59 protein-coding genes (2 of these 59 only partly in view) are annotated in these 54,943 nt (G+C 62.5%); 39 read left to right on the top strand and 20 right to left on the bottom strand.

The features are described 5' to 3' along the window. Positions 1-486 carry the 3' portion of a DUF2244 domain-containing protein gene (locus tag PGB28_RS00580; RefSeq protein WP_271419521.1) on the top strand. The gene continues 12 nt to the left of window position 1, outside the view, so only the last 486 of its 498 coding nucleotides appear in the window; its start codon lies beyond the left edge, outside the window; the stop codon is at positions 484-486. 8 nt (positions 487-494) lie between these two features. Further along, the gene (locus PGB28_RS00585; RefSeq protein WP_271419522.1) at positions 495-1,409 is read left to right on the top strand and encodes a glycosyltransferase family protein; all 915 of its coding nucleotides are present in this window, start codon (positions 495-497) and stop codon (positions 1,407-1,409) included. Positions 1,410-1,415: 6 nt separating this feature from the next. Here the strand turns inward: PGB28_RS00585 and PGB28_RS00590 are convergent, their stop codons facing one another. Continuing rightward, a complete protein-coding gene (locus PGB28_RS00590) occupies positions 1,416-1,883 on the bottom strand; it encodes a GatB/YqeY domain-containing protein (RefSeq protein WP_271419523.1) in 468 nt (155 codons plus the stop codon). Positions 1,884-2,088: 205 nt separating this feature from the next. Between PGB28_RS00590 and carA the strand changes: the two genes are divergently transcribed. Next, positions 2,089-3,252 carry a glutamine-hydrolyzing carbamoyl-phosphate synthase small subunit gene (gene carA / locus PGB28_RS00595; protein WP_271419524.1) on the top strand — a complete coding sequence of 388 codons (1,164 nt, stop codon included), beginning with the start codon at positions 2,089-2,091 and terminating at the stop codon, positions 3,250-3,252. A gap of 114 nt (positions 3,253-3,366) precedes the next feature. Beyond that, a complete protein-coding gene (locus PGB28_RS00600; protein WP_271419525.1) occupies positions 3,367-5,256 on the top strand; it encodes a glycosyltransferase family 2 protein in 1,890 nt (629 codons plus the stop codon). Between the two features lie 10 nt (positions 5,257-5,266). On the opposite strand, the gene PGB28_RS00605 is transcribed toward PGB28_RS00600, so the two are convergent. Beyond that, positions 5,267-5,908 carry a GntR family transcriptional regulator gene (locus tag PGB28_RS00605; RefSeq protein ID WP_271419526.1) on the bottom strand — a complete coding sequence of 214 codons (642 nt, stop codon included), beginning with the start codon at positions 5,906-5,908 and terminating at the stop codon, positions 5,267-5,269. 102 nt (positions 5,909-6,010) lie between these two features. Here PGB28_RS00605 and PGB28_RS00610 point away from each other — a divergent pair, with 102 nt between their 5' ends. The 4 genes from PGB28_RS00610 to PGB28_RS00625 all read left to right on the top strand — a co-directional run bounded on the left by PGB28_RS00610 (position 6,011) and on the right by PGB28_RS00625 (position 8,704). Continuing rightward, the gene (locus PGB28_RS00610; RefSeq protein WP_271419527.1) at positions 6,011-6,655 is read left to right on the top strand and encodes a pyrimidine 5'-nucleotidase; all 645 of its coding nucleotides are present in this window, start codon (positions 6,011-6,013) and stop codon (positions 6,653-6,655) included. Positions 6,656-6,751: 96 nt separating this feature from the next. Further along, positions 6,752-6,979, top strand: a complete 228-nt coding sequence (locus PGB28_RS00615) for a hypothetical protein (RefSeq protein WP_271419528.1) — start codon at positions 6,752-6,754, stop codon at positions 6,977-6,979. Positions 6,980-7,071: 92 nt separating this feature from the next. After that, positions 7,072-7,335 carry a hypothetical protein gene (locus PGB28_RS00620; protein ID WP_271419529.1) on the top strand — a complete coding sequence of 88 codons (264 nt, stop codon included), beginning with the start codon at positions 7,072-7,074 and terminating at the stop codon, positions 7,333-7,335. A 163-nt stretch (positions 7,336-7,498) separates the two neighbouring features. After that, positions 7,499-8,704 (top strand): UbiH/UbiF family hydroxylase, encoded by a 1,206-nt coding sequence (locus PGB28_RS00625; protein WP_271419530.1) that lies wholly within the window; start codon positions 7,499-7,501, stop codon positions 8,702-8,704. Between the two features lie 6 nt (positions 8,705-8,710). Here PGB28_RS00625 and PGB28_RS00630 read toward each other — a convergent pair whose 3' ends face one another. The 3 genes from PGB28_RS00630 to ilvC all read right to left on the bottom strand — a co-directional run bounded on the left by PGB28_RS00630 (position 8,711) and on the right by ilvC (position 10,675). After that, positions 8,711-8,959, bottom strand: a complete 249-nt coding sequence (locus tag PGB28_RS00630; protein ID WP_271419531.1) for a hypothetical protein — start codon at positions 8,957-8,959, stop codon at positions 8,711-8,713. Between the two features lie 123 nt (positions 8,960-9,082). Further along, positions 9,083-9,547, bottom strand: a complete 465-nt coding sequence (locus PGB28_RS00635) for an MAPEG family protein (RefSeq protein ID WP_271419532.1) — start codon at positions 9,545-9,547, stop codon at positions 9,083-9,085. A 105-nt stretch (positions 9,548-9,652) separates the two neighbouring features. Next, entirely contained in the window at positions 9,653-10,675 is a 1,023-nt protein-coding gene (gene ilvC, locus PGB28_RS00640; RefSeq protein WP_271419533.1) for a ketol-acid reductoisomerase, read from the bottom strand. Positions 10,676-10,807: 132 nt separating this feature from the next. Between ilvC and PGB28_RS00645 the strand changes: the two genes are divergently transcribed. From PGB28_RS00645 to PGB28_RS00665, 5 genes are all read left to right on the top strand, one after another. Then, on the top strand, positions 10,808-11,263 hold the full coding sequence (locus PGB28_RS00645) for an Lrp/AsnC family transcriptional regulator (protein ID WP_271419534.1): 456 nt from the start codon (positions 10,808-10,810) through the stop codon (positions 11,261-11,263). A gap of 217 nt (positions 11,264-11,480) precedes the next feature. Then, positions 11,481-11,939: an Lrp/AsnC family transcriptional regulator gene (locus PGB28_RS00650; protein ID WP_271419535.1), complete on the top strand. Its 459-nt coding sequence runs from the start codon at positions 11,481-11,483 to the stop codon at positions 11,937-11,939. A 59-nt stretch (positions 11,940-11,998) separates the two neighbouring features. Continuing rightward, complete coding sequence (locus PGB28_RS00655) at positions 11,999-13,123, top strand: aminotransferase class V-fold PLP-dependent enzyme (RefSeq protein WP_271419536.1); 1,125 nt, start codon at positions 11,999-12,001, stop codon at positions 13,121-13,123. 197 nt (positions 13,124-13,320) lie between these two features. Further along, positions 13,321-13,887, top strand: a complete 567-nt coding sequence (locus PGB28_RS00660; RefSeq protein ID WP_271419537.1) for a hemerythrin domain-containing protein — start codon at positions 13,321-13,323, stop codon at positions 13,885-13,887. Positions 13,888-13,933: 46 nt separating this feature from the next. After that, complete coding sequence (locus PGB28_RS00665; protein WP_271419538.1) at positions 13,934-14,860, top strand: DMT family transporter; 927 nt, start codon at positions 13,934-13,936, stop codon at positions 14,858-14,860. 56 nt (positions 14,861-14,916) lie between these two features. On the opposite strand, the gene infC is transcribed toward PGB28_RS00665, so the two are convergent. Further along, positions 14,917-15,519, bottom strand: a complete 603-nt coding sequence (infC, locus tag PGB28_RS00670) for a translation initiation factor IF-3 (RefSeq protein ID WP_271419539.1) — start codon at positions 15,517-15,519, stop codon at positions 14,917-14,919. Positions 15,520-15,669: 150 nt separating this feature from the next. On the opposite strand from infC, the gene PGB28_RS00675 reads away from it, so the two are divergent. From PGB28_RS00675 to PGB28_RS00705, 7 genes are all read left to right on the top strand, one after another. Next, positions 15,670-16,530: a hypothetical protein gene (locus tag PGB28_RS00675; RefSeq protein WP_271419540.1), complete on the top strand. Its 861-nt coding sequence runs from the start codon at positions 15,670-15,672 to the stop codon at positions 16,528-16,530. A gap of 131 nt (positions 16,531-16,661) precedes the next feature. Next, positions 16,662-17,072: a VOC family protein gene (locus PGB28_RS00680; RefSeq protein WP_271419541.1), complete on the top strand. Its 411-nt coding sequence runs from the start codon at positions 16,662-16,664 to the stop codon at positions 17,070-17,072. 118 nt (positions 17,073-17,190) lie between these two features. After that, the gene (locus PGB28_RS00685) at positions 17,191-17,703 is read left to right on the top strand and encodes a hypothetical protein (protein WP_271419542.1); all 513 of its coding nucleotides are present in this window, start codon (positions 17,191-17,193) and stop codon (positions 17,701-17,703) included. A 148-nt stretch (positions 17,704-17,851) separates the two neighbouring features. Next, positions 17,852-18,898: a glycosyltransferase family 2 protein gene (locus PGB28_RS00690; protein ID WP_271419543.1), complete on the top strand. Its 1,047-nt coding sequence runs from the start codon at positions 17,852-17,854 to the stop codon at positions 18,896-18,898. After that, entirely contained in the window at positions 18,895-19,539 is a 645-nt protein-coding gene (locus PGB28_RS00695; protein WP_271419544.1) for a sulfotransferase family protein, read from the top strand. Before PGB28_RS00690 ends, PGB28_RS00695 begins: the two co-directional genes overlap by 4 nt. Continuing rightward, positions 19,536-21,884, top strand: a complete 2,349-nt coding sequence (locus PGB28_RS00700; RefSeq protein ID WP_271419545.1) for a glycosyltransferase family 2 protein — start codon at positions 19,536-19,538, stop codon at positions 21,882-21,884. The genes PGB28_RS00695 and PGB28_RS00700 overlap by 4 nt, the downstream gene beginning before the upstream one ends. Beyond that, on the top strand, positions 21,884-22,933 hold the full coding sequence (locus PGB28_RS00705; protein ID WP_271419546.1) for a glycosyltransferase family 2 protein: 1,050 nt from the start codon (positions 21,884-21,886) through the stop codon (positions 22,931-22,933). Before PGB28_RS00700 ends, PGB28_RS00705 begins: the two co-directional genes overlap by 1 nt. Here PGB28_RS00705 and PGB28_RS00710 read toward each other — a convergent pair. The 6 genes from PGB28_RS00710 to dusB all read right to left on the bottom strand — a co-directional run bounded on the left by PGB28_RS00710 (position 22,930) and on the right by dusB (position 30,868). Beyond that, positions 22,930-23,538, bottom strand: a complete 609-nt coding sequence (locus PGB28_RS00710) for a hypothetical protein (RefSeq protein ID WP_271419547.1) — start codon at positions 23,536-23,538, stop codon at positions 22,930-22,932. The two genes, PGB28_RS00705 and PGB28_RS00710, sit on opposite strands and share 4 nt — an antisense overlap. A 4-nt stretch (positions 23,539-23,542) precedes the next feature. Further along, positions 23,543-24,958 carry a nitrogen assimilation response regulator NtrX gene (gene ntrX / locus PGB28_RS00715; RefSeq protein ID WP_271419548.1) on the bottom strand — a complete coding sequence of 472 codons (1,416 nt, stop codon included), beginning with the start codon at positions 24,956-24,958 and terminating at the stop codon, positions 23,543-23,545. Positions 24,959-24,971: 13 nt separating this feature from the next. Next, positions 24,972-27,182, bottom strand: coding sequence for a sensor histidine kinase NtrY-like (locus PGB28_RS00720; protein ID WP_408636198.1), 2,211 nt, complete (start codon positions 27,180-27,182; stop codon positions 24,972-24,974). Positions 27,183-27,405: 223 nt separating this feature from the next. After that, the gene (locus PGB28_RS00725; protein ID WP_271419549.1) at positions 27,406-28,770 is read right to left on the bottom strand and encodes a response regulator; all 1,365 of its coding nucleotides are present in this window, start codon (positions 28,768-28,770) and stop codon (positions 27,406-27,408) included. Continuing rightward, entirely contained in the window at positions 28,770-29,876 is a 1,107-nt protein-coding gene (locus PGB28_RS00730) for a two-component system sensor histidine kinase NtrB (protein ID WP_271419550.1), read from the bottom strand. Before PGB28_RS00730 ends, PGB28_RS00725 begins: the two co-directional genes overlap by 1 nt. Beyond that, positions 29,873-30,868: a tRNA dihydrouridine synthase DusB gene (gene dusB / locus PGB28_RS00735; protein WP_271419551.1), complete on the bottom strand. Its 996-nt coding sequence runs from the start codon at positions 30,866-30,868 to the stop codon at positions 29,873-29,875. The genes PGB28_RS00730 and dusB overlap by 4 nt, the downstream gene beginning before the upstream one ends. A 160-nt stretch (positions 30,869-31,028) precedes the next feature. On the opposite strand from dusB, the gene PGB28_RS00740 reads away from it, so the two are divergent. The 5 genes from PGB28_RS00740 to PGB28_RS00760 all read left to right on the top strand — a co-directional run bounded on the left by PGB28_RS00740 (position 31,029) and on the right by PGB28_RS00760 (position 35,459). Further along, positions 31,029-32,153: a bifunctional 2-C-methyl-D-erythritol 4-phosphate cytidylyltransferase/2-C-methyl-D-erythritol 2,4-cyclodiphosphate synthase gene (locus PGB28_RS00740; RefSeq protein WP_271419552.1), complete on the top strand. Its 1,125-nt coding sequence runs from the start codon at positions 31,029-31,031 to the stop codon at positions 32,151-32,153. Next, positions 32,150-32,641, top strand: coding sequence for a phosphatidylglycerophosphatase A family protein (locus PGB28_RS00745; RefSeq protein ID WP_271419553.1), 492 nt, complete (start codon positions 32,150-32,152; stop codon positions 32,639-32,641). Before PGB28_RS00740 ends, PGB28_RS00745 begins: the two co-directional genes overlap by 4 nt. Continuing rightward, complete coding sequence (locus PGB28_RS00750) at positions 32,638-33,111, top strand: CinA family protein (RefSeq protein WP_271419554.1); 474 nt, start codon at positions 32,638-32,640, stop codon at positions 33,109-33,111. The genes PGB28_RS00745 and PGB28_RS00750 overlap by 4 nt, the downstream gene beginning before the upstream one ends. Before the next feature lie 144 nt (positions 33,112-33,255). After that, on the top strand, positions 33,256-34,437 hold the full coding sequence (locus PGB28_RS00755) for an ammonium transporter (protein WP_271419555.1): 1,182 nt from the start codon (positions 33,256-33,258) through the stop codon (positions 34,435-34,437). Positions 34,438-34,574: 137 nt separating this feature from the next. Continuing rightward, positions 34,575-35,459, top strand: coding sequence for a sulfotransferase domain-containing protein (locus PGB28_RS00760; protein ID WP_271419556.1), 885 nt, complete (start codon positions 34,575-34,577; stop codon positions 35,457-35,459). Positions 35,460-35,462: 3 nt separating this feature from the next. On the opposite strand, the gene PGB28_RS00765 is transcribed toward PGB28_RS00760, so the two are convergent. Next, a complete protein-coding gene (locus PGB28_RS00765) occupies positions 35,463-35,912 on the bottom strand; it encodes a type II toxin-antitoxin system RatA family toxin (RefSeq protein WP_271419557.1) in 450 nt (149 codons plus the stop codon). A 70-nt stretch (positions 35,913-35,982) separates the two neighbouring features. Between PGB28_RS00765 and hpt the strand changes: the two genes are divergently transcribed. Next, positions 35,983-36,528, top strand: coding sequence for a hypoxanthine phosphoribosyltransferase (gene hpt, locus PGB28_RS00770; protein WP_271419558.1), 546 nt, complete (start codon positions 35,983-35,985; stop codon positions 36,526-36,528). A gap of 17 nt (positions 36,529-36,545) precedes the next feature. Then, the gene (locus tag PGB28_RS00775; RefSeq protein WP_271419559.1) at positions 36,546-36,689 is read left to right on the top strand and encodes a hypothetical protein; all 144 of its coding nucleotides are present in this window, start codon (positions 36,546-36,548) and stop codon (positions 36,687-36,689) included. On the opposite strand, the gene PGB28_RS00780 is transcribed toward PGB28_RS00775, so the two are convergent. After that, a complete protein-coding gene (locus PGB28_RS00780) occupies positions 36,678-37,541 on the bottom strand; it encodes a LysR family transcriptional regulator (protein WP_271419560.1) in 864 nt (287 codons plus the stop codon). The two genes, PGB28_RS00775 and PGB28_RS00780, sit on opposite strands and share 12 nt — an antisense overlap. A gap of 98 nt (positions 37,542-37,639) precedes the next feature. Between PGB28_RS00780 and PGB28_RS00785 the strand changes: the two genes are divergently transcribed. The 4 genes from PGB28_RS00785 (at position 37,640) to PGB28_RS00800 (ending at position 41,417) form a co-directional block, all read left to right on the top strand. Further along, entirely contained in the window at positions 37,640-38,098 is a 459-nt protein-coding gene (locus tag PGB28_RS00785) for a c-type cytochrome (RefSeq protein WP_271419561.1), read from the top strand. Between the two features lie 10 nt (positions 38,099-38,108). Further along, a complete protein-coding gene (locus PGB28_RS00790) occupies positions 38,109-39,023 on the top strand; it encodes a c-type cytochrome (RefSeq protein WP_271419562.1) in 915 nt (304 codons plus the stop codon). A gap of 102 nt (positions 39,024-39,125) precedes the next feature. Then, complete coding sequence (locus PGB28_RS00795; RefSeq protein ID WP_271419563.1) at positions 39,126-40,061, top strand: homocysteine S-methyltransferase family protein; 936 nt, start codon at positions 39,126-39,128, stop codon at positions 40,059-40,061. 252 nt (positions 40,062-40,313) lie between these two features. Further along, positions 40,314-41,417, top strand: coding sequence for a Hint domain-containing protein (locus PGB28_RS00800; protein ID WP_271419564.1), 1,104 nt, complete (start codon positions 40,314-40,316; stop codon positions 41,415-41,417). Positions 41,418-41,486: 69 nt separating this feature from the next. Here the strand turns inward: PGB28_RS00800 and lipA are convergent, their stop codons facing one another. The 3 genes from lipA to PGB28_RS00815 all read right to left on the bottom strand — a co-directional run bounded on the left by lipA (position 41,487) and on the right by PGB28_RS00815 (position 44,709). Then, the gene (lipA, locus tag PGB28_RS00805) at positions 41,487-42,437 is read right to left on the bottom strand and encodes a lipoyl synthase (protein WP_271419738.1); all 951 of its coding nucleotides are present in this window, start codon (positions 42,435-42,437) and stop codon (positions 41,487-41,489) included. A gap of 149 nt (positions 42,438-42,586) precedes the next feature. After that, complete coding sequence (locus PGB28_RS00810; protein WP_271419565.1) at positions 42,587-43,522, bottom strand: LysR substrate-binding domain-containing protein; 936 nt, start codon at positions 43,520-43,522, stop codon at positions 42,587-42,589. A 44-nt stretch (positions 43,523-43,566) separates the two neighbouring features. Next, positions 43,567-44,709 carry a DUF6456 domain-containing protein gene (locus PGB28_RS00815; RefSeq protein ID WP_271419566.1) on the bottom strand — a complete coding sequence of 381 codons (1,143 nt, stop codon included), beginning with the start codon at positions 44,707-44,709 and terminating at the stop codon, positions 43,567-43,569. 209 nt (positions 44,710-44,918) lie between these two features. Here PGB28_RS00815 and PGB28_RS00820 point away from each other — a divergent pair, with 209 nt between their 5' ends. Beyond that, positions 44,919-45,203 (top strand): DUF6477 family protein, encoded by a 285-nt coding sequence (locus tag PGB28_RS00820; protein ID WP_271419567.1) that lies wholly within the window; start codon positions 44,919-44,921, stop codon positions 45,201-45,203. A 55-nt stretch (positions 45,204-45,258) separates the two neighbouring features. On the opposite strand, the gene PGB28_RS00825 is transcribed toward PGB28_RS00820, so the two are convergent. Further along, a complete protein-coding gene (locus PGB28_RS00825; RefSeq protein ID WP_271419568.1) occupies positions 45,259-46,803 on the bottom strand; it encodes a trimethylamine methyltransferase family protein in 1,545 nt (514 codons plus the stop codon). Positions 46,804-47,209: 406 nt separating this feature from the next. Here PGB28_RS00825 and PGB28_RS00830 point away from each other — a divergent pair, with 406 nt between their 5' ends. The 3 genes from PGB28_RS00830 (at position 47,210) to guaA (ending at position 50,358) form a co-directional block, all read left to right on the top strand. Beyond that, a complete protein-coding gene (locus tag PGB28_RS00830) occupies positions 47,210-47,887 on the top strand; it encodes an outer membrane protein (RefSeq protein WP_271419569.1) in 678 nt (225 codons plus the stop codon). 141 nt (positions 47,888-48,028) lie between these two features. Then, on the top strand, positions 48,029-48,727 hold the full coding sequence (locus PGB28_RS00835) for a DUF2270 domain-containing protein (protein WP_271419570.1): 699 nt from the start codon (positions 48,029-48,031) through the stop codon (positions 48,725-48,727). A 59-nt stretch (positions 48,728-48,786) separates the two neighbouring features. Next, positions 48,787-50,358, top strand: a complete 1,572-nt coding sequence (gene guaA, locus PGB28_RS00840; protein ID WP_271419571.1) for a glutamine-hydrolyzing GMP synthase — start codon at positions 48,787-48,789, stop codon at positions 50,356-50,358. Positions 50,359-50,380: 22 nt separating this feature from the next. Here the strand turns inward: guaA and PGB28_RS00845 are convergent, their stop codons facing one another. After that, complete coding sequence (locus PGB28_RS00845) at positions 50,381-50,740, bottom strand: hypothetical protein (RefSeq protein ID WP_271419572.1); 360 nt, start codon at positions 50,738-50,740, stop codon at positions 50,381-50,383. Positions 50,741-50,929: 189 nt separating this feature from the next. Between PGB28_RS00845 and PGB28_RS00850 the strand changes: the two genes are divergently transcribed. Continuing rightward, positions 50,930-51,544, top strand: coding sequence for a COG3650 family protein (locus PGB28_RS00850; protein WP_271419573.1), 615 nt, complete (start codon positions 50,930-50,932; stop codon positions 51,542-51,544). A gap of 39 nt (positions 51,545-51,583) precedes the next feature. On the opposite strand, the gene PGB28_RS00855 is transcribed toward PGB28_RS00850, so the two are convergent. Continuing rightward, on the bottom strand, positions 51,584-52,189 hold the full coding sequence (locus PGB28_RS00855) for a hypothetical protein (RefSeq protein ID WP_271419574.1): 606 nt from the start codon (positions 52,187-52,189) through the stop codon (positions 51,584-51,586). Between the two features lie 184 nt (positions 52,190-52,373). Between PGB28_RS00855 and PGB28_RS00860 the strand changes: the two genes are divergently transcribed. The 3 genes from PGB28_RS00860 to PGB28_RS00870 all read left to right on the top strand — a co-directional run. Continuing rightward, complete coding sequence (locus tag PGB28_RS00860; RefSeq protein ID WP_271419575.1) at positions 52,374-52,724, top strand: DUF3147 family protein; 351 nt, start codon at positions 52,374-52,376, stop codon at positions 52,722-52,724. A gap of 64 nt (positions 52,725-52,788) precedes the next feature. After that, entirely contained in the window at positions 52,789-53,670 is an 882-nt protein-coding gene (locus PGB28_RS00865; protein WP_271419576.1) for a DMT family transporter, read from the top strand. Between the two features lie 100 nt (positions 53,671-53,770). After that, a protein-coding gene (locus PGB28_RS00870; RefSeq protein ID WP_271419577.1) for an OmpP1/FadL family transporter crosses the window boundary here: on the top strand, positions 53,771-54,943 show its 5' portion. 18 nt of this gene lie beyond the right edge of the window; 1,173 of the gene's 1,191 nt are visible here — the first part of the coding sequence; the start codon lies at positions 53,771-53,773; the stop codon falls past the right edge of the window.

Consider the following 54,943-nt stretch of genomic DNA (forward strand, 5'->3'; position numbering starts at 1 on the left):
TGGTCCGATAACCCCGCGCGACATGAGACCGAGCTCACGCTTTGGCCCCATCAGTCGTTGCAGCCGCGCGGCTTTGCGGCCTTTATTCTGGCCACCTTCACGCTGATCTGTATCCCGCTGTTTCCGCTGTTGGGAACGATCCTGCTCTGGGGGCTGTTGCCGTTCCTTTTGCTCGCGGTGGGCGGCATCTGGTACGCGCTCAAACGCAATCAGCGCGATGCCAGCATCCTCGAGGTGCTGCGCCTTGGCCCCGAGGAAATCACCCTGACCCGCCACAACCCGCGCGGCCCGGATCAGAACTGGGCCTGCAACGCCTATTGGGCCAGCCCGCATATGCATGAAAAGGGCGGGCCGGTGCCGCATTACGTGACCCTGCGCGGGGCCGGGCGCGAGGTCGAGATCGGGGCCTTCCTGTCGGAGGATGAGCGCAAATCGCTTTATGATGAGCTGACGCTTCGGCTGGCGCGCACCCGCTCTGCGCGGTAAGAGGCGACATGGCCCAGACCCCTGCAACCCCCAAGGCCCGGCGCGCCCGGCTACTTCTTTTGAGCGCCCTCATCGGGCCGGAACGGCTGTTGCAGCGGGACGATGCGCTGCAAGCCTCGGAACGCGCGGCGCTGGCGCTGCGACCAACCCGACCGAAGGCTCCGGCCACGACTGCGGTGTTCCTCATCCCGCTGGTGGGCCAACACCATGTGCAGGACTGGCCCGGCACGTCTTCGCGGCTGGGCGATACGTTAAACAGCCTGTTGGCCCAGAGCGACCCGAACTGGACGGCGATCATCTGCGGTCAGGACCGGCCCGATACATTGCCCGATGATCCGCGCATCATCTTCCTGCCCTTTAGCGAGGCGGTCGAGGGCAATGACAAATGGCGCAAGCTCTCCGCCCTCACGCGCGCCCTGCCCGACCATGCCCCAAAGGCGGGCTATGCCATGACCTTTGACGCCGATGACATCGCGCATCCCGGACTGGTCGCCGAGATGCTGCAAACCCAGGCCCCGGGCGGGTATCTGGTGGAAACGGGTTATGTGCTGGACAAGGGCGCGGGTGCCATTGGGCTGGCCGGGCGGCGCAGTCTTCGCCACCCGCTGCGCAAACCGTTCTGGAAGCTCTGCGGCTCCTGCGCGGCGCTGCGCTATGATCTGGCCAATGGTGCAGATGAGGTGGCGTTCCTGCACGAGATGAGCCAGCACGAACACCGGATGTTTCCGTATCTGGCCAAGCTCGCGGGGCGTGGCCTCCGTCCGTTCTCGCGCCCGATGGTGACCTATCTGCTCAACCATGGCGACAATTTCGGCGCGCGGCGCGGGCGCGTCGGCTTCAAGACACGATTTGTCCAGCGCTACCGCGTCACCGACCCGGCCGAGATCGACCGGATCAAGCTTGAATTTTCGTTGAACCTGTAGCGGTGCTCAACCCTGCTGCGCCAGCCGGTCCTTGACCTTGGGCCCCACCGCGCCGAAATCCATCTGCCCGGTATATTGCGACTTGAGCAACCCCATGACCTTGCCCATATCGCGGATCGAGCTTGCGCCCACCTGCTCCACGGCATTGTCCACGGCCTTGTCGACCTCTTTGTCGCTGAGCTGACGTGGCAGGAATTCCTCGATCACGCCGATCTCGTTCAATTCCCGCTCGGCCAGATCCAGCCGCCCACCCTCTTCATAGGTGCGTGCGCTTTCCTGGCGCTGTTTGACCATCTTGCCAAGAATGGCCAGCACATCCGCCTCGACCAGCGGGCTTTCATCCGCCTCGCCGCGCATGGCGATTTCGCGATCCTTGATGGCGGCATTGATCAGACGCAGAGTCGAAAGACGGTCCGCAGCCTTGTCTTTCATCGCCTGTTTCAGGGCGGCGTTGATTTCCGCACGTAGTTCCATAATGTCCCATCCCCATGGGTTTTTACCAGCCTCGGACAATACGCGATGCACCACAGCGACGCAATGCCGGGGGCGCGCCATTAAGGTATTGATAAATAATGAAAAGTCAAAATTTGAGCAGCGCGGCACTTGCCCTTGACCCGCCCGCGCCTTGCGCATAGGTTCGCGCCAATTTGCCCCCAGCTGCCAAAAATGGAGTCGCCCGATGACCGCGCGCGCCGATCAGACCCCCACCGCCTGTCTTGCACTTGCCGATGGCACCGTTTTTTACGGTCAGGGATTTGGGGCCACCGGGATCAGCGTGGCGGAACTGTGTTTCAACACCGCCATGACCGGCTATCAGGAGATCATGACCGACCCCTCCTATGCGGGCCAGATCGTGACCTTTACCTTCCCCCATATCGGCAATGTCGGCGTGAACCCCGATGATGACGAAACCGGCGAACCGGTGGCCGAGGGCATGGTGGTGAAATGGATGCCGACGCAAAGCTCCAACTGGCGCGCCGCACAGGAGCTGGGCGAGTGGCTGGCCGCGCGTGGGCGCATTGCCATTGGCGGCGTCGATACTCGCCGCCTGACCCGCGCCATCCGGCAACAGGGCGCGCCGCATGTGGCGCTGGCCCATGACCCCGAGGGCAAGTTCGACACCGAGGCGCTGGTCGCCAGGGCCCGCGCTTTTGCCGGGCTTGAAGGGCTGGACCTGGCGAAGGAAGTGACCTGTGCCCAAAGCTATCGCTGGGACGAAATGCGCTGGGCCTGGCCCGAGGGTTATACCCGCCAGACAGCGCCCAAGCACAAGGTTGTCGCCGTGGATTACGGCGCGAAACGCAATATCCTGCGCTGCCTTGCTTCGGCGGGATGTGACGTGACGGTGCTGCCCGCGACAGCCACCGCCGAAGAGGTGCTGGCCCATGAGCCCGATGGTGTGTTCCTATCCAACGGTCCCGGCGACCCGGCGGCTACCGGCGAATATGCCGTGCCGATGATCAAGACGCTTCTGGACGACACCGACCTGCCGATCTTTGGCATTTGCCTCGGCCATCAGATGCTGGCGCTGGCGCTTGGCGGGCGCACGATCAAGATGAACCACGGCCATCACGGGGCCAACCACCCGGTCAAGGACAAGGTGTCGGGCAAGGTCGAGATCACCTCGATGAACCACGGCTTTGCCGTGGACGCCGCCACCCTGCCCGACAATGTGGTCGAGACGCATGTATCGCTGTTTGACGGGTCGAATTGCGGCATCGCGCTGAACTCTGGCACGCGCAAGGTCTATTCGGTGCAGCACCACCCCGAAGCCAGCCCCGGCCCGCAGGACAGTTTCTACCTGTTCGAGCAATTCGCGGATGCCATGGCCGCGCGCGGTTGACCCGGCGGCGCGGCTCGCGGGACAGGGTCGCGTTAACCATCTGTTAAGCTTCTGTTTACGAAGAATTAAACCATTTTGGCACATGCTCGGCCCACAGGACAGAGGGCCGGTGAAATGTCGAATCTCAGTTTTAAGCTGCGAGGGCCGCAGGCCGCACGGCTTGGCCCGCATTACCAGCGGCCGCTGGGTGAAATCCTTGTTGATACCGGGGTCCTGAGCCGCGAGGAACAGCTGCGTGCGCTGACCATTCAGTCCCAATGCGCAGCGCCCTTTCATCAGGTGCTGCTGGCCGAAGGGTTGGCCAGCCAGACCGAGATCCTGCAGGCACAGGCGGCAAAATGGGCTGCCATTCACCTGTCCGCCCGGGAAAACCCGCCTGACCCTGCCCTAAGCAAGCTGCTTGACCCCGCATTTTGCCTTGAGCACGGCATTCTGCCCTGGCTCAAACTGGGCGGTACGCTGGTCATCGCCACATCCCGCCCCGATCTGTTCGAAGACATGCACGCGCTGCTTCCCGATGCCTTCGGGCCCGTGGTCATGGGGCTGGCCACGGAGGACGATATTCACGCCGCCATCGCCGCGGCCCATGTCGACACCCTGACCCTGCGCGCGGAAACGACCGTCGATGACGAGGAAAGCTGCCGGGGTCTGCATGTGATTGCCAACCGCCGCCAGATGCTGTTCGCGGCCGGGGCGGCGGTGGTGTTGGGCGGTCTTATCCTTATGGCACCCGCGCTGTTCTATGGCATGGCGGCGGGCTGGGCGGCGCTGACGCTGATTGCGGTGGCTTTGTTGAAAGGCGCGGCCTGTGTCGCGCGGCTCATGGGGCCGGTGATGCCGCAAACCCCCGCTGCCCCGGCACCACAAGCGCTGCCGCGCATCTCGATTCTTGTGCCGCTTTATGATGAAACCTCCATCGCGCAGACATTGGTGCAACGATTGCGGCGGCTGACCTACCCCAAATCCAAGCTGGATATCGTATTGGTCCTCGAAGAAGCCGACGAGCAAACCCATAAGACACTGGCCAGGACGAACCTGCCACCGTGGATCCGCACGATCACCGTGCCCGGCGGGTCGCTCACCACCAAACCCCGGGCGATGAACTATGCGCTGGGGTTCTGCGACGGCGAGATCGTCGGCATCTATGACGCCGAGGACAACCCCGCCCCCGACCAGCTGGAATGCGTGGCCGCGCGCTTTGCCACCGCCCCGCCCGAAGTTGCCTGCCTGCAAGGCATTCTGGATTTCTACAACCCGCGCGCCAACTGGCTGGCGCGCTGTTTCGCGGTTGAATACGCCTCGTGGTTCCGGATCATCCTGCCGGGACTGGCGCGGCTGGGCTTTGCCATTCCGCTGGGCGGCACCACGGTGTTTTTCCGCCGCGAGGTGCTGGAAAAACTGGGCGGCTGGGACGCGCATAACGTGACCGAGGATGCCGATCTTGGCATGCGGCTGGCGCGACGCGGCTACCGGACGGAAATGGTGGACACCGTCACGCTGGAAGAGGCGAATTGCCGGTGGTGGCCCTGGGTCCGGCAGCGCTCGCGCTGGCTCAAGGGGTATATGTGCACCTACCGCGTCCATATGCGCCGCCCCGCCCGGCTCTGGCGCGATCTTGGCGCCAAACGCTTCATCGGGTTTCAGGTGTTCTTCCTTGGTGCGCTGAGCCAGTTCGTCCTGGCTCCGGTGCTCTGGTCCTTCTGGCTGGTGGTGCTTGGATTTTCGCACCCATTGTCTGCCTGGATGTCACCCGGAATGATGACGGCGATCACCGCGCTTTTCCTGCTGACAGAAGTGCTGGGGCTGATCATCGGGGCCGCCGCCGTGGCCAGCCCGCGCCACCGCCACCTGATACCGTGGGTGCCGACGCTGATGTTCTATTTCCCGCTGGGCAGCGTGGCCGCTTACAAGGCGCTGCTGGAATTGCTGCGCAAACCGTTTTTCTGGGACAAGACCGAACATGGTCACGCGCTTGGATCGGCCACGCTGGAGCATGGACAATAGCCAGGCCGGTTCAGTCCAGCTTGTTGTCGTGTTTCAACCGCGTGACAAAAGCCACCGAGATATGCGCCTTGAGCGCCTCGCAGGCCGCCTCTTCGTCGCGCGCCTCGATCGCGCGAACAATGGCGTCATGTTCTTCCAGCGCCTTGTCGCCGCGCCCTTCGGCGGCCAGCGACGTGGTCGCCATCAGCGCCATGGAGCGGTGCACCAGGTCAAGCTGCTGCACCAGATAGCGGTTATGCGAGGCAAGGTGGATCTGCTTGTGAAACCGCCGGTTCGCACGGGCCAGCGCCGTTGGATTGGACCGGAGCGCCGCATCCTCTTCCACCATGTCGCGCAGGACCCGCACCTCTTCTTCCGTGGCATGGCGCGCCGCCAGCCGGGCCGCCAACCCCTCAAGTTCGGCGCGCACCACGTAAAGCTCGGCCATCTGGCTGTGATCCAGCGACGCCACGATCAACGACCGCCCGTCCCGCGCCAGCAGCGACTGCGTCTCAAGGCGTTGCAACGCCTCGCGGATCGGCGTGCGGCTCATCCCCAGTTTCTCGGCCAGATCACTTTCAACCAGCCGGTCACCGGGTTTGTATTCCCCCATGTCGATGGCATCGAGCACCATCGTATATGCGTCTTTCTGCGTGGGCGTCTTCTGGCTCACCGGCACGTCCTCCCTTGACCCGCCGCGTTACCTTAGGGGGCCGGGCTTGTGCTCGCAAGACGACCATTGCACCGGGGGGCCTGCGCTTGTAGCGTCGCGGCCATGCCGAAACAGCATTTTTCCCATGTCTCCCACTGGGTCTTTGACCTCGACAACACGCTCTATCCGGCGGCAACCCGGCTGTTTGACCAGATCGAACCGCGCATGACCGCCTATGTGATGGACGCGCTTGGCGTCACCGAGGCCGAGGCAAATCACCTGCGCATGCAGTATTGGAAGACCTATGGCACCACGCTGGCCGGGCTGATGCGCGAACACGGTGTTGATCCCGGCCCCTATCTGCATGATGTGCATCAGATCGACTTTTCCGTGCTTTCTCCCTGCCCCGAACTGGCCGCGCATATCCGCGATCTGCCGGGACGGCGCATCGTCTATACCAATGGCACCGCACCCTATGCGGAACGGGTGCTGAAGGCGCGGGGACTGAGCGGGCTGTTCGATGCGGTCTATGGCGTGGAACATGCGGGGTTCCGGCCCAAGCCCGAACGCGAGGCGTTTGAAGCCATCTTTGCCCAGGACGGAACCGATCCCGGCGCCGCCGCCATGTTCGAGGATGATCCCCGCAACCTTGCCGCGCCGCATGAGATGGGGATGCGCACCGTGCATGTGGCGGACGCCCCGCATGAGGCCGCGCATATCCACCACCACACCGATGATCTGCGGCATTTCCTGTCTCTTCTGACCTGAGCGCCGCGACAAATGCTGCGCTGCGGCATAATTCCGCGGGACGGCTTGGCCGGGCCAGTCTATGAAAGGCGCAAGCCAATCAAAAGGACAGACGTTATGACCGATATCAGCCACACCCAAGCCCCGCTTGTTCGCTTTCCCCTGATCAGCACCGTGGCAGGCTTGCTGCGCGACCCGGTTGCGGCGATCTTTGCCTTCCTGCTGCTGATCGTGGCGCTTGTGGTCGTGGCTGTGGCCACCTGGGGCTTGCCGGTTCTGGGGCTGATCGGCGTGACGCTTACGCCGATCTACATGGTGATCCTGCTGGTCATCAGCCGCGGTTGACACCATCGATAACGCGGCACTGCGGCAGGATTTCGCAGTGCCAGGCCGAGACGCTCTCCTAGCTATGTCATGCAACATATCAAGGTGAGACAATGTCCGACTTTACCGCCCCGCCCCTTCAATCTGGTGCGCGCACGCCCCTTGCCCTGCGGCTCCTGCTGTCGCTGCCCATCATCGGGCGCATTGCCAGTGACCTGCTCTATGGCGACAAAGACAATATCTATTATTTCCTCGTGATCCTGCTCACTATCGAGGTGGTGCTGATCATGACCTGGGGGCTGCCCGCTTTGGCCATGTCGGCGTTGGCCATGGTACCGATCTGTGTGACCCTGCTGGTGATCCTGACACGTGGTTAAAGCACAATGCGAAATACTTGAACAATCGGGCATCACCTAACGCGTTGAAATCCATGATTTCAGGCAGCGTTAGGTGATTCAGAATTTTTGCAATGTGCTATAAGGCGTCGCATGGCGCTTGGCGTCTGGCACACTACATTCGACTGCGATATCGGAGGGCGCCATGGATCATGACATCATCATCTCGGGCGGCGGCATTGCCGGTCTGACCGCTGCAGCCGCATTCGGAACCGCCGGGTTTGACGTGCTCTGCGTCGATCCTGCCCCGCCGGTGACGACGCGGGACGCGGAAGGTTCGGACCTGCGCACCACGGCGTTCCTGCAACCGGCCCGCGATTTCCTGGACGCCGCGGGGCTGTGGGAGCGGCTGGCCCCCCATGCCATGCCGCTGGACACCATGCGCATCATTGATGCGGGCGGGGTCGAACCGGTGGCGCGGGTATCGCGCGATTTTGAAAGCACCGATATCTCGGACCTGCCCTTTGGCTGGAACCTGCCCAACTGGCTGTTGCGCCGGGAAATGGCCGCGCGACTGGACAAGATGGAGACCGTCGCCTTCCTGCCCGGCATGGCGGCAACGGGACTGTTTACCCGCACGGGCGAGGCGCGGGTGAGCCTGTCCAATGGCCAGACCCGCCGCGCGCGGCTGGTGATTGCCGCCGACGGGCGCAATTCCCCGATGCGCGAGGCGGCGGGGATCGCGGTGAAAACCAACCGGTTCGGGCAAAAGGCGCTGGCCTTTGCGGTCACGCACCCGATCCCACATGGCAATGTCTCGACCGAGATACACCGCAGCGGCGGGCCGTTCACGCTGGTCCCGCTTCCGGATTTTGACGGGCGGCCCAGCTCTGCCGTGGTCTGGATGGAAGAAGGGCCGAAGGCGGCGGCGCTGATGGAGTTGGACGAAACCGCCTTTGAAGCCGCCATGTCCGAGCGGTCCACATACCTGCTGGGCCCGCTCACCCTGGCGTCGCGCCGCACGCTCTGGCCGATCATCGCGCAGCATGCCGACACGCTCTATGGCGAACGGCTGGCATTGGTGGCAGAGGCCGCGCATGTGGTGCCCCCCATCGGGGCGCAGGGGCTGAACATGTCGCTCAAGGACATGTCCGTGCTGCTGGACCTGGCGACCGCCCGTCCCGGCGCGCTTGGCGATGTGGACATGCTGTCGGCTTACCATCGCGCCCGCATCCTGGACATCCGCGCCCGCGTGGCCGGGATTACCTTGCTCAACCGCACATCCATGCAATCCGCCCAAGCCATGCGTGACCTGCGCGCCGCAGGGATCACGGCTCTGCACGGGGTGGCCCCTGTTCGGCGTGCATTGATGCAGCTGGGGCTTGGCGCGCGCGGCTCGGATCGGAGCTAGATCACCTCAACGCCCGTTGTCATCGGGCGGATCGTCCGGATCGCCATTGGCCTGGTCGTCATAGTGCTGACGCAGCCGGCTGAACCGGTATCCTTGCGACCGAAGATTGTGGACATAGGTGCTCACCCCCTGCGTGCCGCCTTGGGCGAGCCCGGCAACCGCGCGCCCCCCTGCCCCCGGCGATGCTGGCGGATTCGCAAATGCGGTACTCGCCGATAGGCTGATAGCAATTGCAGTGAAAAAGAGTGTTTTCATCGTCTAATCCCCCTTGAAATCCAATAAAGGCACACTTTTTAAGGGAAAACGCGCTAAAATGCCAAAACCAGCTTAGTCCAGAGACGCAAATTCTCCAAACCGGGGCAGGTCTGACGTGCCAGCTTAGCTCAGCACCGTCACGAGAACATAGAGACACATACCGATCACGATCAGCGATCCGACGGTATAAAAGGTGGCGCGCACCTCGTGGTTCTGCGCCGTGCCATAGGCCCAGAAATGACCCGCACGGGCGAGGACAAAGCCATAAAACGCCAGCTGCGCCAGCCACAGCGCCGGATCACAGGCGACAAACAGCAGCCCCGCCACCAGAAAGCCCGGGATGTTTTCCAGATCATTGCGATGCATGCGGCGTGAACGGTCGACATAATCACTGACCTCCAGCTGCTCAGGCCGGGGATCAGGATTGAGCGGCGTCTGCCGCAGGTCCTCGGGCGAGACCAGCCCCGCATCGCTTTTCATCATGCGATAAACAGTCATCCAGCCCTGCCCCATGAGCTTGAGCACCATGAGCGCCGCCGCAATCGCGTAGGCCGCAAAGACCGGGTTCTCCAGATGAAACAGTGACATGACCCCTCCGCTTTTGCCCCGAGGCTAGCGGCCCATCACACACCTGTGCAACGAAAAAGCCCGGGCGCTTGGCCCGGGCTTCTCAGAACGTCGATCCGGTCGGGATCAGTTCTTTTCCTTGTCGACCATCTTGCCGGCCGAGATCCACGGCATCATGCCGCGCAGTTTCGCACCGGTCTCTTCGATCAGGTGCTCGTCATTGTGACGGCGCGAGGCTTTGATGGTGGGCTGGCCCACGGCGTTTTCGAGCATGAAGTCGCGGACGAACTTGCCTTCCTGGATGTCGGTCAGAACCGCTTTCATCCGGGCCTTGGTTTCGTCGTATTGCAGGATGCGCGGGCCGGTCACGTACTGGCCGTATTCAGCCGTGTTGGAGATCGAGTAATCCATGTTGGCGATGCCGCCTTCATAGATCAGGTCCACGATGAGCTTCACTTCGTGCAGACATTCGAAATATGCCATTTCCGGCGCGTAACCGGCTTCGACCAGGGTTTCGAACCCGCAACGGATCAGCTCGACCAGACCACCGCACAGGACGGCCTGTTCGCCGAACAGGTCGGTTTCGCATTCCTCGCGGAAGTTGGTTTCGATGATGCCCGAACGGCCGCCGCCGATGGCGGAGCAGTAGGACAGACCGATTTCCAGCGCTTTGCCGGTGGCATCCTGGTTCACGGCCACGAGGCAGGGCACGCCGCCGCCTTTGGTGTATTCGCCACGCACAGTGTGGCCCGGGCCTTTGGGGGCCATCATGATGACATCAACGCCGGGCTTCGGCTCGATCAGGCCGAAATGCACGTTCAGACCGTGGGCAAAGGCCATGGCCGCGCCGTCGCGCAGGTTGTCATGCACGTATTTCTTGTAGGTTTCGGCCTGAAGTTCGTCGGGCATGGTGAACATGATCACGTCACACCAGGCTGCCGCTTCGGCAATGCCCATGACCTTGAGACCTTCGGCTTCGGCTTTCTTGGCCGAGGGGGAGCCGTCACGCAGGGCGACGACAACATTCTTGGCGCCTGAATCGCGCAGGTTCAGCGCGTGGGCGTGGCCTTGGCTGCCGTAGCCGAGGATGGCGACCTTCAGGTCCTTGATCAGGTTCACATCGCAATCGCGATCGTAGTAAACGCGCATGATATCGCTCCGTCTTGAGGTTGATTGGCGGGCAATCTACGGGGAATGCGCCGAATATGCGCGTCAAAGCGATAATTTTTTCGCATTTTTTCGATTTATCTATTCTCCAAATTGGCGTATCTGCGTGAAATCATGCTTGACGATACGGACAGACGCATTCTTCGCCAGATGCAGGCGGCCCCGGATCTGGCGCTCGCCGATCTGGCGGACCGGGCGGGCGTGACGCCTGCCACCCTGTCGCGCCGGTTGGAGCGGATGCGCGAGGGCGGCGTGCTGCTTGGCAAACGGGCCGAGATCAACTGGCCCGCTTTGGGATATGCGGTCGAGGTCTCCTTGCGCATCACGCTCGACAAGACCCAGGGCAACGCCTTTGACAGCTTCATTGCCGCGGCGCGCGAGGTGCCCGAGGTGATCGAGATCCAGACCTTTCTTGGCCAGGTGGATGCGCGGCTTTCGGTGATCGCCCGCGACATCCCGCATTATCAGCAGATCTATCGTGATCGTATCCTCACCCTGCCACATCTGGCCGATATCGAGGCGCTGATGCATGTGGCGCGGATCAAGGATGAGGAGGCACTGCCGGTATGAAAGATGTGGAAGCCGCGCGATCGCCGACCCGCGGGGTGGCGGTCCATAACTGGTATTGGGCACGTTATGCTTGCAAAGCCCGAACAACATCCGTTCGTCGCGCTAGCGTCGGCCAAATCGCCGCCCCGGGGGGCGGGTCATGCCAAAGGCATGCCGCTGGCATGACGATCGCGCGGCGCCCTGCGGGCTTGATTCCGCGCGAGGGGATAGGATTCCAATGACCGATTTCGACGACACCGACCGCGCCCTCCTGCGCGCCCTGAGCCGCGACGCGTCGCAATCTGCCGGACAGTTGGGGCGTCGTCTGGGGCTTTCGCAACCCGCCACATGGCGGCGCATCAAACGGTTGCGCGACGCGGGCGTGATAAGCGGCACGCGACTGGTGCTGGACCGCGAAAAGCTGGGCTTCGGCGTGACGGTTTTCCTTGGCGTGAAACTCGCCACCAAGGGGCGGATCAGCCTTGAGGATTTCGAACGCGCCGTGACCGCGATCCCCGAGGTCCAGACCGTCGAGCATGTGCTGGGGCTTTATGATTACCGCCTGCGCGTTGTTGCCCGCGACCTCAGCGACTTTGAACGCGTCCTGCGCCGCCGGATCATGACCCTGCCCGGCGCGGGTCAGGTCGAGGCCAATGTTCTTTTGTCCGAGGAGCGCCGCCCCGGTCCCTTGGGCTGAGCGTATCGACAAACTCCGCCTGCCGCGTTAGCGATACCTCAACAAGAGGAGGTTTCGCCATGGCATTGCTCAACACCGTCGACCCCGAGGGGCTTGATGAATTCTCGGTCGTCTTCACCGACCGCTCTCTCAACCACATGTCCGTCACGTTCCAGCAGGTGATGAATGACATCTCCGCCATGCTGAAAGAGGTCTACAAGGCCGACGGCGTGGCGCTGGTTCCCGGTGGCGGGACCTTCGGGATGGAGGCCGTGGCGCGGCAGTTCGGGCAGGACGCCAAATGCCTTGTGGTGCGCAATGGCTGGTTCTCGTTCCGCTGGACGCAGATTTTCGACGCGGGCGATTTCACCGGCGAGAGCATCGTCATGAAGGCGCGGCGCACCGGGAACGAGGCCAATGCGCCCTTCGCCCCTGCCCCCATCGACGAGGTCACTGCGCGCATTCGCGAGGAAAAACCCGATCTCGTGATCGCACCCCATGTGGAGACATCTGCCGGGATCATCCTGCCCGACGACTACATCACCGCACTGGCGGATGCCGCGCATGAGGTTGGCGCGCTTATGGTGCTCGATTGCATCGCTTCGGGCTGTATCTGGGTGGACATGGCGGCGACGGGTGTCGATGTGCTGATCTCCGCGCCGCAAAAAGGCTGGTCCTCGACGCCCTGCGCGGGGCTGGTCATGCTGTCCGAACGCGCGCTGGCGCGGATGGAGGAGACCACGTCGAACAGCTATGCCGCCGATCTCAAGAAATGGCACCAGATCATGATGGCCTATGAGAATGGCGGCCATGCCTATCACGCCACCATGCCCACCGATGGCTTGCGCGCCTTCCGCGACACGATGGTGGAAAGCCGCGATTATGGCTTTGACAAGCTGATGGCGGCGCAACAGGACTTGGGCGACAAGGTGCGCGCCATGCTTGCCAAGCGGGGCATCACATCAGTCGCAGCGGAGGGGTTCGGCGCGCCCGGCGTGGTGGTGAGCTATACCAGCGACCCCGAGGTGCAATCGGGCCGCGCCTTTGCCAAGGAAGGCACGCAGATCGCCGCCGGGGTGCCGCTGCAATGCGACGAGGGCGACGGGTTTTCCACCTTCCGGCTGGGGCTCTTTGGGTTGGACAAACTCTATGACGTTGACGCCACCGTCGCACGGCTTGAGGCGGTGCTGGACAAGGCGCTTTGAGCGGATTCCCAGTCTGAAACAGCGGCGAAGCCGCCGCGCATCGTCGTACCGCCCGTCGCACCAAAGGTGCCCCACCAAAACTGGCCCGCCTTTGGCGGGACGGCACGGCGATGCGCTCAACTCCTTGCGACATCCGCACAGCCCCTGTGCGCCCCTGCAGGATTGTTACACCATAACAGCCCTCCCATCTGCGTTGCATGACACAGTATGATATTACCACAAGGACGGGCCTGCCCCCTGAGATGCAGACCCTCCTGCGGGAGCTGCCACGCGATGGCTGGCAGGATCACCCGCATTTCGCGCGCTCCATTTCCAACTGGATGGGGGCGCATGGGATGTTCCGGCAACTGGGCGATCTGGTCCGCGAGGATACGGAAACCTATCTGAACGGCGACGAGGACCCGCAACGCTATGCGGCGCGGCTGGCGCATTTCGGCAACCTGCTGGTGCGCAACCTGCATGGGCATCACGGCTGGGAAGATCACAGTTTCTTCCCGGAGCTTGAGGCTGCGGATCCGCGGTTTGCCAAAGGGTTGGAGATGCTGGAAACCGACCACGTGGCGCTGGACGCGCTGCTGGACCGGTTTACCCGCGCGGGCAATCGCGTGGTGCAACTGGCACAGCTTGACCCCGGACAGATCCGCGACGAGGCCGGTGCACTTCATGGCACCTGCGGCGAAATCAGCGGCTTCCTCAACCGCCATCTGAGCGATGAGGAAGACCTTGTCGTGCCGATCCTGCTGCATCATAAGCTGCGGGGTTGATCATTCGGCAGGGCGCAGTTGCGCCCTGCCCACCAGAAAGCAGACCATGACGCAATCCCCTGACATCACGGGAAAACATTGGTTGATGGTGGCCACGCTCGGGGTGACCTGGGGCGCGACCTTCATGGTCATTGAAATCGCCCTCACCGGGATCACCCCGTTCTGGCTGGCCGCCGGGCGGATCGGCTTTGCGGCAGCGCTGATGACGGTGATCTGGGCGCTGCGCGGCTTTCGGCTCTTTGCCCAGCGGCCAGGCGCGGGTGCATCCGCCATGCTGCTGCTGGTTGGTATGCTCAGCTCGGCCATTCCCTTCATGCTGCTCAGCTGGGGCCAGCAATTCGTGACCTCGGGCTTTGCAGGCGTGTCCATGGCCGCGGTGGCGCTGATGGTTTTGCCATTGGCGCATGTCTTCGTACCGGGTGAGCATTTGACCCTGCGCCGGATCGCCGGGTTTCTTATCGGCTTTGTCGGCGTCACGGTGCTGATTGGCGGTCAGGCCTTTGCCTCGACAGGTGCGACACAAGAGGGGCTGGGGCGGTTGGCCTGTCTGGGGGCTGCGTCGTGTTACGCGCTGTCATCCGTGTCCATGCGCCGCCTGCCGCCGGTGGACCCTTTCGGGCTGGCCACGGTGCTGCTGATCATCGGTTGCTGCCTCGTGATCCCCGCCGCATGGGTGGTCGAGGGACCGCCGCCCCTGCCCGATACCCGCACGCTCATGGTGATTGCCATGCTCGGGCTGATCCCGACAGCGGCAGCCAATGTCCTGCGGGTGCTGCTGATCCGCTCGGCGGGGCCCACCTTCATGAGCCTGACAAACTATATCGTGCCCGTCTGCTCGGTGCTGTTCGGCGCCGCCATTCTGTCCGAACCGCTGCCGCCCAGCCTGCTTATGGCGCTCACGCTCATCCTGTCGGGGGTGTTCCTGAGCCAATGGGGCGCGCTCAGACGGTTGTTTGGTCAAACCTCTGCCTGAAACGACAAACGCCGGGGACAACCCCGGCGTCTCGTATCTCGTCACGATGGCAGATGTTATTTCTGCGGCAGCGGCCCGATCATCATGATCATCTGGCGGCCTTCCATCTTGGGCATGTTCTCGATCTTGCCGATCTCTTTCACGTCCTCGGCCACACGTTCCAGCAACTCACGGCCAAGGTTCTGGTGCGCCATCTCGCGGCCACGGAACCGCAGGGTGACTTTGACCTTGTCGCCGTTTTCAAGAAACTTGAACACGTTGCGCATCTTGACCTCGTAGTCGTGGGTATCCGTGTTGGGACGGAACTTCACCTCTTTGACTTCGATGATCTTCTGCTTCTTGCGAGCCTCGGATTCGCGCTTTTGCTGTTCGTATTTGAACTTTCCGAAATCCATGATCTTGCAGACGGGCGGATTGGCATTGGGCGAAATCTCGACCAGATCAAGCCCGGCATCCTGCGCCATTTCAAGCGCGCGGCGGGGCGTGACAACGCCGACATTTTCGCCTTCGGCGCCAATCAGGCGGATTTCAGGGGATCGGATCTTGTCGTTGACGCGGGGGCCCGTATCACGGGTGGGCGGCGCGTTATGCGGTCTGCGGGCTATGGGTTTATTCCTTTGATGGTTCCCGAAATTTGAGCCTGCAAGGTAGATGGGCATTCGGCGTCTTTCAAGCGCAGAATCGGCTGAAATGCGCTGATCTTTCGGGTTTTCCCCTTGAAGCCGGGCGCGATGAGGCGCAAGTCACTCCCACACCTGCACGGGGCGGGTTTTGCACCGTGCGCTGATATTTTTTGAGGGGATGTTCGGATGAAGAATCTGATCTTGGTTGTCGTTCTGGCTGCGGCCGGTATTGGTGGCTATGTCTGGTATGACAGCCAGCAAAAGGCGGAAGCCGAAGCATCGGCAGCTGCGGCCGAGGAAGCGGCACAGAAAGCCGAAGAAGAGGCCGCCGCAGCGGCCAAGGCGGCCGAAGAAGCGGCTGCCAAAAAGGCCGAGGAAGTAGCCGCAGCCGCCAAAGCCGCAGAGGAAGAAGCCGCACGGGTCGCTGAAGAAGCTGCCGCAGCAGCGGAAGAAGCCGCGCGTACCGCAGAGGAAGAAGCTGCCGGCGTTGCAGAAGAAGCCGAAGCCGCGGCAGAAGAAGCCGCAGCCGCCGCTGAGGAAGAGGCCGCACGCCTTGCCGAGGAAGCCGCAGCCGCAGCAGAGGCCGCAGAGGCCGAAGCCGCGCGCGTCGCAGAGGAAGCCGCCGAAGCCGCTCGCGCCGCTGAAGAAGCCGCAGCAGAGGCTGCAGAGGCCGCTGAAGAGGCTGTGACAGATGCGGCCGAGGCCACAGAAGAGGTCGTCAGCGACGCGGTTGAAGCAACAGAAGAGGCCCTGACTGAGGCCACCGAAGCGGCTGAGGATGCTATAACGGACGCGACCGATGGCGCCGCAACGGACGCAACCGAAGAAGCCGCACAGGCCACCGGGGAAGCAACCGGCGAGATGTCCCTGGCCGATCTGATGACCGTCGAAAACTTTGACTATGACAAGGTGATCGAAGCCATCGAAAACTCCGACCTTGGCGCGCTCAAGAAAACCGCGATCAAAACCGCGATCGAGGGTGCCCGGGACAACCCGGAGATGCTCAAGGCCGCGCTGGAACAGGCCCGCGCCGCGCTCGACCTCTGAGCCGTAGCAAACCGTTCTGACATCGCCGCGCCCGGACCATCCGGGCGCGGTTTTTTAATGTCCGGCATCCGGGCTTGACCTTGGCCCTGCCCCGGCGAACACTCGCCACAAATAGCAAGGGGGACACCACCATGAAGCTGCACCTGCATCATATCAACCTGTCCACGGACAAGGTCGCCGAAATGGATGTGTTTTACCGCGATATCATGGGGCTGGATGTCCCGACCGAGGATGTGCCGACGCTGGAAAAGAACCGCGGTTATGCCGGGGACGTGGCCTTTGTTTCGGATGGGCATATTCAGACCCACCTTGCCCAGCGCGACGTGCAGGCCGGGTTCCGCACCGGCCAGATCGTGAACCCGGTGGCGCGCGGGCATATCGCCTATCGCACCGATGATCTTGCCGCGTTCAAGGCGCATCTGGAGGCCAAGGGCATCCCCTATTCCGATTGGGGACACGCGGCGGTCGCGGGCTGGCACCAGATCTTTTTCCATGATCCGGACGGCAACGTGATCGAAGTGCACGAAAAGCGCGAAGATTGACGCTGATCTAACCGAAGGGCAGACCGGGTCACGGCGCTGTCACTCAAAGCAACTGGACAGCCGTGTGTCGGAAAGATACGTTATAGAATAACATCACATTATTTGCGAGAAGACCCCAATGCGTATGTTTCCGGCGGTTTTGACCCTCTGCCTCCTGCCCACCCTTCCCCTATACGCGGGCGAAGGCCATGACGACCATGCACATGAGGCGCATGACGAGGATCACAAGGACGACATCCACCTGAGCGAAAAGGACGGTGTGCGCCTTTTGCACCCTTGGGGGGTCATGTCGCGCGACGGGCTTGAGGTCTATGTCACCCTCGAAAACGGCTCCGGCGGCACCATCACCATCACCGGCGGCGACAGCGCCCATGGTGATCTCATGCTCCTTGCGACCGATCCGGGCACTGACACGGTTGTTCCGGTGTCCGAGATGCCGGTGAGCGCAGGGGCCGAGATGGAATTTGCGCCCGGGGAACTGTTCCTGCGGCTGGACACTCCGCCGGATCTGCATGTGGGCGACGTGATCGAGGCGCATCTTGAACTCGCGCCGCTGGGCGAGATCGAGATGGATATTGAAATTTTCGCCCCCGGCACAACCGACCATCCGCATGCGGGGCACAACCACTGAACATTCCCCCTGCCCCGGAATTGACCCGCGCCCCCCAAAATGCGAGTCTTTGCCAAAATATAACCATAAGGGTGCAGTATCGCGGATAAACCGTGAAGCCCGGGGCACGCATGGATATGCAGGACAAACCAAAGGCGGAGGCGCGGATATGCGCATAACCGCCGTCACTTGTATCAAGAATGAGGGTCCGTTCCTTCTGGAATGGATTGCCTATAACCGCGTGATCGGGGTCACCGATCACTTGTTCTATTCCAACGATTGCACGGATGCGAGCGACCGGATGCTGGACCGGCTGGCGGAGCATGGTGTTGTGCAGCACCTGCCCAACCCGGCCGAGGGGCGCAACTACCAGATGGAGGCGCTCAAGGACGCGGCGAAACAGGCCATCGTGCGGGACGCCGATTGGCTCTGGATTGCGGATGTGGACGAGTTTCTCAACATCCATGTGGGCGACAATACGATCCCCGCGCTGATCGCGGCCTGTGGCGATCCGCAGGCCATTTCGCTCACCTTCCAGTTCTTTGCATCAAGCGGGATCGAGACGTTCGAGGATGTGCCGGTGATCAGCCAGTTCACCCGCTGCCACAATCCGGACCTGTGGTGCGGCGAGAGCGCAATCGAAGTGAAGTCACTGGTGCGCAAGGATTTTCCGCTGCAATACTACGGCGCGCACCGGCCGTTTTTCAAATCCTCCCTGCCCGAACGCAAGCGTCCCACATGGACCGATGGATCGGGCCGCAAGGTGCCGCATAAATTCCTTGTGGCCGCCAACAAACGCCGCATCCGCAAGTTTCCGGCGGCGGGCGCGCGGGCCTTTGCCACGTTGAACCACTATGCGCTGCGCTCGCTCGACAGTTACCTGGTCAAGAATGACCGGGGCGACGTGAACCGCGAAAACCGCGATTTCGACGACACCTATTGGCGCGAACGCAATGACGGCGCGATGGAGGATCGGACGATCCTTCGGATGCTGCCCCGTCTGGAGGCGGAGATCGCGGCGCTGAAATCCCTGCCCGGCATTGCCGATCTGCATGACGAGGCGGTGGCATTGCACCGGGCCAAGCGCGACGAACTTCTGGCGCAGGAGGGCTACCGCGCCATGCAGGCGCAATTGCGCGCGGCCTCCACCCTGCCGCCCGAGGAAGAGGCGCTGTTGTACGACATTGGCGACACCCCGGTGCTGGAGATGGCATGAGCCGCCTGCGCGTGATCAATCTGGGCCTGCCGAAATCGGGCACCACGACGCTGGCCCGCGCACTGCGCAAGGCCGGGCTGCGCGTGGCCGATCACCGGATCAAGAAGGTGCAGACCGACAACACGGCGCTGCATGGCCGCTTTGTCGGAGAGATGATGTATGACGGCTATTTCCTGCGCGGCGATCCGTTGGACGGCCTCGACGTATTCGACGGCTTTGCCGAGGTGAACGCGCTGCGCGGGGACCGCTCGATCTGGCCGCAATTCGACTGGGGGCTGATCGACGCGATCCGGACAAACCATCCCGGTGCGAAGTTCCTTGCCAGTTGGCGACCCCCTGAGGCGATTTCCGACAGCATGCTGCGCTGGTCCAACCTTGGCACCGAACGCATCCCCAACGCGGTCATCCCCGGCCTGCCCGCGGGCTATGGCGTCACGACGCAGGAGCGGGTGGGCTGGATCGCCGGGCATTATGCGCAACTGCGCAGGCTCTTTCGTGGCGAGGAGGACTTCCTCGAATATGACGTGGCCGACCCGGAGGCCCCCGCGAAAATCGGCGCGTTCATCGGGCGCGACCTGCCGTGGTGGGGCAAGACCAATGTAAACCCGGTGCGGGTAATGAGTGACGAGGGTGTGGAATGAAGATTTCCCTGCATATCGGGCCGGATTTCTGGGCGGCGTCGCGGCTTCAGGACGTGTTGGCCGCCAAGCGCAAGCAATTGCTGGGCAAGGGCGTGCTCTTTGCACGTACCCCGGGGGCTAAGAACCATACAAGACTGTTCATGGCCGCCTCGGACCCGGACGCGGTGGATATGCTGCGCTTTAACCGTGGCTTCATCACTGCAGAGAAACAGGCCACGCTGCGCGAGGACGTCATCGGCTCGCTGAAAAAGGAAGTCGAGACCCACAACCCCGATCACCTGATCCTCTCAGCGCATCAGCTTGGAACGGCGCTGCTCTCGACCAGCGAATTGGAGCGGCTGCGCGATATGCTGGCCCCGCTGTCGGACGATATCACCGTGATCGCCCATGTGGACGAGCCCGCCCGCATGCTGGCGCGACACTACACCGGCCAGGTCGCGGATGGGCGCATGCGCCCGGTCGAGATGGAGTTGCAGCTTGCTGAGCGGGGAGAAGACTGGTGGCAATATGCGATGGCCACCCGCCCCAAATCGGACCCCGCGGCGGGGATGTTTCCCGAGGTGCAGATGGTGCCGCCCTGGCTCGACCTCAAGGCGCTGGTGACGCATTGGGACACGGTGTTTGGCGCGGACAAGCTGCAACTGCACTCTTTCGACATGACCGATTGGTGCAGCGAGAGCGTCACCGATGAGATTTGCGCCAGCTTTGGAATCGACACCCAGATCGGCAAGGCGGACCCGGCCAGACCGCCCCGTCCCGCCCCGGATGAGGGCGTGGAACGCGCCCGCGCCTTCAATGACATGCTGCTGCGGCTCTTGGCGAAGCGAAAGCATATCGTGCCGCGCCAGCTCTGGAAGCGCCTCTTGCGCGAAATGCAGGTGGAGGGCCCCGCGCTCTGTGCCGGTCAGCTTGCTCCGGTGGCCGAGCGGTTTCGCGACGACATTGCCGATCTCTGTGACGCCCATCCGGGTCTCACCCGCGATCATATGGCCCCCGATGCCCCCCTGCCACGCTGGCAGGCCACGGAGATGACGGGCGGCTTTCGCGCGTCGCAATACCTGCTGGCCGCGATGTCGCGGATCAAGGCCACCACGCGCGAGGAAAAGCGCAGCAAGCAGGGGGACATCGACACGCTGCAGGCCGCCGAAGACATTCCCGGCCTGTCGAAACAGGCGGCCCGCGTGATGCCGACACTGGCCAAGCAGAAATTCGTTCAGCTGCGCGGCGGGCCTTTTGCGCCACATAACCGCCTTGGCGCGGTCAATGAGGAAGAGCTGGCCGCCGCCTATACGCCCATCACGCCACGCCTTCTGCATGAGGGCAATTCTGGCAATGTGATCGTCGGCTGCATGAAGAACGAGGCCCCCTATATCCTGGAATGGGTGGCCTATCACCGGGCCATCGGGGTGGATAATTTCCTGATCTACACCAATGGCTGCGAGGACGGGACAGACGAAATCCTCCAGCGGTTGCAAGAGCTTGGCCATATCCAGCACCGTGATAACGAAGGCTGGAAAGGCAAATCCCCGCAGCAATACGCGCTGAATGAATCGCTCAAGGAACCGATGATCCAGAACGCCGAATGGATCATCCATATCGACGTGGACGAGTTCATGAATGTGCGCATGGGCAATGGCACCCTGCCGGAATTCCTCGCCCATGTGCCGGACGCCACGAATGTTGCCATGACCTGGCGGCTGTTTGGACATAACGGCGTGACGCGGCTGGCCGATGACTTCGTGATCGAACAATTCGACACCTGCGCGCCGAAACATTGCCCCAAACCGCACACCGCCTGGGGCTTCAAGACCATGGTCAAGAATATCGGCGCCTACGAAAAACTCTCCTGCCATCGCCCGAACAAGCTGATCGCTGGGATGGAGGACAAGGTGAATTGGGTCAATGGCTCGGGCCGCCCCATGGGCGATGAGGTCAAGACAAACGGCTGGCGCAATTCCAAGCGCTCCATCGGCTATGACCTCTTGCAGCTCAACCACTACGCGCTGCGCTCGGCCGAAAGTTTCCTGATCAAACGGCAGCGCGGCCGCGCGCTGCATGTGAACCGGACAATTGGGCTGAATTACTGGATTCGCATGGATTGGAGCGATGTGCGCGACATCACGATCAAGCGCAACACGCCCCGCGTCCGCGCCGAATATGACCGGCTGATGGCCGATCCGGTGCTTAAGACATGGCACCAAAAGGGGCTCGACTGGCACCGCGCCAAGGCCGACGAACTGCATGCCATGCCGGAATTCCAAGATCTCTACGCCCAGGCCGTGGGGCTGAAGCTGAACGAGACGGAGCGCGCCGCCTATGCGCTGGCGCTGGACATGGAAAGCTGATGCGCGCCACGGCCGTCCTTTGCCTGCGTGACGAGGGCGCGTTCCTGCTGGACTGGCTGGCCCATCATCGGGCGGTGGGCTTCACGGATTTCGTGATCTGCACAAATGATTGCAGCGATGGCACAGACGCCATGTGTGACCGGCTGGCCGACTTGGGCGGGGTCACACATATCCGCAATGACGGGCCTTATGACAAGGGTGGCATCCAGTTCACCGGGCTCAAGCTGGCGAGCAAGGAGAAAGCCGTGCGGCAGGCCGATTGGCTGTTGCCGCTGGATATAGATGAATTTGTCAATATCCATGCGGGCGATCACCGGTTGGAGGACCTGATCGCCGCCCTGCCCGACGCCACGGCCATCACGCTGACCTGGCGGCTGTTTGGCAATGGCGGCGAGATCCCGTATCGCGACGCGCCGGTGCCCGAGGTGTTTACCCGCGCCGCGCCGGTCAGGATGTACTGGCCCTGGCGGTCGGCCATGTTCAAGACGCTCTATCGCAATGACAAGACCTATCGCCAGTTGGGTGTGCACCGCCCACGCAATCCCAAGCCCGAGAAACTGGACGGCGCCCGTTGGTTTGACGGCGCGGGACGGGAGTTGGACGCGCAGTTTCGGGAAAGACGGATTTTCTCCAATTATGGCCGGGACAATTACACGCTTGCGCAGTTGAACCACTACCCGCTGGGCGCGATGGAAAGCTATGTGCTCAAGGCCGCCCGCGGCCGCGCCGTGCATTCCGATCACATGCTCGGGCTGGATTATTGGGTCGAGCGGAATTTCAACAGTGACGAGGACCGCAGCATTCTGGCGCTGTCTGACGCTGTGGCCGTGGAACGCGCGGCACTGGCCGGTGATCCGGTGCTGGCCGATCTGCATGATCGCGCGGTGGCATGGCGGCACCGCCGGTTTGCCGAACTGATGGAGGAAGAGCCCTACCGCGCGCTCTTTGGCCGGTTGCTCATGACACCACCCTCGATCCCGCTGCCCCGGCAATCCGCCCAAAAGCTGGTGGCCCATGCCCTGCGCGCCAAGGCCCGAAGCGAGGATTAAAGCCCGTTCAGCGCGCGCGCCTTGTTCTCGGCCTGCCAGGCGCGCACCGCCTCCAGCGTTTCCCAACGATAGCGCGGATCATCCACCACCCGCGCATACCAGAGTCGCCCCTGCCCTATGCGCCACGGGTCCAGCAATACGCCGCTCTGCATCACCTGTCCCTTGGCCGTCATGATGAGCGAGACATGCTCCAGCGAGACACTGCGCGCATTGGCCATGCCGACATGCAGATCCAGCGTGCGAAATCCTTCGACGCGCATCGCCTCGTGCAGGGCCGTGGCCCAATCGCGGCACACACCTTTTTCGCGGATGCCATGCACCACCTTGAAATTATGGGCCAGCGGCGGATCGACCACCTGCCAGCGCTGCGCCAGTTCCAGCGGGTAACGCACCGCAATCGTGGCCGCGCGGACCGCTTCCTTGCTGTCCACCCCCGGTCCCAGCGCCATGAGCGCCGCGCTCACGCCCGCGATCTTGGCCTCGGGGGATTGGCCTTCGCCGCCGGTTTCACGACCTCGCGAACTTGCCTGCGGCGTGCCGGTTGACTGGCACCCCGCCAGCCCAAGTGCAGCCAGCCCCGCCAAAATCTGACGCCGTGATAGCATCCGATCAGCCCGCCTGCGCCGTGTGCTCTTCGTCCAGCCGGGCGACCCGCGCGCCGGACTTGGCCGAGGTCACCACGCCCAGCGATTTCAGCTTGCGGTGCAGCGCCGAGCGCTCCATCCCGACAAAGGACGCGGTACGGGAGATATTGCCGCCAAACCGGTTGATCTGGGTCAGCAGGTATTCGCGTTCGAACGCCTCGCGCGCCTCGCGCAGGGGCAGCGTCGCCAGCGTCCCTGCCAGCACGACGCGGCCATCCTCTTCGGTGGCCGGAGCATCCTGGGGCAGTTCGCGCGCCTCGATCTCGCCTGTGCCGTCGCCCAGGATCAGCACCCGTTCGATCAGGTTCTTGAGCTGGCGCACATTGCCCGGCCAGGTCATGGTTTGCATCAGCGCAACCGCCTCTTCGCTCAGGCTGCGCATCGGCAGGCCCTGCGCTTCGTTACAGGCGCGGATGAAGTATTCGGCCAATACCGGGATATCCTCGCGCCGTTCTTCGAGCGACGGCACGGCAATCGGCACCACGTTGAGACGGTGATACAGCTCCTGCCGGAAGCGCTCGGCAGCAATCTCCTGTTCCAGATCGCGGTTGGTCGAGGAAATGACCCGCAGGTCGACCCGCACCTTGTCCGCGCCGCCCACCCGGGTGAATTGCTGGTCCACCAGCACACGCAGGATCTTGGATTGGGTGCCCAGTGGCATATCCGCCACCTCGTCGAAATAGACCACGCCGCCATGGGCCTGTTCCAGCAGCCCCGGCTCAACGCCGCGCTCCGGGGTTTCGCGGCCAAACAGCAGCTCTTCCATGGTCTCGGGCTCGATCGAGGCGCAGTTCACGGTGACAAAAGGCGCATCCGCCCGGCCCGAATTGGCATGGATGTAGCGCGCCGCCACTTCCTTGCCGCAGCCCGCAGGCCCGGTGAGCATCACCCGCCCGTTGGATTTGGTGACCTTGTCCAACTGCCCGATCAGCGCGCGGAAAGACGCGCTTTCGCCCACCATTTCGGCGGCGGCGGTATCCTTGCGCTTGAGCTGCTGGTTCTCCTGCCGCAGGCGCGCGGTTTCCATCGCACGGCGGATCACCACCAGAAGCTGGTCGATATTGAAGGGCTTTTCGATAAAGTCGTAAGCGCCCTGTTTGATCGCCGCAACCGCGATCTCGATATTGCCATGGCCGGAGATGATCACCACCGGAATTTCGGGGTTGTCGCGCTTGACGGTCTTGAGGATATCGATCCCGTCCATACGGCTGTCCTTGAGCCAGATATCGAGGATCATCAGCGCAGGCGGCTCATCATTCAGCGCGGCCATGCATTCATCCGACCCGCCGGCCAGCCGGGTGGTGAAGCCTTCGTCTTCCAGGATATCCCCGATCAATTCCCGGATATCACGTTCATCATCAACAATCAGAATATCGCCCATCTGCTCGGTCCCCTTATTCCTCTTCACGCATCAAAACAGTTTCGAATTCCCGGCCTGCCGCCAGCGGAAGGCGGATCACCGCCATGGCGCCCGCATTTGGCTGGCCCTCGAATTGCGGCGCATCCTCAAGCGCGAGAGTGCCGCCATGTTCCTCGATAATCTTTTTCACAATGGGCAGGCCCAGACCGGTGCCCTTGTCCCGTGTCGTGACATAAGGCTCAAAGAGCCGCGCCCGGTCTTCGGGCAGGCCGATGCCATTGTCCATGATACGGATCAGTGCCTGCGCCCCATCGGCGGCACAGTCCACGCGGATCATCGGGCTGTGCCCCTCAGGCGCGCCGCGTTCCTGCAAGCTCTCAATCGCCTCGCCCGCGTTCTTGATCAGGTTGGTCAGGGCCTGGCTGATCATGGTGGCGTCCAGATCAGCCATCAGCGCGTCATCCGGCAGGTCCACATCGAAGCGCACATCGGGCTGGCCGCTTTCCTGCAAAAGCACCGCGCCGCGCAACAGCTCGACCACGTCCTCGGGCGCGCGTTCCGGTTCCGGCATGCGGGCGAATTTCGAAAACTCGTCCACGATACGGCGCAGGTCATTGGTCTGGCGCACGATCACCCCGGTCAACTCGTCGAGCTTGTCGGCGTTTTCCGCGTCCATCTGGCGCCCGAATTTGCGCTTGATCCGTTCGGCAGATAGCTGGATCGGCGTCAGCGGGTTCTTGATCTCATGCGCGATGCGCCGCGCCACGTCGCCCCAGGCGGCCATGCGCTGTGCGGCCACCAGATCGGAGACATCGTCAAAGGCCACGACATAGCCCTCAAGACTGTCATCCTCGCGCCGCCGTGTGGACATGCGCACCAGCAGGTTTTCCTGCCGCCCCTCGCGGACGACCTTGACCTCTTGCTGCACCACTTCGCGGTCTTCCCCGGCGAGCATCTCGAAGAGCGGGCCAAATTCCGGCACCGCCACGCCAACCGGCACCGACTGACGATCTTCATACCAGCCTAGAAGCCGTTCGGCAGAACGGTTCACAAAGGACACGCGGCCATCCGCGTCCAGCCCCACAACGCCCGATGTGACCGAGGTCAGAACGGAGTCGAACAACCGCCGCCGCCGCTCGATCTGGCGGGTATTGTCCAAAAGCGCCTCGCGCTGGCCCTTGAGCTGGCGGGTCATCTGGTTGAAGTAGCGGCCCAGCATCGCGATCTCGTCATCGCCGTCTTCCTCGACCACCTGCACATCCAGATCGCCGCCGCCCACGCGCTGCGCCGCGCCGGTCAGACGCCCAACGGGGCGCGACAGACGTTCGGCAAACCACAGGCCCAGCCAGATCGACGCCAGCACCAGAAGCAGCGCAAAGCCCAGATAGATCAGTGCGAAATCAAAAAGCCGCCGCCCCCGTTCGCTTTCCTGCTGCTGGTAGAAACGCGCGGTTTGTTGTGTGTCATCCAGCAGGTTCAGCAGATCGCCATTCACCACGCGGCTGATATAGAGATAGCGGTCGGTGAAGCGCTGCAGCGGCACGATGGCGCGAAACTCGCCATTGTCCCAATCCTCGATCAGGGTCAGACCGTCCTCGCCCCGGCTAATGGCGATCTGCGCCTCGGTGGGCCGTTCGAAATCAAACAAGTAGGAGCGCTCGCCGCGCGCGCGCAATTCGCCCGTGCCATCGATCAGATAGGCTTCGCGCAACCCCCGCTGGACCAACGCCTGACCATCGGTCAGCACCTTGCGCAGATTGGTTGTCGGATCGCGCTGCACCGCAATACGCTGGGCATCGATATAGCGGGCCAGCGCGATGGCATCCTCGGAAAGGTCCTGACGCTGTTCTTCCTGATAGGCCTCGGCCGCCGAAAGCGACGCCCCCACCACCTGCCGGACGCGGTCGGAAAACCAAGTCTCCAGCCCGATATTGATGGTCAGGACGGCAAAAACCGCCACCGTCACCGTCGGGATCAGCGCCATGAGCGCGAATACACCGGTCAGGCGCAGGTGCAGCCGCGATCCCGCCGAGCGCGCGCGCCGCGCCGCCACCATCTTGGCCACCCGCTGCAGCACCAGCGCGGCAATCAGCAGGACATAGACAAAGTCAGCCAGCAGGACGAGACGCAGGCCCGGCTCGGACGCGCCCATATTGAGCGGCCCCATGACCATGAAGGTCGCAAAGGCCAGCAGCGGGCCCAGAACAACCAGCCCCAGCGTCACCGCGTTCTGCACACGGCGCAACCGGCGCAAGCGGTTCAGCCGTTCCCAGCCGCGCAAACGCTTGGGCGGTTTTTTGCCACCAGAACCGATCCCGGACCGGTAATCACGTGTCGAAGTATGTGCCCCAGTGGCCACAGACTGCCCTCGTCAAGATGTGTCGCTTGCGCGACGAACCGCCATATATTGTGGCACTCTCCAGCCGCAGCAGCTAAACTGCGGCATCGGGGCCACTCATGTGACAGTTTTACATCAACTTACGGCGTCGTGTCACGGGAATATCGAGGTCAGTGATTTTCTTACGCAGCGTATTGCGGTTGATGCCCAGCAGTTCGGCGCATTTCGCCTGATTTCCGCCGGTGGCTTCCAGCGCAATCTCGATCAGCGGGAATTCAACCTCGCGCAGGATCCGCTGATAAAGACCCGGCGGCGGCAGCATCGCCCCGTGCAGGTCGAAATAGCGCCGCAGGTGCCGCGCTACCGATGCACCCAGCTTTTCACTGTCCCCTCCGGACAGGACCGGCTCCATTTCGGGCTGATTGCCAAGAACCAGCTCAACCTCGGTGCGGGTGATCTCATCGGCGCGGCTGGTGAGCGACAGACGCCGCACCGCGTTTTCCAGCTGCCGCACATTGCCCGGCCAGCTATAGGCGCGGAACAGCTCGCGCGCCTCGTCCGACAGCCAGCGCTTGGGCGCGCCGTCGCGTTCGGCCCGGGCCAAGAAATGCTCGGTCAAAAGCGCTATATCCTCGACCCGTTCACGCAGCGACGGCACCGCAATCGACGCCCCCGACAGACGATAATAGAGGTCCTGCCGCACGCGGCCCTTGTCCAGAGCCTGCGCCAGATCCCCCTGCGACGTGGCCATGAAGCGTGGCACGTGATCACCCGGCGTGTCGATCATGCGCACGATGCGCGCCTGCACGTCATCGGGGATATCGGTGATCTCGTCGATCAGAAGCGTTCCGCCCTTGACCCGCGCCAGAACCCGCGCAGGCCCTTCGATGTCCTGTAGGTCCGCGCCAGTGACCGTCACAAAGGGGAGCGTCCGCCGGTCAGAGAAATCATGCAGGGCCCGCGCGATGAGCGATTTGCCCGTGCCGCTTTCCCCCGAGATCATCACCGGCAGATCGGTGTTCATCACCCGCGCCACAAGCCGGTAAAGCGCCTGCATCACCGGCGTTTTGCCCACCAGCGGCAACTCGTCCGGCTGATCCGGGGTCTCCTCGCGGGGACGTGCCGGGGCGGTGCGCGTTTCCAGCGCCCGCGCGGTCCGTTTCATCAGGTCAGGCAGGTCAAAGGGTTTGGGCAGGTAATCATAGGCCTCGGCCTCGGCGGCCTGAATCGCCGTCATGATGGTGTTCTGCGCGGAAATCACGATCACCGGCAGGTCCGGACGATCCTCGCGGATCTTGGGCAGCATCTCCAGCCCGTTTCCATCCGGCATGACCACGTCGGAAATGACCACGTCACCCTTGCCCTCGCCCACCCAGCGCATCAGCGTGGTCAGCGACGAGGTTGCATGCACCTTGCATCCTGCCCGGGTCAACGCCTGGGTCAGAACCGTGCGAATTGTGCGGTCATCATCGGCAACAAGGATCGTGCCATCCATTATTCAATCTCCTCAGCGGTTGCCGCGATGGTCTCTTTCGGAACCAGCGGCAGAGAAATGCGAAACACCGTGCGCCCCGGCACGGAGGTGACGGAAATCCACCCGTCATGGTCTGAGACAATCTTGGACACCAGCGCGAGCCCCAGCCCGGTGCCGTTTTCCTTGCCCGAAACGAAAGGATCGAAAATGTCGCCCTTGAGGTCTTCGGGAAGGCCCGGGCCATCGTCGATCACCTCGATCTGCAGCGGCAGGGTCTGGCCCGTGCCGTCGGAACGACGCAGGCGGAAGGAATGCTCGTAATAGGAATGCAGACGGATCGTGCCGCCACCCGGCCCAGCGGCCTCGGCGGCGTTGCGGATCAGGTTCGACACCACCTGCAACAGCTGGTCGGGATCGCCCCAGGCCAGCGGCAGCGAGGGGTCGTAATCCTCGACAATCGTCATATGCGCCGCAGCCCCCAAGAGCGCAGAGCGCCGAGCGCGGTCAAGCACGTCATGTACATTGACCGGGCGACGTTCGGGTGCGGACAGGTTTCCGAATTGCTCGACCTGTTCCAACAGCTTCACGATGCGTCTTGTCTCACCGACAATAAGGTCCGTAAGCTCAAGGTCTTCCGCCGAGAGATTCATGCTCAGAAGCTGCGCGGCGCCAGCGATCCCCGCCAGCGGGTTCTTGATCTCATGGGCCAGCATTTCGGCCATGCCGATGGCGGATTTCGCGGCCGATTTCACCGAATGGCTCTGGGTCATCCGCCCGGCCAATTCGCGCGGCGAAATCAGCATGACCATTTCGCCATGCGTCCCTTGCAGCGGCGCGACCTGAAGGTTGCATTGCAAGGGCGCGCGATCCCCGGTGCCGATATCCACATCGTTCACGAAGAGCGGCGTGCCATCCTGACGCGCGCGGTCAAAACTGTCCTCAAGCGGTGAATCCACCGCAAGCCGGTCCCAGACCGGATCACCACGCAGCGATTTGGCGGAGGAGTTGAAAAACCCTTCACCCGCCGGGTTGACGTCAATGATCCGATCCTGAGCATCAATCAACACGCCGGGCACCGGCAGCGAGGACCAGACCGCGTTTTCCTCGGTATTCTCAAGCGGGCTCATGCCGCCACCCCCTCGAATGCGCCGAGCGCGTCGGGCAGAAGGCGGATCACCTCTTGCGGCGCTTTCGTGGTCAGTATGCGCCGCCGCAGGCCCGGCTCGGTGTTGCTTGTGTCCATATACCACCCCAGATGCTTGCGCGCGACACGCGCGCCCAAATCCTTGCCGTAAAAGTTGAGCATTGCCTCGTAATGACCTGAAACCATGTCACAAAATGCCTTATCAAATGACACCTCAGGTGCCGGTGCGCCAAACAGGTCATGTGCCACCTGCGCCAAAAGCCAGGGCCGCCCCTGAGCGCCACGCCCGATCATCACACCCTGCGCGCCGCTTTGCGCCATCGCGGCCCGCGCCGTAGCGCTGTCCACGATATCGCCATTGGCAATCACCGGCACGTCCACCGCCCCGCTCACATTGGCAATCGCCGCCCAATCCGCGCGCCCCTTGTAGAACTGACACCGCGTGCGCCCATGGATCGTGACCATCTTCACGCCCGCGTCCTGCGCGCGCCGCGCCAGTTCGGGCGCGTTGAGCAAGGCATCGTCCCAGCCCAGCCGGGTCTTGAGCGTCACGGGCAGGTCAACCGCGCCCACGACCGCCTCGATCAGTGTCAGCGCATGGTCGAGATCCTTCATCAGCGCCGACCCGGCAGCCCCCGCGCCACTGGCGCTGGTCACTTTCTTGGCCGGACAGCCCATGTTGATGTCGATCAGCCGCGCGCCATTGGCCTCGATCTGCCGCGCGGCTTCACCCATCCAATAAGCATCGCGGCCGGCGATCTGCACCGAGGTTGCCTCGATGCCGTATCCCAGCTCGGCCTTTTCACGCACGCCGGGCTTGGCCTGCACCATTTCCTGGCTGGCCACCATTTCCGACACCACCAGCCCCGCGCCAAAGCTCTGTACAAGATTGCGGAACGGCAAATCGGTGATCCCCGCCAGCGGGGCGAGGAAAACAGGAGGGGTCAAGGTGAGGTCTGCCACCTGAATGGTCACGTGCTTAATCCTTGTGCATTCCTCTCCGAGGTAGCCTGTCCCAAGCCCCTCCGCAATCTTTGCCCGGGTTTCTGCAGCTGCAAAATATGCAAATGCCTAAAAAATAGGCGCTCTCCATGGGGCAATTGCCAGCAATCCCGGCAATGGTTACAGAACCCCCATGAAAACCGTCGCTCTCATCGTTGCCGCAGGCCGTGGCACCCGCGCAGGCCCCGGCGCGCCAAAACAGTGGCGCGCGCTGGCCGGGCGGCGGGTGATCGACTGGACGCTGGCCGCGTTTGACCTGCCCGAGGTGACCCATCGCGCCGTCGTCATTCACCCCGACGATGCAACCGAGGCGGCACGCCTTCCCGCGCAATTGATCCATGGCGGCGCAACCCGCTCGGAGAGTGTGTGCAACGGGTTGGAGGCGCTGGCGGATCAAGGTTTTGACGCTGTGCTGGTCCATGATGCCGCGCGCGCGACGACTCCGCCACAGGTGATACGCGCGGTGTTGGCAGCGCTGGCGCGCGCGCCCGCCGCCGCCCCGGCACTGCCGGTGACAGATGCGCTCTGGACCGGCGCGGCGGGAAAAGTCACCGGCACGCAGCCCCGCGAGGGGCTCTACCGCGCGCAGACCCCGCAAGGGTTTCACTTCGACGCCATCCTGGCCGCGCATCGCGCGTTTGAAGGCCAGGCCGCCGATGATGTTGAGGTGGCCCGCGCCCATGGGCTGGACGTGACGATCACACCGGGTCATGAAGACAACCTGAAAATCACCCTTCCCGGCGACTTTGACCGCGCCGAAGGTCATTTGAAAGGACACCGGCCCATGCGCATCGGCAATGGCTATGACGTTCACCAACTGGTCGCGGGCGACCACGTCGTCCTGTGCGGCGTAAAAATCCCCCATGACCGCGCGCTCAAGGGGCATTCGGACGCAGATGTGGGCATGCACGCGCTGACCGATGCGATCTATGGCGCATTGGCACGCGGCGATATCGGGCAGCATTTCCCGCCCTCGGACCCGCAATGGAAAGGCGCAGAGAGCCACATTTTCCTGCGCCACGCGGTCGAGCTGGCGGCAGAGATGGGCTACCGGATCGGCAATGTGGATGTGACGCTGATCTGTGAACAACCCAAGATCGGGCCGCATGCCGGGGCGATGCGCGCGGAACTGGCGCGGATCACGGGGGTGGATGTGGATCAGGTCTCGGTCAAGGCCACCACGTCCGAGCGTTTGGGCTTTACCGGCCGGTCCGAGGGCATCGCCGCCCAAGCCAGCGCGCTGCTGGTGGCGTCATGAGCCGCTTTATCGCCACTTGGTTCTATACCGGTTACCTGCGTCCCGCACCGGGCACATGGGGCTCGCTTGCCGCCCTGCCCTTTGCCTGGGCCATCTACGTGCTGGGCGGTGTCTGGGTCTTTGCGTTGGCCATCGTCGCGGTGTTTTTCGCCGGGCTTTGGGCCACCAAACAGGAAACCGCCGGACAGGAGGATCATGACCCGTCCGAGATCGTGGTGGACGAGGTGGCGGGTCAATGGATCGCGCTCCTTCCCGTGGCCTATGGCGCGGGGATGATGGGCGTTGACGTCCTGCGGCTCTGGCCCGGAATCGTCTCGGCATTCGTGTTGTTTCGCCTGTTCGACATTCTCAAGCCCGGCCCCATCGGATGGGCCGACCGCCGCGGCGACGCCATGGGCGTGATGATGGACGATGTGTTCGCAGGCATCGCCGCGGCCATCGTCACCATCGCGCTGGCCGCCTTGTCCCACGGGGTACTGATGCAATGAGCCTGGCCCAGGACCTCCTGATCCGTGCACGCGCCGCGAAGGCCACCGTGACCTGCGCCGAAAGCTGTACCGGCGGCATGGTCGCCGCGGCGATCACCGATGTGGCGGGATCGTCTGACATCTTTGAACGTGGCTTCGTCACCTACTCCAACACCGCCAAGCAGGAGATGCTGGGCGTGCAGGCAGCGACGCTCAACGCGTTCGGTGCTGTGAGCGAAGAGACGGCGCACGAAATGGCAGTCGGAGCGCGCAAAGCCGCGCGCGCGACGCTGGCCGTAGCGATTTCCGGTATCGCGGGCCCCGGCGGGTCCGAGTTCAAACCCGAGGGCCGCGTCTGTTTTGCACTGGCCTCGGACCAAGGCACGATCGGCGAGACAATCGACTTTGGCGCGCTGGGGCGCGATGCCGTCCGCCAGGCCGCCCGCGACCATGCGCTGGATTTGCTTTTACGCAATTTGCCCGCAGAATAGTCATTTGCCGCAAAGTTGTGCGCAAAAATTGTGCACTCCGAAAAAGCATGCCTTTTGGGCGTCCTTTCGGGCTCTTGCTGCTTTTTTTTGCACCTCACATCCGTTCTCTGGCGCTCAAACAGCCATAAAGAAGGAATCCGAGGGATGAACGGAGCCGATACAGCCTGGATCATCGTCGCAACGGCGCTGGTCCTGTTCATGACATTGCCGGGGCTTGCCCTGTTTTACGGCGGGCTTGTGCGCGCGCGCAACGTGCTCAGCGTGTTCATGCATTGCTATGCCATCGCCTGTCTGATGAGCATCCTGTGGTTTGCCTTTGGCTATTCCATCGCCTTTGGCGGCGGGACAAGCGGCTTTTGGGGCGGGCTGGACAAGATGTTCCTCCTGGGCATGACCACCGAGGACCTGTCCGGCACGCTGCCCGAGGTTCTGTTCTTTGCCTTCCAGATGACATTCGCCATCATCACGCCCGCGCTGATCGTCGGCGCCTATGTGGAGCGTGTGGGCTTTGGCTTTGTGCTGACCTTCTCGGGGCTCTGGATGCTTCTGTGCTACGCGCCGGTGGTGCACTGGATCTGGGGCGGCGGCATGCTGGCCGATGGTGGCATCTTTGGCGACACAGGCGTCAAGGATTTCGCGGGCGGCATCGTGGTGCATGAAACCGCGGGTCTCGCGGCGCTGATCCTTGCCGTGTTCCTTGGACCGCGCAGGAACACCAACACACCGCCGCATAATCCCGGCTACGTCATGATCGGCGCGGCGATGCTCTGGGTCGGCTGGTTCGGCTTCAACGGCGGCTCGCAACTGGCCGCTGATGGTGGTGCGGCACTGGCGCTGACCGTGACGCATATCTCGGCGGCGACGGCCTCGCTCAGCTGGGCGCTGTGGGAAAAGATCAAGTTTGGCAAGGCCTCGCTTGTGGGCATGGTCACAGGTACGATTGCGGGCCTGGCTTCGATCACGCCAGCCTCGGGCTTTGTGGGTCCCATCGAGGCGCTGATCATCGGGGCCGTCGCCGGTATCCTGTGCCAGGAAGCGGTGAATTTCATCCGCAACAAGCTGAAAATCGACGACACGCTGGATGTGTTCGCGGTACACGGCGTGGGTGGTATCTTTGGCACCATCATGATCGCCGTGTTTGGCGCGGGCTCCTGGGCTGCGCAGCTGGGGTCGCTGGTCATCGTGGGTGTGTTCACCACCGTGGTCACCGTGGTGCTGATCCTTGTGGTGCGCGCCATCACGCCGCTGCGCGTGGATGAAGAGACCGAGCATAACGGGCTCGACATCGCGGTGCATGGCGAACGGGCCTATGACCACGTGAGCTAAGGGCGTTTGGGGGCTCTGCCCCCGTCCCTTCGGGACTCCCCCGAGGTATTTTGAAACAGAAGAAGGACCTTGCGGGGTCCTTTTTTATTTGCGTTCTGCCATGCGGCGGCTTTTGCTGAGGTCAGGAGGTTTCAGACATGAGCAGCCGCAAACTTTATCTTGGCCCCCTGACCGACAACAGGCGCTGGGACATGGTGCGTATCCGGCCCGATGATGTGTTCGTCGTGACGCCACCGAAACGCGGCACCACATGGATGCAGACCATCGTGGCGCTGCTGTTTTACGGCGATCCGGAAATTGAGACCGAACTTTCGGTCAAAATGCCCTGGGTCGATATCCGCATCCGCGAGATGGAAGAGGTGGCAGCGCGGCTGGAAGCCATGACGCACCGGCGTTCCATGAAAAGCCACACGCCGATGGACGGCGTGCCGCTGGATGCGCAGGCGCAGTATCTCTGCGTGTTCCGTCACCCGCTGGATGCGCATTTCTCCTACCGGCGGCATGTGCGCAACATCCCCATGGCCTGGTTCGATCACTGGTATCCCGAGGATGATCCCGACCGCATCACCTTTCGCCGGTTTCTCGATGGCGGGGCCGAAGGGTTCGACATGGATGTCATGCCGCTGGCGCATATCCTTCGCCATTACAAGGCCGCCCGGGCATTGGCGGACCGGCCGAATGTCACTCTGTTCCATTACGCGGATATGGTGCGCGATCTGGCGGGGACCTTTGCAAAAGTCGCGGAATGTCTGGACACATCGCATCCGCCACAGGTCATGACGCAGCTGGTCGAGGCCGCACGGTTTGACAATATGCAACAAAAAGCGGGGCGATTTGCCCCATCAGGCGGAAAAGGATTCTTTAAATCGGACAAAGCATTCTTCCACAGCGGTACAAACGGAAAGTGGCACGGGAAGCTGACGGAAAAAGAGTTGGTTGCGTATGACGCGATGATGGACGCGCATTTGCCCCCGGAGGAGCGTGCGTGGCTGGAATATGGTGAGACCGGTCAAGGCGGGTGAGTCCTACCCGTACAACTCCGCCGCCCGCCGTTCAAACGCGCGGACAATCCGCTGCATCGCCTCGTTGAACACCACGCCGATGATGCCTTGCAGGATCGCGTTCTTGAACTCGAAATCGACAAAGAAGGACACATCGCAGCCGCCATCCCCGGCATCTGCAAAGGCCCAGTTGGATTTCATGTAGCGGAACGGGCCGTCGAGATATTCGGTGTCGATCTTTTTTGCGTCCGGCCAGAGCACCACGCGGCTGCCAAAGCGTTCGCGGAACACCTTGAAGGAGATCACCAGATCCGCCGCCATCACCTCGGAGCCATCCGGCTGGGGCGTCACCGACCGGATACGCGCCGCCGCGCACCAGGGCAGGAATTGCGGATATTTGTCCACATCCGCCACTAGGTCATACATCTGCTGGGCGGTATATGGCAGGCGGCGGGTCTCGGAATGGGTTGGCATCGCGTTCCGGATTTGTCATGACAGGTCCGGGCCATGTCGCCCGTCCGGAGACGAAATTCAAGAGGTCCCCATGGGTGAGCGTCCTTATGTCATCGACCAGATGATCTCGGCCAAGGCCATTGCGGCACGCATCGAGGAGCTGTGCGACGATATCCGCAATGAATTCGCGGACACCGAAAAGCTGGTCGTTGTAGGGCTCTTGCGCGGGTCCTTCGTGTTCATCGCCGATCTTGTGCGCGAACTGGACATGTCGGTCGAGGTGGATTTCATCGAAGCCTCCTCATACGGCGACGCCATGGAATCGAGCCGCGAGGTGCGCATTCTTAAGGACCTGCGCGGCGCCATCGAGGGGCGCGATGTGCTGGTGGTCGAGGATATCGTCGATACCGGCCACACGCTGCATCACGTGATCAACCTGCTGAAATCACGTGAACCGGCCAAGCTGCGCTCGATCGCGCTGTTGGACAAACCCACACGGCGCGAGGTGGATTTCCGTGCCGACTGGATCGGGTTTGAGATCCCCGATGAATTCGTCGTGGGCTATGGCATCGACTTTGCCCAGCGCAACCGCAACCTGCCCTATATCGGCAAGGTACGGTTCACCAACGACGCGTGATGCATTGGTTGCTCCGAATGTCGCTTTGGGTGCGGCGTCCGCCATCGGGAAAGCGGGTCAAGCTGGTGCTGGCGGTGATTGCGTTGTGCCTGATCCTGTTTGCAGTGGAGCGGTGGATCGGCTGGCCCGAAGCGCTGACGGTCGAACGGTTACGCCGCTGAGCCGCGCAGACGCGCCGCGCGGGAACTGAGCAGTCCGGCCACGGCCCCGATGCATCGCCTGAGCCGCGCCGCCCCGGCCAGATCGCGGTGACACAGCACCCAGATCGGCACCTCCATATCCGGAAAGCCACGCTCCACACGCCGCAGCCCCGGCGCATCATCGCCAAGGATACAGGGCAGGATGGCCGCCCCCTGCCCGGCCTTGGCCATCCGGCACAGGGCTACAAAACTGTCGGCGCTGTTGCCGATCTCCTGCGGTGACACGGTTTCGGCCAGCCATCGCGCAGGCGCAGAGCGATGCAGCACGCCCGCCAGCCCCAGCCATCGGTCTTCGCCTTCGTCCCGTGCGTATACGGCAAAACCCAGATCGGCAGCATGTTCGCCCTGCATGTCAGTCGGGACGCTCATCGCCGGGCGCACAGCCACATCGGCCTGCAACCGGGCCATGTCGAGATGCGCATTGCTGGAAAGCAGCGACAACCGATGCGGGCTGAGCGCCTGCTCCAACTCCCCCGCCCCGTCGGCCAATACCGTGGTGCAAAACGTGTCCGTTGAGGTCACCCTCAGAATCTCGCCATGTCCCAGCCCGTCGCTGCGTAATAAATGGGCAACCCGACGCATTGCCTGAGACGCATCGCGCGCCGCTTCGATCACATGTGCGCGATCAGCGCGCAGGCGGTAGCCCTGTTGCGATCGTTCAAAGACGTCGGTGCCGTGGGTCTCTTCAAAGGCCGCGACACGGCGTAAAACCGTTGCATGGTTGACGCCTAGCGTCCGCGCTGCCGCACTGACCGACCCGGTTTCCGCCACGGTCAGAACAAAACGCAGGTCGTCCCAATTGTCGTTGTGCATTTTTGCAGAACCCATCCGCACTCTTGTTGAATTTGTTTGTGATCCGCCCCATGCATACTAAGTTATATCAATCGCATCGAAACAGGGAGCGAATTCAGATGAAGAAATTTGTGAGTGCACTGGTGATCGCCGCAACCATGACGGGCGGCGCGGCATTTGCCCAGGACTACAAGAATCAGCTCAAGGCACGTCAGGGCTCCATGTGGGTTGTGGCGCTGAATATGGGCGTTCTGGGCGGCATGGCCAAAGGCGAGATGGAGTACGACGCGGACAAGGCGATGGCCGCCGCGCATTCGCTGCATGGTGTGTCGATGATCCACTTCGCCTCGCTGTTTCCCGAAGGCTCCGATGGCGCCATGATCGAAGGCACCACAGCCAAGGATACCATCAATTCCGACATGGCCGGGTTCCAGGAAAAATGGGACGCGTTCGGTGCTGCTGCAGAACGGGCCGTGGCCGAGGTTGGCAATGGACAAGAAGCGCTTGGCCCGGTGATGGGCGCGCTTGGCGGCACCTGCAAAGCCTGCCACCAAGATTACCGCATTCCGCAGGAATGATCCCGCAGATATGCGAAAACTTCTTAAATATCTGATTCCGGCTGCAGCAATTGCCGCCGGGGTCGGTTGGGTCGTCACCGCGCCCAGCGCCCTGCCCGTTGACGCCTTTGATGGTGTCACCGGCAAGGTTGCGCGTGGCGAAGTGGTTTTCACCGCCGCCGGTTGCGCGTCCTGCCACATGGCACCGGGGGCAGAGGATGAAGCCAAGCTCGTCCTGGCAGGAGGGCTGCGTTTCCCATCGCCTTTCGGAACCTTTCTGGCGCCCAATATCTCGACGGACCCCGAACACGGTATCGGCGATTGGGATGCACGCGATCTGGCCAACGCGCTTTTGCATGGCACATCGCCGGACGGTCAGCATTACTTCCCGGCCTTCCCCTACACATCCTATACCAAGATGGCCGATCGCGACGTTGCCGATCTCTGGGCCTACATGCAGACCCTGCCCGCCAGTGATACGCCCTCGCAACCGCATGAGTTGGGCTTTCCGTTCAATATCCGCCGGTCACTGGGCGGGTGGAAAACGCTCTTCCTCAAACCTGATTGGGTGATGAAGGGTGATGATCTTGGACCTGATCTGACCCGCGGCCGTTACCTTGTCGAGGCGCTGGGCCATTGCGCCGAATGTCATACGCCCCGTAATGCGCTGGGTGGGCTGGACCGGACCCGCTGGATGGCGGGAGCGCCCGATCCGTCGGGCAAGGGGACGATCCCCGCGCTGACCCCGGACAAGCTGACCTGGTCGGCGACCGACATCGCCTATTACCTTGAGACGGGCTTTACCCCCGAGTTCGACAGCGCCGGGGGGCACATGGCGCATGTGGTGTCCAACACCGCCAAGCTGAGCACTGACGATCGCGCGGCCATCGCTGCCTATTTCAAGGCACTGGAGTCCCCGGCTACCGCACAAAGCGCGGGGTACTGACGCCAGACGCCCGAGGCAGGGCCGCGCCAAAGTGGCCCGCCTCCCGCGACAGGGAACCCGAATCTTGTTAGGCTCTTTGCAGACCAAGCAACGGAGCCTGACATGACCACTGCCCCAAACAGCCCCCTGCGCGACGATCTTTTCTACCTCACCGAGGCGGGCACCGAGACCGAGGTGATGTACAAGCACGGCCATGAGCTACCGCATTTCGCCATGTTCACCCTGTTGGAAAACCCCAGGGCGGTGGACGACATCACCGCCATGTATCGCCGCTATCTCGATGTGATGGCCGAGGCCGGGACCGGCGCGATGATCTGCGGGCTGGATTACCGGCTCAGCCCGGACTGGGCGGCGCTTCTGGGCCATGATGCACCGGCACTTGCCGAGATCCAGACGCGCTGCATTGATCTTCTGAAAGAGGTCTCTGCTCCCTATGCGGACCGACTCCCACATATCGTGATTGGCGGCTGCGTCGGACCGCGCGGCGATGCCTATGGCTCTGGCGGCACGATCACCGCGGACGAGGCCGAAGCCTATCACATGACCCAGCTTGCAGCGCTGAAATCGGCCGGGGCGGACATTGCCTGTGCCCAGACCTTCAACAATATCCCCGAAGCCATCGGCGTGACCCGCGCCGCCGAGCGTATCGGCCTGCCCGTCGCGGTCTATTTTTCGCTCGACAGCAAGAGCCGGTTGAATTCAGGTCCGAGCCTGCGCGAAGCGGTGGAAACGACCGAGGCCGAGACCGGCGGCAGCGCTGCGTTTTACGGGCTCAATTGTTCCCACCCGGTCGAATTCGAACCGGCGATTGACGATGGCGACTGGATGAACCGCATGCGGTCCGTCCGGCCCAACGCGTCGAAAATGGAAAAGATCGCGCTCTGCAAGCTCGGCCATCTCGAAGATGGCGACCCGGTCGAACTGGGCCAGCAAATGGGCGCGCTGCACCGCCGCTTCCCACAGATGAACGTGCTGGGCGGCTGCTGCGGCACCGATGAGCGGCACCTGCGCGAGATCGCGCGCAACGTGGTGGGCTGAACTGCGCAGGCCACGCCATTTTTTCGCCCGGAACCGCCCATGGGCGCACGCAATGAATTTTTAACCGAAACCTTGGTAAATACCTGAAGGTTTGACACAAAATCTACGCCTGATCGCGTGAGGCCGGAACAATATCTGCCCTGCATGGTCCAACCTGGCCAGCACCGGCACTGCCGTCGGTCACATCACCTATGTAACCTGGTTTGGACTGAGTAACGACCGACATGAACATCCTGAACCAGGACCGGCATCGTGGCTGAGTGGCAGACACCCTATATTTCCGAAATCGTCTATGGTGGCGACGTCACCGCCGATATGATCGAAATCGGTGCCGAACAGGAGCTGGACCTGAGCGGCTGGTCGGTCGTGGTCTATGGAAATGATAGCACGATCCTGTCCACGCATGATCTGGGGCAACCTGTGGGCGTCTATGCCGGACATGCAGCCTATGTGATCGACCAGACCAATCCTGGTTTTTCCGACCTTCTCAGCAACCAGGCTGTCGCGCTGGTGGATGAGACCGGAACGCTCGTCCAGTTCGTTTCATTCGGAAGCAATCAGGTCACCAGCACCGAGGGGGCTGCCACGGGCGCGACGTCTGAACCCATCGGCTCGGCAACGAACCCGAATTCGTCGTTGCGCACGACCGATGGCGGGGCCACGTATCAGACCAACAGCGCGCCCGACCCGGGTGTTGTGCCCTGCTTCGCACCGGGAACACGAATCGCGACACCGGATGGTCCGCGCCCGGTCGAGGACTTACGTGGGGGCGATCCTGTCTGCACGCTCGACGGCCAGGTCCAGCCGATCCGCTGGATCAGGCGCAGCGAGGTTGATCTGGATGCGGGCGGCCCCAGATCCGGCATACCGGTGCTGATCCGAGCAGGCAGTCTGGGCGATGGCCTCCCTGAGCGCGATCTCGTGCTCTCACCCAATCACCGCGTGTTGCTGGGAGGTCTGGGACAGTTCGACGGGCTGCTTTCAGGGCCGGCACTGGCCCCCGCCAAGGCCCTGACCGTTTTGCCCGGTATCCGCCTGATGCGTGGCCGGAAACGCCCTATCTGGTATCATTTTGCTTGTGAACGCCACGTTCTTGTCCGGGCCGAAGGCATGGCGGTTGAGAGCCTTCCTCTGACACCTATGGTTGTCGAAGGGCTGTCCGAACTGGAACGTCGCCGCCTGACCAGGGCATTTTCATCAGCGCCCGGCGACACGGCTCTGAATGGCCCTTCCGCGCTTCCTTGCCTGACTCGCAAACAAGCCGAAACACTGCTTGGAATCCGTGAGATATGCGCTCTGTTCGACCTCGGCACAACGGCACCGCAAGGTTTGGGGCACTCCACTCATTTCGGATGACGAGACACGATTCCCCTGCCACATCCGGGCGAACGCCAGATGCGGCGGATCAACCCTGCCCCCCAAAGCTCAGAGCTTGGCGAGTTTCGCTTCGCGGTTGGCGCGCAGACGGGCGAAATCGTCGCCCGCGTGATAGGACGAGCGCGTCAGCGGCGTGGCCGAGACCATCAGGAAGCCCTTGCCATAGGCGGCCTTTTCGTAGCTCGCGAACTCATCGGGATGCACGAACCGGTCCACCGCATGGTGTTTCGGCGTCGGTTGCAGGTATTGACCGATGGTCAGGAAATCCACGTCTGCGGCGCGCATGTCATCCATGACCTGCATGACGGCCTGACGGTCCTCTCCAAGGCCCACCATGATGCCGGATTTGGTAAAGATCGACGGGTCCAGTTCCTTGACCCGCTGCAACAGGCGCAGGGAATGGAAATAGCGCGCCCCGGGGCGCACCTCGGGGTAGAGGCCCGGCACGGTTTCCAGATTGTGGTTGAACACGTCCGGTTTCGCCTCGACCACAATCTCCAGCACCTCGGGGGCGCATTTCAGGAAATCGGGTGTCAGGATTTCGATCGTGGTATCGGGCGAGCGGTGCCGCACGGCGCGGATCGTCTGGGCGAAATGTTCGGCCCCGCCATCCTCAAGGTCATCGCGGTCCACGGAGGTGATCACCACATGGTTCAGCCCCAGCTTTTCCACCGCATGGGCCACGCGGCCCGGCTCGAACGCGTCGAGGCTCTGCGGCTTGCCAGTGGCAATGTTGCAGAAGGTGCAGCCCCGGGTACAGATCTCGCCCATGATCATCATGGTGGCGTGACCCTGTGACCAGCATTCGCCCGCATTGGGGCAGCCCGCCTCTTCGCAGACCGTCACGAGGTTGTTCTCGCGCATGATCCTGCGGGTGGTGTTATAGCCCTCGCCGCCGGGTGCCTTGACGCGAATCCAGTCCGGTTTCTTGGGCTGGGCATTGTCCGGGCGATGCGCCTTTTCAGGGTGGCGCTGTTCCGGGATCTTGAGGTCTCGCACGATATTTTCCCCGCGACTTGGGTTCGGTTGGGTGCTCATAACATAGGCGTCTGCAACGAGCTATGCCAGTCTGGCAAACCTGTCATGCTGTCGCGCATCCCCAAAACCACGCAACGTGGCTCGTTGCAGATACAGCGCTCGGAGCGGTGTTAGCTCCGACGTAGCTCATGGCGCGCCCTTTGGACCAGCTTTTCACCCACCCCTGTCAGCAGCTTCTGCAGATCGCCGAACCACTCCGGTTGCGGGCCGGTATCGCGGCGAAAGAGGCCGATAATCCGGGCGGGTTCGGGCACGGTGAAGCGGCACAGGCGCATGTCGGGGGCGGCCTGGGCCTCGGAGAGTGCGGCCATTTCGGGCATAAGCGTCACGCCGAACCCCGCCGCCACCAGCCGCGACAGGGTCGAGAGCGACGACGCCCCCATGTTGATCTGGGGATGGCCGCGCCCCTGACCGCAGACCTCAAGCGCCTGATCGGTGAGACAGTGCCCATCTTCCAGCAGCATCAGGTGCCGCAGGTTGAGCCGGTCAGGCGTCAGCGGTTCAGAGCGGTCGACCTGCTCCAGCCGTACCGCGCTGCCTGCGAGCAGAAACCGGTCCTCGAACAGGGGCACCGCCGTGAGCCGGTCAGCCTCGACCGGCAAGGCCATGACCGCCACATCCAGCGTCCCATCGCCCAGCATCCGGGCCAGCCGCGCGGTCTTGGCTTCGGTCACCTGCACATCCAGCGCGATGTCCCGCGCGCGCAGTGCCGCCAGTGCATCAGGCAGGAAATAGGGCGCAATCGTCGGGATCACGCCAAGGGTCAGCGTGCCGCCCCCGCCCTGCCCGCTGCGGGCGATCTGGTCCAGTTCGGCCAGATCAGCCAGCATACGCCCCGCCACCTCCAGCACCCGCCGTCCCAGCGGTGTCGGGATCACATCTCGTGACAGGCGTTCCACCAGCGGGCCGCCGAATTCCTGTTCCAGCGCCTTGATCTGAACCGACAGGGCGGGTTGCGACACATGACAGGCCTCAGCCGCGCGCCGGAAATTGCGGTGCTGGACAAGGGCCTTGAGATATTCGAGCTGGCGCAGCGTGATATTCATAAGGGGGAGCTATCACACCCAAGGAATACCACAAGCCCCGCCTATCAACCGATCATCGCAGAGCCGTCCGGGTCCTGATCATAGAACCGCGCCAGACGCTGCAACGCGATGCGCAGCACGATCTTGCCGGATCGGGCGGACCACCCCATGCGCCGCTCGGTCGACTCCAAGCCTTCGAGATAGCAGCAGCAGCGCAGCGCCACATCGCCCAGTCCCGGACCCAGATCATTCAGCGCCCGGGTCACGCGATCCCGCGCAGCGCCCGGACCAAAGCTGCGATCACCGGTTTGGGCTCCGCCATCCACCCGCCCGGTCATCAGACGGTCCCAGTTCTGGGTGATCGACATGCCCATCTGGCTCAGTTCGAAATCCTCGCGCAGACGTTCCCCGGCCGCCACAAGCGCATGATCGAGAAAGGGTTTTCCGGTCTTGTCCCGCCGCCGGGCCAGCCCATTGAGCGGGGTCTCCGGTGCGGAATAGCGGATGCGCCGCTCGGCCCGCTCCGGGTCATCCTGCGGCGGCACCGGGTCCTTGCCCTGAAACGATGCGGGCGCCTCAGCCAGGCCCGGCCCGCGCCCTGCGTTGCCCATGACCTCGGACAACAGGCGCGGCATCTCGGACCGGCCCAGCGCGGAAATGCGGTAGCGCGCAATCCGGCCCTTGGTATCGCATTTGATCCAGTTCTTGAGCGCCATGGCATTGGCAATCTCGGTATCGACAACGGCGATCCGGCGGGTCGTGCCATCCGCGCCGTCGCGCACCACAACCGCTTTCTCCATATCCGGCACCACCGCCAGAAGCGCACCGGGTTCGCACAGGCTGCGCAGGATGCGGCAGGCCTCGCGCAGAAAGGTGTCATCATCGGTCGGTTCAATCTGATCTGAGGTTTGCGCGCTCATGGTCGAACGATCCTTTTTGTCCTTCGCCATCGGTTGCACGACCCGCCCCAGACGCCGCAAGGCCGCATCCACAAGCGGATCATCGCGCCGGTTCTCGATCCGGCGCACCTGGCGCAGGATCGTGGACGGATGACAGCCAGACAGCCGCGCCAATTCCCGCAGTGACAGACCAAGCTCCACATGATGCACGTAGTGCGCCGCGTCGCGCGGCACCCAGTCGGGCCATCGTACACCCGCTGGAGTTACATTGACCAAACTGGAATAGCTTTGAATGTCGTCTTGCAGCACTGGACCGTTTCCTGACTTATCCCCTGACTTTTCCACAACCTAAAGGCGATTTGGTTACCCGTATGTTAATCAGAGATCAACAATCGCCATCATTGTTTCCAAAAGATAAACATTTCTGACGGGCACGTACTCTGATTGCCGCTCTGCGCAACACCCCGTCGGGTTGTGCAATGGTCCGGGCTTCACTCACCTGAACGGGAGACCGGACAATGACCGATCTGATGACCATGCTGCAAAACCTGCGCCGTCCCCGCCTGTTGATCCGCGCGGCGCGGCACGGCGTGGAGGAGTATCGCCGCGATCTGCATCTGGCGCGCATTCTCGGGATCTCGGCCCCGCGCCGCAGTGCTCCGGCGATGATGCGGCTGATGGAGATCGAGGCGGAGCTCAATACCGCGCGGCTGACCGAGAGCGCAGCCTATTCCGTGTCGCGCCATGTGGATGTGCTGATTGCGCTGATGGGCGAAGCGCGCCTGTTGCGCGCCGCAAAATGAAAAAGCCGCGGGCAGGTCACTGCGCCGCGGCTTGTTCTTTGTCTGTGAACCGGGATCAGGTAAAGGCGTCAGGCATCGACGCCTTGCGCTCGGCCACATAGCCCGCCAGCGCCTCGGCGATGCCTGGGTCAAGCGCCGGCTGCTGATAATCCGCCAGCATCCGTTCGACCCGGTCCGCGGCCAGCGTCATGGTGTCCTTGGCGCCTTCTTCGTCCCATGTCTCGAAGGGTTTGTAATCCAGCACATTGGTCTTCCAGAACGCGTTCTGGAAATTCGACTGGGTGTGAGCGCAGCCAAGGTAGTGCCCGCCCGGCCCGACCTCGCGGATGGCATCCATCGCTTGGGCGTTCTCGTCATAAGCCACGCCGCGCGCCAGATGGTGCAGCACGCCAAGCTGATCGGCATCCATGACGAATTTCTCAAAGGACGACACCAGCCCGCCTTCGAGCCAGCCACAGGCATGCAGCATGAAGTTCACGCCGCCCAAGAGCGCCGCGTTGTGGGTATGCGCGGTCTCATAGGCCGCCTGCGCATCGGGCAGTTTCGAGCCGCACAGCCCGCCGCCCGACCGGAACGGCAGCCCCATGCGCCGCGCCAGTTGTCCCGCCCCATAGAGGATATGAGACGCCTCCGGCGTGCCGAATGTCGGCGCTCCCGATCCCATGTCGATCGAGGTTACGAAAGCGCCAAAGATCACCGGCGCGCCGGGGCGGATCAGTTGGGAATAGGCGATCCCTGCCAGAACCTCGGCCATGACCTGCGTGAGCGTGCCTGCGACCGAGACCGGCGCCATCGCGCCGCCCACGATAAAGGGTGAGATGATGCAGGCCTGGTTGTTCTTGGCATAGACTTCCAGCGCGCCCATCATCACATCGTCGAAGGTCATGGGCGAGTTCACGTTGATGAGTGACGTCATCACCGTGTTGTCCTGCACGAAGTCCTTGCCGAACAGGATTTCGCACATATCGACCGAATCCTGCGCGCGGCTGGGTTCGGTTACCGAGCCCATGAAGGGTTTGTCCGACAGGGTCATATGGGCGTGCAGCATGTCGAAATGCCGCTTGTTCACCGCCACATCGGTGGGTTCACAGACCGTGCCGCCGGAATGGTGCAGCCATTTCGACATATAGCCCAGCTTCACGAATTTGCGGAAATCTTCCATCGTCGCATAGCGGCGACCGCCAGCCATGTCGCGCACGAAGGGAGGGCCATAGACCGGCGCGCACACCAGAGTATTGCCACCGATTTCGACCGAACGTTCGGGGTTGCGGGCATGCTGGGTAAAACGCGACGGCGCGGTGGCGCACAGCTTGCGGGCCAGCCCGCGCGGAATGCGCACGCGTTCGCCGTCAATATCTGCGCCTGCCTCGCGCCAGCGCTCCAGCGCTGCCGGGTTCTCCACGAAGTTGACCCCAACCTCTTCGAGAATCGTTTCCGCGTTAGTCTCGATGATCTCAAGCGCTTCTTCGTTCAGAACCTCGAAGAGCGGAATGTTACGCTCGATATATTTCGCGGTTTCAAAGCTGACGGCGGACCGGGCCGCACGGCGGGCTGCGCCGCCTCCGCCGCGGCTGCGTCTGCGGGTTGCTGCTTCTGCCATGGTTTCCCCTCATGCAAACACGTGAGGCCTCCCATCTTGTCATGCTGGCCCCGTTGGTAGGGCAGAAATACCCAATGGCGCGCGGGGATCGCTGGTGATTTGCGCCCCTTGAGAGGCAAAAACGACATGCATTCTGCGCCATGTCAAAGTCCCGGCGGGCGAACCACCCTATAATGGCCCTATCCCGGAGCATAATGGCCCTATCCCGGAGCGCAGGGGGCTTTGTTCAGGGCCGCAAATGCAGCACGGAGATCGCGACAGTGATCGTGCTCAACGTGCCAATGGCCCAAACGGCGAAGCAACTTGCAACCCTAACGGGACCAGCGCCGCGTCAGGCATTTGGTGATAACCCGCCCAATGTGTTAGGCTTGACGCATTGAACCAAAATTGAATGTGGGAGTGCGAAATGAAATTACTGTCAACAACGGCGATCGCGGCCATCGCGATGACTACCGGCAACATTGCCCTGGCCGCCAATTACGACCCGGCGCCAGCCGCCACACCGGTTGTCCAGGCGCCTATCGCCGACTGGAATGGTCCCTATGGCGGCCTCGTGCTGTCCCATAGCACCGGGGTTTTCGGCAATGACACGAACTTCCCCGGCGACGGTGAAGGCTCGCTGGAAGGCGGCGCCGCGGGCATCGTTCTGGGCTACAATTTCCAGTCCAACAACATGGTGTTCGGCGCCGAGTTGAACTACAACTGGAGCGATATCGCAGGCGCTGAGGAATGCGTGAACCCGGCCTTTGATTGCGGCGTGAACATCGACAGTTTCGGCTCGATCCGTGCGCGCGCCGGTTACCTCATCTCGCCAAAATCGCTGATCTACGCCACGCTCGGCGCGGCGAATGCCGACATCTACGCCTATACAGATGGGCCAATCGGTGAGAACGGCGAAACCAGAAGTGTCGGCGGACTTCTCTATGGTGTGGGCTTCGAACAGATGGTCACCCAGAACTGGAACTTCCGGGCCGCCGTGATCCGGCATGACTTTGATGAGCAGGATTTCGATACCGACGTCACCTATACAGACGTCAATGTCGATTTCACCACCATCGAGTTCGGCGTGACCTTCAACTTCTGAGCCAACGCGCTCCTGCGCAATCAAGGGCCGGTCGCCGCCTGCGACCGGCCCTTTTTATTGTGTCATTTCAAGGCAAACGGGTTTTGACCCGGGGGCACGGACCGTGCATGATGGGGGCACGGGTTCAGAATGGGCGGTGACATGACAGAGGACGGCCTGGCGCTGGAAGCACAAAAGACCCGCAAGTCGCTGACCTCGTCCGAGATCACGGCCATTGCCCACCTGTATCGCGGCGAGGTGTATCGCAGCACGATCTGGCGCACGCGGCTCGACACCACGACGAACTGGGCCGTGGTTACACTGGGCGTGGCGCTGTCCATTTCCTTTGCCTCGCCCGATGCCTCACCCCTGCCTTTGGTTCTGGTCGGCGTGCTGATTATCCTGTTCCTGATGCTGGAGGCGCGGCGCTATCGCTATTTCAATGTCTGGCGCGCGCGGTGCCGCTGGCTTGAGACTCATTTCTACGCCCCCATGCTGGACGAGGGTGATCTGCATCTCGAAGAGAACTGGCAAAAGGTGCTGGCGCAGGATTACCTCAAGCCGCACTACCATGTCGGCCTGTTGATCGCGACCGGGCGGCGCATCCGGCGCAATTACCTGTGGATCCTGCTGATCCAGTCGCTGGCCTTTATCGGCAAGCTGATGGTGCATCCGACCTCGGTGGAAAGTTTTGAGCAGCTGATCCGCCGCGCCGATGTGGGACCGCTTCCCGGCGAGGTGATCATCGGAATCGGCCTGGTCTATGTGCTGACATGGGCGGGGCTGGCGTATTGGTCTTATCGCGAAGACATCAAGCGCAGCCTGAAGCGCGGCAAGGCACAGGCCGATTCCATGGGATGAACGCCCCCGGGATCGCATCACATATTGCGCTTTTGCCGCCCTGCGCCTAACAGACGGCCATGAGCACCGATACCCATGACCGCCTTCTCATCATCGACTTCGGCTCTCAGGTCACGCAGCTGATTGCGCGTCGCCTGCGGGAACTGAACGTCTATTGCGAAATTCACCCCTACCAGAATGTCACTGACGGCTTTCTGGCCGAGTTCGCGCCCAAGGCCGTGATCTTTTCCGGCGGCCCGGATTCGGTGATGCGCGAGGGCTCGCCCCGCCCGCCGAAATCGGTCTATGATCTTGGCGTGCCGATCCTTGGCATCTGCTATGGGCAGCAGGTGATGATGCATGATCTTGGCGGCAAGGTTGAGGCTGGTGAACATGCCACGGCCGAGTTCGGCCGCGCCTATGTGAGCCCGACCGAGACGCGTGCGGATTTCCTCACCGGTTGGTTCATGGACGGCTCCGGCCGTGAACAGGTCTGGATGAGCCATGGCGACCATGTCTCTGAAATCGCTCCGGGTTTCGAGGTGTACGGCACCTCTCCCGGCGCGCCTTTTGCGATCACCGCAGACCTTTCGCGCCGCTTCTATGCGGTGCAGTTCCACCCCGAAGTGCATCACACGCCCAACGGCAAGACGCTCTATGAGAACTTCGTGCGTGACGCCGGGTTCAAGGGCGACTGGACCATGGGCGCCTATCGCGAAGAGGCGATTGCCAAGATCCGCGAACAGGTGGGGGACAAGAAGGTGATCTGTGGTCTGTCGGGCGGCGTGGATTCATCCGTCACCGCGATCCTGCTGCACGAAGCGATTGGCGATCAGCTCACCTGTGTGTTCGTGGACCACGGGTTGCTGCGGCTCAACGAGGCCGAGGAAGTGGTCGCGATGTTCCGCGATCACTACAACATCAATCTGATTCACGCCGACGAATCCGACCTGTTCCTGGGCGAGCTGGAGGGCGTCAGCGACCCCGAGGTCAAACGCAAGACCATCGGGCGGCTGTTTATCGACGTGTTCCAGAAATATGCCGACACGATCGAGAATGCCGAATTCCTCGCCCAAGGCACGCTCTACCCCGATGTGATCGAATCGGTCAGCTTCTCGGGCGGGCCGTCGGTCACCATCAAGTCACACCACAATGTCGGCGGCTTGCCGGAAAAGATGGGCCTGAAACTGGTGGAACCCTTGCGCGAGCTGTTCAAGGACGAGGTCCGCGCACTTGGCCACGAACTTGGACTGCCCGCCTCTTTCATCGGGCGTCACCCCTTCCCCGGTCCCGGCCTTGCCATCCGCTGCCCCGGCGAGATCACCCGCGAAAAGCTGGAGATCCTGCGCAAGGCGGACGCGGTCTATATCGACCAGATCCGCAAGCACGGGCTCTATGATGAAATCTGGCAAGCTTTCGTGGCCATCCTGCCCGTGCGCACCGTGGGCGTGATGGGCGACGGGCGCACCTATGATTACGCCTGCGCGCTGCGCGCCGTGACCTCCGTCGATGGCATGACCGCGGATTATTACCCGTTCAGCCACGACTTCCTTGGCGAGACCGCCACGCGTATCATCAACGAGGTCAAGGGCATCAACCGCGTGACCTATGACGTGACCTCGAAACCGCCGGGCACGATCGAATGGGAATGAACTGACCGGCCCGGCAGGGCCGTCAGGCTTCCTTGCAGGAAATCCCCAGCGTGAACACCTGATCCTTCAGGTCCACACTGATATCGGGCCGGCATTTATAGCCAAACACCGGCACCGTGATCGCATCCAGCACATCGCCCGCGACCTTCTTGATCTTGTCCCAAAGCCCTTTCCAGAAGCCTTTCTTCTTGGCCGCCGCTGCGCGCGGCTCCAGCCCGGTGATCTCGAAACTCCCAAGTCCGCCGTGATCGGGGTTCAACGTGCTTTGCAGGGTAATCGTGCCGCGACCATCGGCGCGCACGGTGATGACCTCGCCATTGCCCACCTTGACCCGCATACCCCTTTCCGATGTCATTTCGTCAAATCTCGATTGCTTACCCATTCGATAACTCCTTGTTTGAATTTAACTTTTACCGCGCCATTCAAGACGCCGCGCCAAACTCAAATCCGTAAGGCGCAGCAAGATCCGCGTCGAAAATACAGTGACGCTGAAAACTGAAATAAAAATCGCGCGCCTCATGGTAGCATGAAACCTGACAATTTGCATTCGCCCAGAATCGGAGCCGATTTCATGTTTCGCTGTCTTGCTCTTGCCTGCCTCATCGCCACCCCTGCCCTTGCCGATCCAGGCTATTTCCGCGTCACCGGGGTGGCGTCCGATGACACGCTGAACGTGCGCGAGGCCCCCGATGGCAGCAGCGCCGACATTGGCGACCTGCCCCATGACGCGACGGGAGTCGAAGTGATCACGCAGGACAACGGCTGGGGCCAGATTATCTGGGAAGAGGGCAATGGCTGGGTCTCCATGCGCTTCATGGAACCCGACGCGGTGCCAATGATTGCAGACACCGCCCTGCCACGGGGATTGCTCTGCGGCGGGACCGAGCCTTTCTGGTCGCTGCGCCTGTCAGGTGACAATGCCACCTATTCGGATATTTCCGGTACGACCCTGTCCATGGACCTGCTGGATGCGCGCGTGGCCTCGGGGCGGCCCGACTTTCCGCTGGCCCTGCGCTTTACCACCGAGGGCGCGGGCGCAATGTCAGTCATTCGCGCACAGAGCTGCTCGGACGGGATGAGCGACCGGACCTATGGCTATGCGCTGATCCAGCTCCTGCGCACGGGCGAGGATGAGCGGTTCCTCGACGGCTGCTGCTGGCTGCCACTGGAAATCGGCGCGCATTGACGCGCGCCGACAGTACTCACCAACGTCCGTGCAAAACGATCAGAACAACCGAAGCGACTCGATATAAGTGTCGAATGACGCGCCGGTGATGGCCGGAACCGCCTGTTCCAGAAGCGCGGCGCGTTCTTCGAATTCCCGCAGCCCCTTGTGCAGCGCGGCCATGCCCGCATCCAGTGTCGGGTCGTTCATGATCGGGCCGGTGCCGAAGCCCGCGAAATTGTCGCGTGCGATTTCGCCAAACCCGGGCAGCTTGCCGGTCTCGGCGCGCGCGATGCGAATGAACAGATCATCGCCCCGCGTGACCCGCTCTTCGTTGAAGCTCGCCAAATGCAGCATGAGCGACGCACCATCGCCAATCTCATAGCCGAACGCGCCCTGTTCCGGCATCACCTGATCCAGCGGTGTGGCGGCCGAGGCCACAGCAACGGTGACAAAGTCCTGCGCGGGAACGGCATCAAGCTGGGCCAGCATGTCCAGTTGGGCGTAACGCGCCTGAAGGTGGTCATTGAGATGCATGAGCGCGATATCAAGCTGGTTTCCGGTCATGGTTTCCGGGCCGGTCCGCCCGTCCATGCCGCCCGCTCCGGCGCCGGAGGCGGCAAGCGCAAAGGACACAAGGGCGGCGTAACAGATATTGGTCTTCATCATTCTATTCCTTTCGCAAAAACACGATGGGCCGCCAAAATCGCGGCGCCGGAACTTTTCCGGCAGGCAAAGAAGTCAACTGGGGTTAATGAGACCAAAGTAGCATATGTGCGACATTTTGGGAAGTGACAGACATCACATCACAGGATTTGACAGCTTCCCCCAAGCGCCCCAGTCTGATGGCATGGCATTCCTTATTGTCAAAACCCTGCTGACCGCCGTGATCATCGTGATCGTGACCGAAGTGGCCAAGCGCTCCGGCCCTTTGGCCGGGCTGATCGCGGCCATGCCGCTGACCTCGGTGCTGGCGCTGATCTGGCTATATGCCGAAGGGGCCAGCGTGGAAAAACTGGGCAACCACGCGGCCTATACGCTGATCTACGTGCTGCCCACCCTGCCGATGTTCGCGGCCTTTCCCTTCCTGATCACCCGGTTCGGGTTCTGGCCGTCGCTGCTGGGCTGCCTGCTGCTGACATCCGTCTTTGTCATCCTCACCCATCTTGCGGTACGCGGTTACGGGTTCAAACTGCTCTGAGGCTCTTTTCATTGCCCCTGCCCCGCGCCATGGTGCACGCCAAAGCAGCCCGGCAGGACCCTAGATGAGCGATACGATCAAGGCAGCGATCTGGATGACGGGGGCGATTGTCTCTTTCACCTCCATGGCAATCGCAGGCCGCGCGGTCAGCCTTGATCTCGATACGTTTGAAATCATGCTCTACCGCTCGCTGATCGGCGTGGTGATCGTGATGAGCGTGGCCACCTTCGCCCGCACCCGCCGCCAGATCACCGCGCGCAACATCCCCCTGCACCTGATGCGCAATATCAGCCATTTCGCGGGCCAGAACCTGTGGTTCTATTCCATTACCGTGATCCCGCTGGCGCAGGTCTTTGCGCTGGAGTTTACCCTGCCGCTCTGGGTCATCCTGCTGTCGCCGCTGGTGCTGGGCGAACGGCTCACGCCCCTGCGGGTACTGGCCGCTTTGATCGGGTTCGCGGGGATTCTCGTGGTCACCCGACCCAGCCCCGACACGTTCCAGTTCGGGCAGTTGACCGCCGCGCTGGCCGCGATCGGCTTTGCCGGGTCGGCGGTGTTCACACGGCGGCTCACCCGGACCGAAACCATCACCTGCATCCTGTTCTACCTCACCGTGATGCAAAGCGCCTTTGGCCTGATCTGCGCCGGGATCGACGGCGACATCGCCCTGCCCACCGCCGCGAACTGGCCGTGGATCGGGCTCATCGCCTGCGCCGGGCTGCTTGCGCATTTCTGCCTGACCACGGCGCTGTCCATGGCGCCCGCCACGGTGGTCATGCCGATCGACTTTGCCCGCCTGCCGGTGATCGCCATCGTCGGTATGCTGGTTTACAACGAGGCGCTGGATCCGTTTGTCTTTGTCGGTGCCCTGCTGATCTTTGGCGGAAACTACCTCAACATCTGGTCGGAAACCCGCAGACAACCTCAGATTGCGACAGAAAAGTAACGCCGCGGCACAACCTTCCAGCTTACGTACGGTCAGGAATTGACCGGAAATCAGCCCCTTGGCTAGCGTTCACGCGGGGAAGAGACAAGGGAAGCACCTTATGAAGTATGTACTGGGAACGGCCGTTATGGCCAGTTTTGTGGCGAGTATTGCCAGCGCGGGCGGGATCGAACGCGCGCGTCCGGCCTATAATATCCTGTTTGAGGACGGCAACTATGCGCAGTTCTCGTTCAGCCAGATAAATGCCGATGTGTCCGGCGACTACTCGGCCACGGCGGCCTTTATCGGCGGCAGCAGTTCGACCGGTGACATGTCCAATGTTGAACGTCAGATCGGCTTTGGCCTGAAACTGCAACTCACCGACCGATTGGACGCCGCGGTGCTGCTGTCCCAGCCCTATGGTGCCGATGCCGTCTATGGCCGGGGTTTCTACGAAGGGCTGACCGCGCAGTGGAACTCGACTGCCGTGGATACGGTCCTGAAATACCAGATCAATGAACGCATGTCGATTTATGGGGGCGCAAGCCTGCTGACCTCCTCGGCGGATATCATGATCCCGGTGGCGCTTGGGAATATTGCCTCTGACCCGGATGGGCCTGCGGCTTTGGGCGGCGGGCCGCTTCCTGGCAGTATCGTCAGCGACTATGCCGCGTCGTCTTCGACCGAAACGGATGTGGGTTATGTTCTGGGCGCAGCCTATGAAATCCCAGACATCGCGCTGCGCGTGGCTCTGACCTATCGCTCGGCCATTACTCACGATTTCGACGCGCAGGAGTCCTATACACAACTGACCCTGCCCGGTGGCGTTCCCACCTTTACGCCGGTCAACACCACCACCGACACCTCAATCGAGATGCCGCAAAGCTGGACGCTGGATTTCCAGTCCGGCGTTGCGCCCAAGACGCTGGTCTTTGGCTCGGTGAAATGGACCGAATGGTCCAAGTGGGAGGTTCGCCCCGGCGCCTATGAGGCAGAAACCGGCAGTGACATCGTGAGCTTTGAAAACGATGTCTTCACCTATCAGCTGGGCGTGGGCCGTCAGGTCACCGAGAACCTGTCGCTCTTTGCCCGCGTGGGTCATGAAACCAAGAAAGGCGGCACAGCCAGCCGTCTGTCACCGACCGATGGCTACACATCGGTGGGCTTTGGCGGCAGCTACCAACTGGGTCAGGCCAAGATCACCGCAGGCATCGAACATGCCTGGCTGGGTGACGCAGAGACAAGCACACCGACAGACTTTACCGGCAACACCGCCACGGGCTTTGGCCTGACG

Origin of the sequence: Primorskyibacter aestuariivivens (assembly GCF_028023675.1) — a bacterium.
GTDB classification, from domain to species: domain Bacteria; phylum Pseudomonadota; class Alphaproteobacteria; order Rhodobacterales; family Rhodobacteraceae; genus Marinovum; species Marinovum aestuariivivens.

Coding starts and splice junctions, on each gene's coding strand:
- PGB28_RS00585 (WP_271419522.1), top strand. CDS start 495: ATGGCCCAGACCCCTGCAACCCCCAAGGCCCGGCGCGCCCGGCTACTT.
- PGB28_RS00590 (WP_271419523.1), bottom strand. CDS start 1,883: ATGGAACTACGTGCGGAAATCAACGCCGCCCTGAAACAGGCGATGAAA.
- carA (WP_271419524.1), top strand. CDS start 2,089: ATGACCGCGCGCGCCGATCAGACCCCCACCGCCTGTCTTGCACTTGCC.
- PGB28_RS00600 (WP_271419525.1), top strand. CDS start 3,367: ATGTCGAATCTCAGTTTTAAGCTGCGAGGGCCGCAGGCCGCACGGCTT.
- PGB28_RS00610 (WP_271419527.1), top strand. CDS start 6,011: ATGCCGAAACAGCATTTTTCCCATGTCTCCCACTGGGTCTTTGACCTC.
- PGB28_RS00615 (WP_271419528.1), top strand. CDS start 6,752: ATGACCGATATCAGCCACACCCAAGCCCCGCTTGTTCGCTTTCCCCTG.
- PGB28_RS00620 (WP_271419529.1), top strand. CDS start 7,072: ATGTCCGACTTTACCGCCCCGCCCCTTCAATCTGGTGCGCGCACGCCC.
- PGB28_RS00625 (WP_271419530.1), top strand. CDS start 7,499: ATGGATCATGACATCATCATCTCGGGCGGCGGCATTGCCGGTCTGACC.
- PGB28_RS00630 (WP_271419531.1), bottom strand. CDS start 8,959: ATGAAAACACTCTTTTTCACTGCAATTGCTATCAGCCTATCGGCGAGT.
- PGB28_RS00635 (WP_271419532.1), bottom strand. CDS start 9,547: ATGTCACTGTTTCATCTGGAGAACCCGGTCTTTGCGGCCTACGCGATT.
- ilvC (WP_271419533.1), bottom strand. CDS start 10,675: ATGCGCGTTTACTACGATCGCGATTGCGATGTGAACCTGATCAAGGAC.
- PGB28_RS00645 (WP_271419534.1), top strand. CDS start 10,808: ATGCTTGACGATACGGACAGACGCATTCTTCGCCAGATGCAGGCGGCC.
- PGB28_RS00650 (WP_271419535.1), top strand. CDS start 11,481: ATGACCGATTTCGACGACACCGACCGCGCCCTCCTGCGCGCCCTGAGC.
- PGB28_RS00655 (WP_271419536.1), top strand. CDS start 11,999: ATGGCATTGCTCAACACCGTCGACCCCGAGGGGCTTGATGAATTCTCG.
- PGB28_RS00660 (WP_271419537.1), top strand. CDS start 13,321: ATGACACAGTATGATATTACCACAAGGACGGGCCTGCCCCCTGAGATG.
- PGB28_RS00665 (WP_271419538.1), top strand. CDS start 13,934: ATGACGCAATCCCCTGACATCACGGGAAAACATTGGTTGATGGTGGCC.
- infC (WP_271419539.1), bottom strand. CDS start 15,519: ATGCCCATCTACCTTGCAGGCTCAAATTTCGGGAACCATCAAAGGAAT.
- PGB28_RS00675 (WP_271419540.1), top strand. CDS start 15,670: ATGAAGAATCTGATCTTGGTTGTCGTTCTGGCTGCGGCCGGTATTGGT.
- PGB28_RS00680 (WP_271419541.1), top strand. CDS start 16,662: ATGAAGCTGCACCTGCATCATATCAACCTGTCCACGGACAAGGTCGCC.
- PGB28_RS00685 (WP_271419542.1), top strand. CDS start 17,191: ATGCGTATGTTTCCGGCGGTTTTGACCCTCTGCCTCCTGCCCACCCTT.
- PGB28_RS00690 (WP_271419543.1), top strand. CDS start 17,852: ATGCGCATAACCGCCGTCACTTGTATCAAGAATGAGGGTCCGTTCCTT.
- PGB28_RS00695 (WP_271419544.1), top strand. CDS start 18,895: ATGAGCCGCCTGCGCGTGATCAATCTGGGCCTGCCGAAATCGGGCACC.
- PGB28_RS00700 (WP_271419545.1), top strand. CDS start 19,536: ATGAAGATTTCCCTGCATATCGGGCCGGATTTCTGGGCGGCGTCGCGG.
- PGB28_RS00705 (WP_271419546.1), top strand. CDS start 21,884: ATGCGCGCCACGGCCGTCCTTTGCCTGCGTGACGAGGGCGCGTTCCTG.
- PGB28_RS00710 (WP_271419547.1), bottom strand. CDS start 23,538: ATGCTATCACGGCGTCAGATTTTGGCGGGGCTGGCTGCACTTGGGCTG.
- ntrX (WP_271419548.1), bottom strand. CDS start 24,958: ATGGGCGATATTCTGATTGTTGATGATGAACGTGATATCCGGGAATTG.
- PGB28_RS00725 (WP_271419549.1), bottom strand. CDS start 28,770: ATGGATGGCACGATCCTTGTTGCCGATGATGACCGCACAATTCGCACG.
- PGB28_RS00730 (WP_271419550.1), bottom strand. CDS start 29,876: ATGAGCCCGCTTGAGAATACCGAGGAAAACGCGGTCTGGTCCTCGCTG.
- PGB28_RS00740 (WP_271419552.1), top strand. CDS start 31,029: ATGAAAACCGTCGCTCTCATCGTTGCCGCAGGCCGTGGCACCCGCGCA.
- PGB28_RS00745 (WP_271419553.1), top strand. CDS start 32,150: ATGAGCCGCTTTATCGCCACTTGGTTCTATACCGGTTACCTGCGTCCC.
- PGB28_RS00750 (WP_271419554.1), top strand. CDS start 32,638: ATGAGCCTGGCCCAGGACCTCCTGATCCGTGCACGCGCCGCGAAGGCC.
- PGB28_RS00755 (WP_271419555.1), top strand. CDS start 33,256: ATGAACGGAGCCGATACAGCCTGGATCATCGTCGCAACGGCGCTGGTC.
- PGB28_RS00760 (WP_271419556.1), top strand. CDS start 34,575: ATGAGCAGCCGCAAACTTTATCTTGGCCCCCTGACCGACAACAGGCGC.
- PGB28_RS00765 (WP_271419557.1), bottom strand. CDS start 35,912: ATGCCAACCCATTCCGAGACCCGCCGCCTGCCATATACCGCCCAGCAG.
- hpt (WP_271419558.1), top strand. CDS start 35,983: ATGGGTGAGCGTCCTTATGTCATCGACCAGATGATCTCGGCCAAGGCC.
- PGB28_RS00775 (WP_271419559.1), top strand. CDS start 36,546: ATGTCGCTTTGGGTGCGGCGTCCGCCATCGGGAAAGCGGGTCAAGCTG.
- PGB28_RS00780 (WP_271419560.1), bottom strand. CDS start 37,541: ATGCACAACGACAATTGGGACGACCTGCGTTTTGTTCTGACCGTGGCG.
- PGB28_RS00785 (WP_271419561.1), top strand. CDS start 37,640: ATGAAGAAATTTGTGAGTGCACTGGTGATCGCCGCAACCATGACGGGC.
- PGB28_RS00790 (WP_271419562.1), top strand. CDS start 38,109: ATGCGAAAACTTCTTAAATATCTGATTCCGGCTGCAGCAATTGCCGCC.
- PGB28_RS00795 (WP_271419563.1), top strand. CDS start 39,126: ATGACCACTGCCCCAAACAGCCCCCTGCGCGACGATCTTTTCTACCTC.
- PGB28_RS00810 (WP_271419565.1), bottom strand. CDS start 43,522: ATGAATATCACGCTGCGCCAGCTCGAATATCTCAAGGCCCTTGTCCAG.
- PGB28_RS00820 (WP_271419567.1), top strand. CDS start 44,919: ATGACCGATCTGATGACCATGCTGCAAAACCTGCGCCGTCCCCGCCTG.
- PGB28_RS00825 (WP_271419568.1), bottom strand. CDS start 46,803: ATGGCAGAAGCAGCAACCCGCAGACGCAGCCGCGGCGGAGGCGGCGCA.
- PGB28_RS00830 (WP_271419569.1), top strand. CDS start 47,210: ATGAAATTACTGTCAACAACGGCGATCGCGGCCATCGCGATGACTACC.
- PGB28_RS00835 (WP_271419570.1), top strand. CDS start 48,029: ATGACAGAGGACGGCCTGGCGCTGGAAGCACAAAAGACCCGCAAGTCG.
- guaA (WP_271419571.1), top strand. CDS start 48,787: ATGAGCACCGATACCCATGACCGCCTTCTCATCATCGACTTCGGCTCT.
- PGB28_RS00845 (WP_271419572.1), bottom strand. CDS start 50,740: ATGGGTAAGCAATCGAGATTTGACGAAATGACATCGGAAAGGGGTATG.
- PGB28_RS00850 (WP_271419573.1), top strand. CDS start 50,930: ATGTTTCGCTGTCTTGCTCTTGCCTGCCTCATCGCCACCCCTGCCCTT.
- PGB28_RS00855 (WP_271419574.1), bottom strand. CDS start 52,189: ATGAAGACCAATATCTGTTACGCCGCCCTTGTGTCCTTTGCGCTTGCC.
- PGB28_RS00860 (WP_271419575.1), top strand. CDS start 52,374: ATGGCATTCCTTATTGTCAAAACCCTGCTGACCGCCGTGATCATCGTG.
- PGB28_RS00865 (WP_271419576.1), top strand. CDS start 52,789: ATGAGCGATACGATCAAGGCAGCGATCTGGATGACGGGGGCGATTGTC.